General features: G+C 50.1%; 32 protein-coding genes, 1 other RNA gene, 1 pseudogene, 1 riboswitch and 1 other annotated feature (1 of these 36 running past the window's edge). Of the genes and pseudogenes, 7 read left to right on the top strand and 27 right to left on the bottom strand.

Annotation, left to right across the window (positions count from 1 at the left end):
• Window positions 1–486: 486 nt before the first annotated feature.
• The 10 genes and pseudogenes from GPK90_RS02140 to GPK90_RS19345 all read right to left on the bottom strand — a co-directional run.
• Window positions 487–1,236: a CvpA family protein gene (locus GPK90_RS02140; RefSeq protein ID WP_252197327.1), complete on the bottom strand. Its 750-nt coding sequence runs from the start codon at window positions 1,234–1,236 to the stop codon at window positions 487–489.
• The gene (locus GPK90_RS02135; protein WP_118651041.1) at window positions 1,236–2,069 is read right to left on the bottom strand and encodes an HAD family hydrolase; all 834 of its coding nucleotides are present in this window, start codon (window positions 2,067–2,069) and stop codon (window positions 1,236–1,238) included. The genes GPK90_RS02140 and GPK90_RS02135 overlap by 1 nt, the downstream gene beginning before the upstream one ends.
• Window positions 2,070–2,318: 249 nt before the next feature.
• Window positions 2,319–4,577, bottom strand: coding sequence for a tetratricopeptide repeat protein (locus GPK90_RS02130; protein WP_215702030.1), 2,259 nt, complete (start codon window positions 4,575–4,577; stop codon window positions 2,319–2,321).
• A gap of 45 nt (window positions 4,578–4,622) precedes the next feature.
• Window positions 4,623–5,222 (bottom strand): recombination mediator RecR, encoded by a 600-nt coding sequence (gene recR, locus GPK90_RS02125; RefSeq protein WP_118298196.1) that lies wholly within the window; start codon window positions 5,220–5,222, stop codon window positions 4,623–4,625.
• Between the two features lie 3 nt (window positions 5,223–5,225).
• Window positions 5,226–5,576: a YbaB/EbfC family nucleoid-associated protein gene (locus GPK90_RS02120; protein WP_021903984.1), complete on the bottom strand. Its 351-nt coding sequence runs from the start codon at window positions 5,574–5,576 to the stop codon at window positions 5,226–5,228.
• 171 nt (window positions 5,577–5,747) lie between these two features.
• Window positions 5,748–7,475 (bottom strand): DNA polymerase III subunit gamma/tau, encoded by a 1,728-nt coding sequence (gene dnaX / locus GPK90_RS02115; RefSeq protein ID WP_215702029.1) that lies wholly within the window; start codon window positions 7,473–7,475, stop codon window positions 5,748–5,750.
• A gap of 6 nt (window positions 7,476–7,481) precedes the next feature.
• Window positions 7,482–8,564, bottom strand: coding sequence for a 6-phosphofructokinase (locus GPK90_RS02110; RefSeq protein WP_118532281.1), 1,083 nt, complete (start codon window positions 8,562–8,564; stop codon window positions 7,482–7,484).
• A 328-nt stretch (window positions 8,565–8,892) separates the two neighbouring features.
• Complete coding sequence (locus GPK90_RS02105; RefSeq protein WP_215702028.1) at window positions 8,893–10,389, bottom strand: metallophosphoesterase; 1,497 nt, start codon at window positions 10,387–10,389, stop codon at window positions 8,893–8,895.
• A gap of 31 nt (window positions 10,390–10,420) precedes the next feature.
• Window positions 10,421–10,682, bottom strand: an RNA gene (gene ffs, locus GPK90_RS02100) — signal recognition particle sRNA large type.
• A 738-nt stretch (window positions 10,683–11,420) separates the two neighbouring features.
• Window positions 11,421–11,585, bottom strand: a pseudogene (locus tag GPK90_RS19345) (sodium ion-translocating decarboxylase subunit beta); the annotation flags it as partial.
• Window positions 11,586–12,030: 445 nt separating this feature from the next.
• Here GPK90_RS19345 and GPK90_RS02090 point away from each other — a divergent pair.
• The gene (locus GPK90_RS02090; RefSeq protein WP_215702027.1) at window positions 12,031–12,882 is read left to right on the top strand and encodes a YitT family protein; all 852 of its coding nucleotides are present in this window, start codon (window positions 12,031–12,033) and stop codon (window positions 12,880–12,882) included.
• Between the two features lie 224 nt (window positions 12,883–13,106).
• Here GPK90_RS02090 and tadA read toward each other — a convergent pair whose 3' ends face one another.
• From tadA to GPK90_RS02010, 16 genes are all read right to left on the bottom strand, one after another.
• Entirely contained in the window at window positions 13,107–13,622 is a 516-nt protein-coding gene (gene tadA / locus GPK90_RS02085; RefSeq protein WP_405578821.1) for a tRNA adenosine(34) deaminase TadA, read from the bottom strand.
• 158 nt (window positions 13,623–13,780) lie between these two features.
• Window positions 13,781–15,352 (bottom strand): DUF6128 domain-containing protein, encoded by a 1,572-nt coding sequence (locus tag GPK90_RS02080; RefSeq protein WP_215702026.1) that lies wholly within the window; start codon window positions 15,350–15,352, stop codon window positions 13,781–13,783.
• 124 nt (window positions 15,353–15,476) lie between these two features.
• Window positions 15,477–16,652 (bottom strand): NAD(P)-dependent malic enzyme, encoded by a 1,176-nt coding sequence (locus tag GPK90_RS02075; RefSeq protein ID WP_118298202.1) that lies wholly within the window; start codon window positions 16,650–16,652, stop codon window positions 15,477–15,479.
• Window positions 16,653–16,925: 273 nt separating this feature from the next.
• Window positions 16,926–18,533, bottom strand: a complete 1,608-nt coding sequence (locus GPK90_RS02070; RefSeq protein ID WP_215702033.1) for a gamma-glutamyltransferase family protein — start codon at window positions 18,531–18,533, stop codon at window positions 16,926–16,928.
• A gap of 194 nt (window positions 18,534–18,727) precedes the next feature.
• Window positions 18,728–19,444, bottom strand: a complete 717-nt coding sequence (locus GPK90_RS02065; RefSeq protein ID WP_215702025.1) for an ABC transporter ATP-binding protein — start codon at window positions 19,442–19,444, stop codon at window positions 18,728–18,730.
• Entirely contained in the window at window positions 19,437–20,408 is a 972-nt protein-coding gene (locus tag GPK90_RS02060; protein WP_215702024.1) for an ABC transporter ATP-binding protein, read from the bottom strand. Before GPK90_RS02060 ends, GPK90_RS02065 begins: the two co-directional genes overlap by 8 nt.
• A gap of 107 nt (window positions 20,409–20,515) precedes the next feature.
• The gene (locus tag GPK90_RS02055) at window positions 20,516–21,355 is read right to left on the bottom strand and encodes an ABC transporter permease (protein ID WP_215702023.1); all 840 of its coding nucleotides are present in this window, start codon (window positions 21,353–21,355) and stop codon (window positions 20,516–20,518) included.
• Window positions 21,352–22,305: an ABC transporter permease gene (locus tag GPK90_RS02050; protein WP_215702022.1), complete on the bottom strand. Its 954-nt coding sequence runs from the start codon at window positions 22,303–22,305 to the stop codon at window positions 21,352–21,354. Before GPK90_RS02050 ends, GPK90_RS02055 begins: the two co-directional genes overlap by 4 nt.
• A gap of 5 nt (window positions 22,306–22,310) precedes the next feature.
• Window positions 22,311–23,954, bottom strand: a complete 1,644-nt coding sequence (locus tag GPK90_RS02045; protein WP_215702021.1) for an ABC transporter substrate-binding protein — start codon at window positions 23,952–23,954, stop codon at window positions 22,311–22,313.
• A gap of 323 nt (window positions 23,955–24,277) precedes the next feature.
• Window positions 24,278–24,517: riboswitch (cobalamin riboswitch) on the bottom strand.
• 56 nt (window positions 24,518–24,573) lie between these two features.
• Entirely contained in the window at window positions 24,574–25,122 is a 549-nt protein-coding gene (gene yfcE, locus GPK90_RS02040; protein WP_118532245.1) for a phosphodiesterase, read from the bottom strand.
• 90 nt (window positions 25,123–25,212) lie between these two features.
• Window positions 25,213–25,758 (bottom strand): GNAT family N-acetyltransferase, encoded by a 546-nt coding sequence (locus tag GPK90_RS02035; RefSeq protein WP_215702020.1) that lies wholly within the window; start codon window positions 25,756–25,758, stop codon window positions 25,213–25,215.
• Window positions 25,759–25,764: 6 nt separating this feature from the next.
• Window positions 25,765–25,989 carry a hypothetical protein gene (locus tag GPK90_RS02030; RefSeq protein WP_118298211.1) on the bottom strand — a complete coding sequence of 75 codons (225 nt, stop codon included), beginning with the start codon at window positions 25,987–25,989 and terminating at the stop codon, window positions 25,765–25,767.
• A gap of 78 nt (window positions 25,990–26,067) precedes the next feature.
• The gene (gene rlmD, locus GPK90_RS02025) at window positions 26,068–27,495 is read right to left on the bottom strand and encodes a 23S rRNA (uracil(1939)-C(5))-methyltransferase RlmD (protein ID WP_215702019.1); all 1,428 of its coding nucleotides are present in this window, start codon (window positions 27,493–27,495) and stop codon (window positions 26,068–26,070) included.
• A gap of 198 nt (window positions 27,496–27,693) precedes the next feature.
• On the bottom strand, window positions 27,694–29,394 hold the full coding sequence (locus tag GPK90_RS02020) for a carbon starvation CstA family protein (RefSeq protein WP_215702018.1): 1,701 nt from the start codon (window positions 29,392–29,394) through the stop codon (window positions 27,694–27,696).
• A 162-nt stretch (window positions 29,395–29,556) separates the two neighbouring features.
• Window positions 29,557–29,828 (bottom strand) — a binding site (T-box leader).
• A gap of 261 nt (window positions 29,829–30,089) precedes the next feature.
• The gene (locus GPK90_RS02015) at window positions 30,090–31,034 is read right to left on the bottom strand and encodes a 3'-5' exoribonuclease YhaM family protein (RefSeq protein ID WP_118321794.1); all 945 of its coding nucleotides are present in this window, start codon (window positions 31,032–31,034) and stop codon (window positions 30,090–30,092) included.
• Window positions 31,035–31,090: 56 nt separating this feature from the next.
• Window positions 31,091–32,416, bottom strand: coding sequence for a S1C family serine protease (locus GPK90_RS02010; RefSeq protein WP_215702017.1), 1,326 nt, complete (start codon window positions 32,414–32,416; stop codon window positions 31,091–31,093).
• A 391-nt stretch (window positions 32,417–32,807) separates the two neighbouring features.
• Here GPK90_RS02010 and GPK90_RS02005 point away from each other — a divergent pair, with 391 nt between their 5' ends.
• The 3 genes from GPK90_RS02005 to GPK90_RS01995 all read left to right on the top strand — a co-directional run bounded on the left by GPK90_RS02005 (window position 32,808) and on the right by GPK90_RS01995 (window position 37,486).
• Complete coding sequence (locus tag GPK90_RS02005; protein WP_118532237.1) at window positions 32,808–35,204, top strand: endonuclease MutS2; 2,397 nt, start codon at window positions 32,808–32,810, stop codon at window positions 35,202–35,204.
• Between the two features lie 168 nt (window positions 35,205–35,372).
• The gene (locus tag GPK90_RS02000; protein ID WP_118298216.1) at window positions 35,373–36,083 is read left to right on the top strand and encodes a response regulator transcription factor; all 711 of its coding nucleotides are present in this window, start codon (window positions 35,373–35,375) and stop codon (window positions 36,081–36,083) included.
• Window positions 36,080–37,486 carry a sensor histidine kinase gene (locus GPK90_RS01995; RefSeq protein WP_215702016.1) on the top strand — a complete coding sequence of 469 codons (1,407 nt, stop codon included), beginning with the start codon at window positions 36,080–36,082 and terminating at the stop codon, window positions 37,484–37,486. Before GPK90_RS02000 ends, GPK90_RS01995 begins: the two co-directional genes overlap by 4 nt.
• A gap of 239 nt (window positions 37,487–37,725) precedes the next feature.
• Here GPK90_RS01995 and GPK90_RS01990 read toward each other — a convergent pair whose 3' ends face one another.
• Window positions 37,726–38,868 (bottom strand): M20 family metallopeptidase, encoded by a 1,143-nt coding sequence (locus GPK90_RS01990; RefSeq protein ID WP_215702015.1) that lies wholly within the window; start codon window positions 38,866–38,868, stop codon window positions 37,726–37,728.
• Between the two features lie 235 nt (window positions 38,869–39,103).
• On the opposite strand from GPK90_RS01990, the gene GPK90_RS01985 reads away from it, so the two are divergent.
• The 3 genes from GPK90_RS01985 to GPK90_RS01975 all read left to right on the top strand — a co-directional run.
• Complete coding sequence (locus tag GPK90_RS01985) at window positions 39,104–39,724, top strand: MBL fold metallo-hydrolase (protein ID WP_215702014.1); 621 nt, start codon at window positions 39,104–39,106, stop codon at window positions 39,722–39,724.
• A gap of 315 nt (window positions 39,725–40,039) precedes the next feature.
• Window positions 40,040–40,522 (top strand): LeuD/DmdB family oxidoreductase small subunit, encoded by a 483-nt coding sequence (locus tag GPK90_RS01980; RefSeq protein WP_015553998.1) that lies wholly within the window; start codon window positions 40,040–40,042, stop codon window positions 40,520–40,522.
• A 4-nt stretch (window positions 40,523–40,526) separates the two neighbouring features.
• Window positions 40,527–41,704, top strand: the 5' portion of a protein-coding gene (locus GPK90_RS01975; protein WP_118600269.1) for a 3-isopropylmalate dehydratase large subunit. The gene runs 73 nt beyond the window's last position; only the first 1,178 of its 1,251 coding nucleotides appear in the window; the start codon lies at window positions 40,527–40,529; its stop codon lies beyond the right edge, outside the window.

Raw genomic sequence — 41,704 nt, 5'->3', positions numbered from 1 at the left:
CATGGTCTAAACCAAAGACCATTTTTATAAGAATTTTCAGGGTTTTACATACTGTTCAGTTTTCAAGGAACTGTTTTTGTCGCCTCTGTGTTTCAGAAGCAACTCGTTTATTCTATCATACCGTTTCCGGTTTGTCAAGAACTTTTTAAAACTTTTTGAAGTAATTAAGAAGTTTTCTTAATGACTCTTAATAAGTTTTGCCCTGTCGCTCAAGGCGAGTATTATAATAACAAATCTGTGCCGAAAAGTCAACTGTTTTTTCTATTTTTTTCGATTTTTTTTCTTTTGCATGTGCACTTACAACATAATGGGGTACATCCGCATTTTCAACGCAAGATATACCCCATTTCTGTATTGTCTTATTCGTATTTATCTCAGTTAAAAACTGTATCTCCATCGAGACACTTTTATAGACTCTCGCCGCCTAAAAGGGAGTGGCGTCTTATCTGACCGGGTGATCCATTTCCCGATTACCGTCTCTTTCTATTACAAAACGCTTCTCACCAGTCCGACCACAAGATAGGAAAGCATGTTATGGTCATACAGCCATGTCAGCCAGATACTTCCGTTGATCTGGTCGATCATACTCTTTCCGATCGGACTGCCGGAAAACAAGGTAAAGACCAGGCATCCTATCCACACAAAAATCAGCGCCTCCGTGAGCCCCAGGACTGCCCCTGCGATCTTATTGAGTCCATATATGATCGGCAGGCGGGAGAGCAGGTTCAGCCATACGATAACTATGTGAAGAGACGCATAGAATACCGTAAACAATACCGTAAATATGATCACACGGATCACACGGTCTGCCAGATATTTTCCGACATAGTCCTCAAAGATCTGTACTCCCATCTCCTGATATACTTCGCCGTTGTTGTTCTCGATCAGAAGCTTTTTGACCTGGTCCGGGATTTCCAGACTTTCGATAACTGCGCGTTCCCCCGCTTTTCCGGCGAGACCGGCCGTCTGGGCCATCTCATCCATCTTTTCATCAAGGCCGCTGGCCTTCAGTGCACTCTCCTTCATCGTTTCATAGAGTGCCGTATTGTGCTCTAGCCACGCAGCTGTCTGCGGGATCGCAACGCGCACCGCGAACAGCGTGATAAAAAGTGACATCACGGAGACTGCTATTCTTATAAATCCTCTGTAATGACCGTACAGCATCATCCCGATGAGATATGCCGCAACAGCCACCTCCAGCCAACGGCCGGATAACATTTCCAATATTTCCATCATTACTCAATTCCTGTAAAATGGCAGATCGCTTTCGCGACTCCCGCCTCATTGTTCGTCTTTGTGATATAATCTGCTGCCGCCTTTACGGATTCTTCGCCGTTTTCCATGGCAACACCGATCCCCGCCATGCGGATCATGGACAGGTCATTCTCCCCGTCTCCAAAGCTCATAGTAGCCTCCCGGTCGATTCCAAGGCGTGCTGCAAGACGGATCAGTGCTCCGCCTTTATCGGCGCCTTCCGCGTTGATCTCGAGGTTGTTTGGGATCGATGAAGAGACAAGTATCCCCGGGATCTTTGAAAGTTCCTCACGCATCCTCTTTCTGGCATCCATATCGCAAAAGAACATGTTGATCTTATCCGCGTCCTGTCCGCGTTCTTTCAAATATGCAATGTTGTCCGGAACCGAATCCCTGGTTCTCCGCACAAGCTCCGCCAGACCTTCCGATGATACATATTTATATATATCATTATAAAATTCCGGCATCGTATATCCGATCCCGCCAATGTATACATCATACATGATCTCATCCGGGCTCGTCCGCGCCATCATCATGATCTTTTCCGCCAGCGCCACCGGGATCCGGCAGGAGTCGATAATCTCATTTTTTGCGAGATCTACCACCTGTGCCCCGTTTGTGAGGATCGCATAATGTACACCCGGCAGATTTCGGAGTTCATCCGGCAGTCCGCGCATCGTGCGGCCGGTCGCCGGGACGATCTCGATCCCACGCGCCGCACATTCCCGGAAAACGCGCAGATTTTCTTCCGGGATCTTCTTTTCATCGTCAAGCAGCGTTCCATCCATATCCGCCGCGATCAGTCTGATCTCCATAATATTCTCCTGTCATCATAGTCTGCCCACAAGATATCTTTTTAAGCTCCGCCCGCCGCCGTCATTTTCCGGCAGGTGATCTTCTTATCCGGCAGTTCTCATGGGCAGTAATCGTATCCCTCTCAGCAAACATAAGTTCGTATCTGTTGGTGAAAAATTTGCGCACCATCCCACTGCAAACGCAATGATCACATGGTGCGCATATTCATTTTTCAGCCTTTCAGCCTTCACATCTGTACTTTTTATCGTTTAGTCGAAGAAGTCTTTTTCATGAAGGATCAGAAGGCCTTCTTTTGTATATGTCGGGGAGAAGAGTCCTGCGATCTTCTTTCCGAGAGACTTTTTCTCTGCCTTATCAGCAGCTTCCTCGATCAGATCGACAGCCGCTGCCTTTGTCAGGCGGACTTCATCCTCTTCCATCATCTCGATGCGCTCATATAGGGCAAGAAGACTCTTTCCTGTGATGCTGCAGTCGATCTCTGATGCATATTTGCAAGCATACTGGGCGAATTCGTCCGGATCCATCTCTTCCTTATCGTCATAGTCTTCCGGAACAACCTCCTCTGCAGCTTCCGCTTTCACCGGAGTCTTCGGCTTTTCTTTGTCTGCAGCCGGCTTCTCCGGAGCTTCTTTGGACTTTCCAAATATTCCTGTCTTCTTCGGCGGGATATATTCCTCTTCCTCCGGTTCCTCTTCCGGCTCTTCTTCCTCGTAAGCGTCTGTTTCCGGTTCTTCTGTTTCTTCAGCCGCCGGCAGCTCCGGTTCTTCCTCCGGCTCCATCTGTGTTTCCGGTTCCGGTGTCAGAGTGTAAGCTTCCTCTTCCTCCGGTTTCTGTTCCGGCTCCTCTTCCATCTCCTGCTCCGCACTTACCACATCCCGGGCGATCTGTTCCTGTTTTTCTGTGGAACGTTTCAGAGCAGCTTCCATTTCTGCTTCCGCTTTTTTCTGTTCAGCCGCTTCCTCATCGCTTCCGATGTACTGGAATTTACTTGCGAGAGAGGTATTGTGGGCATGGAGCGCCTCAAGGTTCTCCGGGGTATCGATCAGGACAACGATCATGCCGGAGCGGTCTTTTTCCATCAGGTCATCCAGTTCATTCTGGACAGCATCAGTAAGACCTGCCGCGTGCTGGATGATCAGATCTTTCCCTGCGAGCATGTCAGCAACTGCGCTGATCCCGCGCTTATTTAATTTCTCACTGCTGATCTTTGCAACCGGGTTCTTGATCCCGAGCTCGCGGTGGATCTCCTTTAAGGATTCAACAGCCATGGAAAGACCTTCCGCGTCCGTCTCCGCCTCGATCATCAGGTTGTTGGTATCGAGCATATCATCCAGGGATTCCAGTTCCAGATCTTCCTCGTCGTCATCCTCTTCCGGAGCCGGAATATTGCGGACCTGGTTTCTGCGTGCGCGTTCTCTGTCGATCTCCGCCTGTTTTTTCGCACGGCGTTCTTCTTCCTCGCGTCTCGCAGCTTCCCGCTCTTCCTCCGCACGGCGGAGCGCTTCCTCTTCCATCTCTTCCCGCTCTTTTGCGGCGCGGATCGCCAGTTTCTGGCGCTCGATCTCCCGTTCTTCCTCTGTCGGGATCGTGTGCTCCGGTTCTTCCGTTCCCTGCGCATCTTCCGCAGTTTCCTGTCTTCCCCGGCGGATCGCACTGAGATCTGCAATGGTTCTTGTCGCGTCCATGTCGTTGTCTTCCTCGACAACAGCCGTCCGTCCCTCTTCCTCGGAAAGTCTGGACATCTCGTCTGCCAGCTTCTTTGTCTGGGCATCCTCATGGATCTGCAGGGCAACCTCTCTTGAGACATCCGTGTCTGGAGTTTCCTCCTCGTAGTCATCCTGTTCCGGGGCATTTCCGCTGTATTCTTCCTCAACAGCGCGCAGTTTTGCCTCGTATTTCTCCCTGTTCTCCACAAGGTCCATCTGATATTTGTTCAACGGTGCATACTGAAGTTTCAGATCCATCGCCTTGTCCACATATTTGCCGAGACCGAATAAGAGCATGATGCGGTCACATGTGGCAACACACTTGTCCTCGATCCCTGCTTTGTGGTAGAGCTCTGCCAGCTCATACAGCCATTTCTCATCCACCTCGGATGAAGTATACACCTCCAGCGCACGGATCAGCTGATCCACCGGTGCCTTTTTCGCCTTTAAGATCTTGTAGCGGAGCAGGTACTGGCGCGGATCATCCTGTGCGAGATCGCAGAATTCTCTGTAGTACGCCTCTGCTTCAGCCGTACTTCCGTCCTTTAAGGCGAGATCCGCCAGTTTATAGAGCAGGCGCTTACCGACCGGTGCGCGCTCGAAAGCCAGGAGCAGAATATCCTTCGCCTCCTGGTACTCCTCATTTTTCTCATAGATCTGAGCAATCATGGACAGCAGGCTCGCGTTGCGGACACGGTGCCAGTCGATGGTATCCGCGATCTTCATCGCAGTTCCGTAATCTCCGCGGCTGACCATCTTTTTGATCTGCTCGACTTTAATATTAAACTCGTATTTATCCATTTCTTTCGCATCTCCTGAAACCGGAACAGCCATCTGCTGCCGGTTTTATAATTCCACCCGGCCTTCCAACGCCCGGAGAAGTGTGACTTCATCAATATATTCCAGATCTCCGCCGACCGGAACACCGCTGGCGATCCTCGTCACCTTGATCCCTGTCGGCTTGATCAGCTTGCTTATGTACATTGCGGTCGTTTCACCCTCAAGACTTGAATTCGTGGCGATAATGACTTCCTTTACTTCTTCTGTCTGAAGTCGCGTCATCAGCTCTTTTAATTTGATATCTCCCGGTCCGATCCCAAGCATCGGGGAGATCGCGCCGTGGAGCACATGGTACACCCCGTCGAATTTTCCCGTTTTTTCGTATGCCGCCAGATCACGCGGGTTCTCCACGACCATGATCACGCTGTGGTCTCTGGTCTGGCTCCGGCAGATCGGGCAGAGTTCCTGGTCCGTCAGGGTGAAGCACTCCTTGCAGTAATGAACATTGTGTTTCGCATCCCGGATCGAGTTCGAGAGCCGTTCCACCTGTTCCTCCGGCATGTTGATGATGTGGAATGCCAGACGCTGGGCCGTCTTATTTCCGATTCCCGGCAGTTTCGACAGCTCCTCTATCAATTTTGATATCTGACTGCTGTAGTAATCCATAGTTTAGAAGGAAAGTCCTCCCAGGTTTCCGAGACCGCCTGTGAGTTCAGACATCACTGCGCTGGACTCAGCCTCCATCTGGTGGAACGCCTCATTTGTCGCAGCAACGATAAGATCCTCGAGCATCTCAACATCATCCGGATCTACTGCCTCCGGGGAGATCTTTACAGCGACAACTTCCTTCTTGCCGGATACGGTAACGGATACAGCTCCACCGCCTGCTGTTGCTGTGTACTGCTTCTCCTCAAGCTCTTTTGTCTTCTCTTCCATCTGGCGCTGCATTCTCTGCGCCTGTTTCATAAGATTTGTCATATTGCCGGGCATACCGCCCGGAAAACCGCCACGTCTTGCCATGGTGTATTTCCTCCTGATATTCTTAGTTTTTTATAAATGATGTTCAGGCTCAAAAAAGCTTTTTGAGTCCTTCCGTCAACGCTGACCGGACATTGCCCATATAGGTATGACCGGTTCACAGGTTTCAAGTTGAATCTGTGTTTATATTAATCGCAGCTTTTATCACTGCGGCTAATCTTCGATTGTAATATCCATATGGATGTTTTCTCTCAGCTCATCATCGCTGATATAGCGGGTATCCATCCGTTCCCCGTTTTCCCGCATGCGGGATTTAAAATACAGGGATTTTCCGTATTTCTGCTCCACATACCTTTCCAGATCACCGAGGACGCTCGGACGGCTTCCGATGGCAAAATTCATCGGATCATTGAACACGATGCAGAGACAGCTGTCGCCCGCCGGTTCCACTACAGTTTCCCGGAAACTCGGGCGGATGGACATACCCATGTCGCGGACGATCTTGCCCCACTCATTCCGGATCATGTTGAGATCCTCCAGCTGGGCTTTCGGCAGTGATACAGTCCTCGGCTCATAAGTCTGACCGGAAGCCGGGGGATTCTGCATTCCCGCCGGATTCTGCGCTGGCTGACCTGCCAGTCCCGCGCCATTTCCCGGTGCTCCGGCACCGTCGTAAGCAGGCTGCGCATACATCTGCGGTGAAATCTGCGCGGCTCCCATCATCGGATCACCGGCGATCCCGGCATTCTGCGCGGGAACATAGCCGCCTGCGGGCATCACAGGGATCCCTTCCTCCACCATGCGCTCCAGCTTTTCCAGGCGCTCCAGGATGGAATCCATGTTCTGCTCCATCTCCGGCTTGGTGAGCTTGATGAATGCAAGCTCGATGAGCACGCGTTTCTGGTTTGCGAAACGGATCTGGTTGGAGAGCTCCGAGAACACGCGGATATATCTCATCAGAGTATTCTCGTCCACAAGCGCCGCGTCTTCCCGCATCTGTGCCAGATTGTCCTCCGACATATCCAGAAGGTCTTCCGCATCATCCGCCGTCTTTAACAGGAGCAGATTTCGGAGAAACCAGATGAAATCCACGACAAACTGGGAAAGTTCCCGGCCCTGGACTACCATCTCCTCAAGCTTCAGGATACAGTCCTTCGTCCGGTTCTCCCGGATCGCATGGAACAGATCCCGGAATACGCTGTTGTCGACAGCGCCGAGGACATCCAGCACATGTTCATACGTCAGCGTCTCGCCGAAGTGGAACGCCGCGCACTGGTCCAGGAGACTTAGAGCGTCTCGCATGGAGCCGTCTCCGGCTTTTGCCACATAGCGGAGCGCTTTATCCTCCACCGGCATGTTTTCCGCTTCCGTAAGTTCTTTTAACCGGGCCGTGATCGTGTCCAGCGTAATGCGCCGGAAATCATACCGCTGGCATCTGGAAAGCACCGTGATCGGGATCTTGTGGACCTCTGTGGTCGCCAGGATAAAGATTACATAGGACGGCGGCTCCTCCAGTGTCTTTAACAGGGCGTTGAACGCGCCTGTTGAGAGCATATGAACCTCATCGATGATGTATACGCGATATTTTCCCTCCGTCGGCGGGTACTGGACCTGCTCACGGATCTCACGGATGTTCTCAACGCCATTGTTGGACGCAGCATCGATCTCCACCACGTTTAACGAGGTTCCCGCCGCGATCTGCCTGCAGCTCGGGCATTCTCCACAGGGACTTCCGTCCACCGGATGTTCACAGTTTACCGCCCTGGCCAGGATCTTCGCCACCGTTGTCTTACCGGTTCCGCGGGTTCCGCAGAACAGATACGCATGCCCGATCCTGCCGGAACCGATCTGATTCTGTAAAGTTTTAACGATATGGTCCTGGCCTTTTACATCCGCAAAGACCTGCGGACGCCATTTCCTGTATAACGCTTGATATGACATGTTCTATCAGTCTCCGAAACTGATTCCGATAAGCTTCGCTTCTTTTACAATATCGGACTGCGGATCCACATATTTCAGTTTGCCGGCAGATTCTGCCAGCGGGATATCCGTGATCACATTGTTTTTTACAACGACCAGCTTGCCGAATTCATTATTTTTGATCATGTCGGCGGCATGAGCGCCGATCCTTGTGGAGAGAACGCGGTCATACGGGACCGGAGTGCCGCCGCGCTGCATATGGCCCGGAACGGTCACACGGATCTCCTGTCCTGTCATCTCCTGGATCTTCGCGCCGATCTCATACGCGACGGACTGGTATTTCGTTGCGCGTTCCTCCAGATACTTCTTATACTCCTTCTTGGAAAGAGCTGCCTGTTCTTTTGAGATCGCACCCTCAGCCACCGCAAGGATCGAGAAACGGCTTCCGTTCTTCGTCCGCTCTTTGATCTTCTTTACGACTTTATTTAAGTCATACGGGATCTCCGGGATCAGGATGATATCCGCTCCGCCGGCGATGCCTGCATGAAGTGTGAGCCAGCCGACTTTATGTCCCATGATTTCCACGATGAAGACACGTCCGTGGGAGGACGCGGTCGTGTGGATACAGTCGATCGCATTCGTCGCGATATCCACAGCGCTCTGGAATCCGAACGTCATATCCGTTCCCCAGAGATCGTTATCGATGGTCTTCGGAAGTCCGATCACGTTGAGTCCTTCCTGGCTTAAGAGATTTGCCGTTTTCTGGCTTCCGTTTCCGCCGAGGACGACTAAAGCGTCCAACTTCAATTTATAGTAGGTGTGCTTCATGAGCTCCACCTTGTCGAGTCCGTTCTCGTCCGGTACACGCATCAGCTTGAACGGCTGTCTGGAAGTGCCGAGCATCGTTCCGCCTTTTGTGAGGACGCCTGAAAAATCTGATTGTTTCATCATCTGATAATTTGCATACATCAGACCTTTATATCCATCTTCAAATCCGATAATTTCCACTTCATCTTTGTAGATCTGATACAGACCTTTTGCGACTCCGCGCATCGTTGCGTTTAATGCCTGGCAGTCGCCGCCGCTCGTAAGGAATCCAACTCTCTTCATCGTCTTGTCCTTTCTCCGATTTCTTTCAGTCGAAATGTGAATGCATGTATCCAAGATAAGATTATAATACAAAGAAAAGAGACGGGCAAGAAAAACTTGTCTCCTCTCTCTTTTCTAGGCATATTAGTTACTGTACACGGTAGAAATTTTCTGAACTGAAAATTCCGTACAATACAGTTGTGGCAGCAGATTTTGCCGATTCGGAATGCGAAGCATCGGCAAAATCGTGTTACAGTGCGCGGGCATAGAGTGTCCGTGTACTGTAACACATATTATGGACAAAAATAAGGTCCTCATGCAGACCGGCAGACGGTGCGTCCTCTCTTTTTTATTGTTCCGGGCGTTTCAAACGGACCGGATTCGGGATCTCGGCATGGTTATTTGCCGACATCGTGTCGCGCATCATTCCGTCGAGCTGGCGGAACTCAACGCTCGGATCCATGTAGCGGACCCAGAGGCCGTATCCGAACTCGTTTTTCTTCTCCGAATAACTGATCGGCACTCCGGCATAGTAATCCTTGTAGATATCCGTATAAAAGTCCGCCATAACTTCTTTTAATTCTTTCGGCACATCCTCCAGGGTTTTAAAGATCTGATTCTTGATGACCGTCTGCAGATAATCCGCTGCATAGGCTGAGAACTCAAGAAGATTCGGATCCGTCTCCCCGTTTGCGGCCGCCCAGGTGGAAACATCCACGGTCTTTGCGAGATAATCGATGCTGCCGTCCGTGTTTAACGTTACAGTCCCGTACTGACATGGCGGCAGGATCAGGGAATTGCTCACGATCTCCCAGATTCCGTAAGTGTCTGAGCCCATTCCCGGCTCTGTCAGGTGTTTCATGACCTTCTGCGTGTGGAGATGGCCGCTGAAGTACACAGGCGTCAGATAACGTTCAAAGAGTTCCCGGACCTCGTCACAGTTCTCGATCACGCATTCCTCCACATAGACACGGCTCAGGCGCTGGAGATTGTGGTGTCCAACCGGGATCACGGTGATTCCTTCGGCATACGCCTCTTTCAGGCATTCTTCCATCCATTCCAGCGTTCCCTCTTTAATCTCACCGTACACCTCATTTTCCGGCTCGCAGACCGTCGTATCAAGCATCATGAGCCAGGTGGTATCATTCAGTTCCACCAGATAACTCAGGGAATCCGGTGCTTCGCTCTTTGCCTCATTGTATCCGAAATCTCCGTAAATCTCCCGGAATTCTTCCGACGTCACGCTTTCCACATCCGTTCTCTGATCCCCGAAGTATTCTCCGGCATTCGGCTTGTTGATATCGTGATTTCCGGGGATCACATAGACCGGGATCCCTGCGTCTTTGATCTTCCGGAGTTTTTCCGCAAATTCCAGGTGGTTTGCCTTTTCTCCATTTAAACTCAGGTCGCCGCTCAGGATCAGGGCATCCGGATGTGCCTCAAGAACTTCCGATTCAAACGCCTGCCATAACTGTGGCTGATAGCGGATCACTTTTCCATCACTGCTGTTTACAAGCTGGTCAAATGCTACGCCATAATCCGTCAACGACGGTGACATGTAGTGGGTGTCAGACGCGATGATCAGATGCGTCTCGATCTTTTCCCGGTCCACCGGATCTCCGGGACCTTCCGTCTCCTCTTCGGTCGGCTCCTCGGTTTCTGTCCCAGTCTCCGATTCCGTTTCCGTCTCTGTCGGCGGTTCCGACTCGGTTGTTGACGGTTCTGTCTCTTCCGCGGCACTCTCTTTTGTTTGATCCGGAACATGATCCCGCACTGCGGGCAGGACAAAGATCACCCCGGCCAATAAAAAAAGAAGCGCCAGCAATAGCAGAAATTTCTTTCTCATTCACTGTCACCTCTTAAGATTTCTTTTTTATCCGCACGCTCTGCTTTGAATACGTCTCATAAACGTTACCCTGGCAGCCAGCTCGGTCCCGGCTCCCTCGCGGCACATGGAAGGTTCTCCTTAATGCTGCTGCATTCCTGCCCTGACATGGTTCAGAGAGTCCCATTGCGCGAGACCAAAACGTCAGCGCCGCTTACCAGGGGCAGCTTCACAAGGAAGTACCCGCGGCAGAACATCACCCCTGCTGTAGCGGATTGCAGGTACAGGGCACCGCTATCTCCCCGGCTGTGCGGACCAGTTAAGTATACATGGACGGGGGCATTTTGTCAAGTTGCGAAATCCCCCGGTGACAGTGAACTATCTGCAAATTTCTTCCCTGATTTCACTAAATCGTATTCATCTGCTTATTTGAACAGCGGCATTTTTGTGATCGGGAATGTCTGGTTCTCTAACGGTGCATGCCAGATCCCGTACCAGATATCTTCCAGGTTATCGCCGTCGGCTGCCAGAAATCCGTAAACTTCACTGTCGTACTCCGGGATTTCCACCGGACCGTACAGCAGCCTGCTGCCGTATTCCTTATAAAGATCCGCAGCCATCTCATTTAACCGGTCATCCGCCAGATATGCATCCTTGAAAGCACCTTTTTCCTTATCTTCCCTGAACACTTTGCAGACTTTTTCCGGAAGTTCCGTCACATCCCCATAAGTGTCAGAGTAAAGGTACATCGGGTTCTTTTCCTTCGTGTATGCTTTCGGTGCCACCACGCAGCCATCCGCATCTCCGACAACCTCCGTGTAATCATCGCCCTGGGTTACGATCGGTCCCGCTTCCTCCAGCGTGTAGGCTGCAGCCGGCTCCAGCGTCGCAGGGTCATCGGAACTATTGATATTAAATGAAATGTATCCGAAGGAACCATGCAAAGAGATTTTGTCTTTGCTCACATAGTCAAGTTCCACGACATCCCCATAGGACTGCTTTTTCGCGGTTTCAAGGTCCAAAACAGCCGCTTTTGTTTCTTCGTCAGGAGAACCGATTTTCCCGGCCAGAAAGATCTTCGTTGGTCCGTCTGCTCCGCCGATGATTCCGATAGATGCTGCCTCCTTTTTATCTCTATTCTGGATATAACACACTGCGGCAACTCCCGCAAGCACCAGAATTCCTGCAGCCGCCAGGATCTTCTTTTTATTTTTCATACTTTTTCTCCGTTTCTGAATTAACAGGATCTGTGATCATAACTGTGTCATATGGAATCTTCCATTCCGAAATTTTCTGCCCATGAGGTTCATTGATCAGAAAGACCATTTATCCGTTTGCACCGCCCGGGATTGCCGGGAAGTCGTCTCTGCCAAATCTCATGTGCATCCTTCGGATTTATTTCATCTTACCATACAGTTATTACTTCTATATATAAACTTTCTTAACTTTCCCTGTCCATTTCCAGGCATTTTGTGCGGTGCGCAGCGCCCTTTTACTCTATTCACACTTCACCACATTCTCTTGCATTCCATGTCCGTCCGGTATATACTGGTGAGGCAAAATGATTGTTTCCCGCGGACAGCAGCGAATTTCCAAACAGGAAATCCTGCCTGATGCTGTACACGGTAACGCAAATGTCTCTGCAGGAAAGGATTTATTATCATGAACAACAAGGGGTTTATCAAAGAAGTGCTTGTCATGACCCTGGCTGATGCGATCACGGCCATCGCAGTCTACTTTTTTCTGGTGCCGAGCCACACCTCGATCAGCAGTATCTCCGGTCTCGGGATCGTATTGACCCACTTTATTCCGCTTCCGCTCTCCGTGATCACGATGGCCTTCAATGTCATTTTACTGATCATCGGATTTATTCTCTGCGGAAAAGAGTTTGGAGCCAAGACCGTGTATACAAGCGTCATGCTGCCGGTATTTCTGGGAATTTTTGAGAAGATCTTCCCAGATTTCACCTCTCTCACCGGGAGCCAGGAGCTGGATGTTATCTGTTACGTCCTCGTCGTCAGTGTCGGACTTGCGATGCTCTTTAACATGAACGCATCATCCGGCGGACTTGATATCGTTGCGAAGATCATGAACAAATATCTGCACATGGATCTTGGAAAGGCCATGTCCCTCTCCGGTATGTGCGTGGCGCTCTCCTCCGCACTGGTTTACGACAAAAAGACGGTCGTGCTCAGTGTCCTCGGTACATATGTGAACGGGATCGTCCTCGACTACTTTATTTTCGATCAGAACGTCAAGAGACGTGTCTGCATTATCACTAAAAAGGAAGAAGAACTCCGCAAGTTCATCATCGACAACCTGCATAGCGGGGCCACGATCTATGAAGCCATCGGTGCTTACAATTTTGAGAAGCACAACGAGATCATCACGATCGTCGATAAGCGCGAATACCAGGCGCTCATGAACTATATCAGTTCCAGTGATCCGGAGGCGTTTATCACGATATATAAGGTTTCGGATATCCGGTACCGGCCGAAGAAATTCAGCGCGTAACATGCATGTAAACGCTTCCATTGCCAGTTTTCTGTGATCATATGGAGACAGAAAAGACCGTCGCCAGATCTTATCTGATATGTGTCCGGAATTCCGGGTATCTATCATATCAGATCTGGCAGCGGTCTTTTATTATAAGTAATTCTATTGCAACTTTTCTGCCTTCAGAACCATCCACTGGCATTTTTCGGTTTCACGGCAAAAACCGATTCTCCGTTTGTCTTTTATGCATTTTCTGAGGTTTCTTTCTCCGCCTGCTCCAGCTTCTTACGTTTTCCTTCTTCCCGCAGTGCTTTAAAGAAATCCTTCAGCATCTGAGAGCATTCATCCCCGCAAAGTCCGACTTCCGTCTCCACCTGGTGGTTAAATCCGTCTTCATGCAGCATGTCGAGCACGGATCCGGCGCAGCCTGCCTTCGGGTTCATGCAGCCGATCACGACTTTTGGGATCCGCGCCTGGACGATCGCACCGGCACACATCGGACATGGTTCCAGCGTCACATACATCGTACAGTCCTCAAGCCGCCAGTCCCCGATGATCCGGCAGGCCTTCCGCATCGCGATGATCTCCGCGTGGGCCAGCACGTTCTTATCCACGGTCCGCCGGTTATATCCCCGCGCGATGATCTTCCCGTCATGCACGATCACGCAGCCGATCGGCACTTCTTTTAAAGCCGCCGCCTTTTTTGCCTGGCGGATTGCTTCTTTCATATAGTGTTCTTCTATTGTCATCTTTTTCATATGTTTCTCCGAATTTCAGGTAATGTTGTCTATGGTCATGGATCAGGAAATGGTTCCAGATCCTCGCCTTTCATTCCTTTTTTATTGTACCTTATTTTTTATTTCTGGCAAGATAAATAAATATGAAAGACAATACAAAGCAGCCTGTCTGTTAAAACTCACCGTATCTTCAGATCCGTATACCAGTACCCAAACCGCCCGTCCCCGACCGGCTGGCGCCTGGAGAGGACGAAATTCGGGAAACCGAACATGGTGGCCATGTATTTTTCACTGCTGTAGTAGTGCCCGGGGACTCCCAACAGGTAGCGGGATTTCTTTTTGTTCCCGCCGAGCTTTACGAGGATCAGATAGCGGAAATTATAGTAGCCGTGGAGCAGAAAGCTGTTGTTTCCATAAACCCAGCACTCTCGCGGGAGTTTTCCGATATCCTGCGGACGAATCGTCAGGATATCGCAGCCGTCCTCATACTCGAACGGCTGGATCTTCGGGTATGTCCTTTTAAATTCCTCCCACAGTTTTTCCGGATCGGCCGCAGGATCTTCCGTCTCCTGCAGATAACGCAGAACCTCCGGATTTTCAAGCTCCGGGGAGACCATGGGAGCTGTGGGGGCAGTTGAATGTGCTGCCTGTGAAGCTGCACTTTTGGGGGACTGCGCCGTCATACCGGAAGTCTGTACTGGATTTTGTCTGAACTTCTGGCTATTCGGCCGCTGTACTCTTTGAGCAGTTTTCATGTAAAACGGCAGGTCTGTTCCCTGCGGTATTCCCTGCTCCTGCTGCGCTGTTTCCACCTGTTGTTTTTCTGTTTCCGACTCAGAAGTTTTCTCCGGATCCAGGTTCGCCGTCTGATCATTCTCCTCTTCATCCCCGGAAGTCTCTTCCATTTTCCGCTCTATCGGTCTGTCTTCCACGTTTCCGCATGTGTCATCCGATTTTTCATCGTCTTCCCCCGACAAGTAGAACCTGCCACGGTCTTCACTTTGTTCTTCCTGCTGCTGTACTTCATGATCCGCAATGTCTTCCTCTTCCGCTTTCCCATCATATGCCGGCGCTTTCTCCGTCTTTAGGTCTCCCTCTGCACCGCTCAGCTCTGCTGCATGCGCCGTCTTTTCTCTCTCGTCTGATTCCACCGTATGCATATTCCGCTTCTCCGGGGCTCCGCTTTCCTCTTTTTTCCCCGGTCCCGGATCATGTACGCTCTTTTCCTCCTGCTCTCTCCGCTCTTCTTCCCTGGCGATCTCCTCCTCGATCTCTTTTACCACCTTGGAAACCGCCTGTGTATCCATTCCTTTTTCCGCCTCCGGCAGCATCTGGGCAGTAAATTTCGGAACCGAGAGGACCGGATTCTCCCCGGTATTTCCCTCCTCCGCCGCCAGCGCGTCCTCCCAGATCGTCTTATAGCACCGCCAGGAATTCTTTACGTCATGGACCGACAGGCCGAAATATGTATCAAGTCCGGTACCGCTTCCCTCCACGTTCTTCGCGTCCACATTGACCCGGAACTCCCCGTTTCCGCCGCGCACAAAAACGTTTCCAAGAAATGTCTCACGACCGCCTGTCCCTAAAAGATACGCGCCAATGGCATTGCCGCCCATATAGATCCGCTTCACATTGACATTGATCCTGCACTGCCCGTTCCGCGCCTCCAGCTTCGCAAATCCCACATTTTTCCCTTTCTTTTTTCCTTCGTACTCGTAAATATAAGAAATCAGTCTGCGATAATCTGCCATAATCAAAAACACTCCTTCTGCACTTATGTATATGCGGAAGGAGTGTTTCTCATAACTATTTTTTAATTGTCATTTGCCATCAATGATCTTATCCGGAAATATGCCGATCTTTCAGAGAGATCTATTATTTGCGGATAGCTCCGGATTTTACAGCCGCCTCAGCAACACGTTTTGCAACATGCTCTGCAACGCCTTCTTCGAGCGCACCCGGAATGATATACTCTGCGGAGAGTTTGTCCGGTGTTACAAGCTCAGCGATCGCCTGGGCTGCAGCAACCTTCATATCGTAGTTGATATCTCTTGCGCCGCAGTCTAATGCGCCGCGGAAGATTCCCGGGAATGCAAGGACGTTGTTGATCTGGTTCGGGAAGTCGGAACGGCCTGTTCCCATTACCTTTACACCTGCTGCCATCGCCTCATCATACATGATCTCCGGATTCGGGTTCGCCATTGCAAAGACGATCGGGTCTTTCGCCATCGTCTTGATCATCTCCGGCTTCAGTGCACCTGCTACGGACACGCCGATAAATACGTCCGCTCCGACGAGAGCGTCTGCAAGAGTTCCGCGCTTATCCTCAAGGTTTGTGATATCGCAGAGCATCTTCTTGTGATCCTTGATGCCGACTCCGCGGTCTTTATAGAGGATTCCATTTTCGTCGCAGGCGATGATATTTTTCACGCCTGTCGCAAGCAGCATCTTGATGATCGCAGTTCCGGCAGATCCCGGTCCGTTTAATACAACATGGATCTCATCAATCTTCTTTCCGACAACTTTTAATGCGTTTAAGAGAGCCGCTGTAACGACAACTGCTGTGCCGTGCTGGTCATCGTGGAATACCGGAATATCAAGCTCTTTCTCCAGACGTGCCTCAACCTCGAAGCATTTCGGGGAAGCGATATCTTCCAGGTTAATGCCGCCGAAGCACGGAGCAATGTATTTCACTGCCTTGATGATCTCCTCGGTGTCTGTCGTATCGAGACAGATCGGGAACGCATCAACGCCGCCGAACTCTTTAAAGAGGACTGCCTTTCCTTCCATGACCGGCATAGCAGCTTCCGGTCCGATATTTCCAAGACCTAAAACTGCGGTTCCATCAGAAACAACTGCTACCAGATTGCCCTTTGCAGTGTACTTGTAAACATCTTTCTTATTATCATGGATCTTTCTGCATGGCTCCGCAACACCCGGTGTATAGGCGGTGCTTAAGTCATCTCTTGTCTTTACCGGAACCTTGCTCGTAACTTCGATCTTTCCATGATGTTCCTCATGGAGCTTTAACGCTGCTTCATTGAAATTCATTGCGCTTTCCTCCTGCAAATTCATTATCATTACCAGACTGCCCTGCGGTCTCCTGTCTCCGGATGATCTGTATTTTCCCATTTCCGGCGGTCAGATCCTTTCCCACAGTTTTCGTATTCTTTTCCGGGCAGTTCCTGATCTACTTAATCTCGAGTTTACCACACTCACTCTGAAAAGGAAACTGCTTTTTATTTCTCTCCGCACATTGCCGCCAGGTTTTGGTTACAGTACATGGGCACTCTATGCCCGCGCACTGTAACAGGTTTTAATCATCTACCACGCTGCCACCGTTCCGTCTGCCCGCGGTTCGGTTGCTCCGCAGAGCACATCGTTTTCATCTCTCCAGATAATCTGTCCTCGCCCGAAGGACAGGGAACTCTCAAGGACTTCCATCTCATGTCCCCGTTTTTTCAGCTCTTCCACGATCCCGGCCGGGAATGTCTTTTCCACCTGGATCTTCTTTCCACCGATCCACTGCCATCTCGGCGCGTTGAGCGCATCCTGCGGATTCATCAGGAAGTCCACTGTATTCATGATGACCTGGACATGGCCCTGCGGCTGCATGAAACCGCCCATAACGCCGAACGGTCCAACTGCTTTTCCTTCCTTCATCAGAAATCCCGGAATGATCGTGTGCAGAGATTTCTTTCCCGGTCCCAGACAGTTTTCCATTGTCTCATCCAGTGTGAAGTTCGCCCCGCGGTTCTGCAGCGCGATCCCTGTTCCAGGTATTACGATCCCGGATCCAAATCCCATGTAATTGCTCTGGATGTAGGAGACCATATTGCCTTCCCCGTCCGCTGTGCAGAGATAGATCGTTCCTCCGCGGAACGGATTGCCTGGCTCCGGTGTGAGCGCCTGTTCTCCGATGAGTGCCCGTCTTCCGTCCGCATATTCATCAGAAAGCAGCGTCTCCACCGGTGCTTTCATATAATCCAGGTCCGCAACATACCGGTTTCCGTCCGCAAATGCCAGTTTCATCGCCTCCAGCTGTTTATGCACGGTATCTGCATTGTCCCGCTCCGCAAAGGAATACCCCTTTAAAATATTCAATGCCATCAACGCAATGATCCCGTCTCCGTTCGGCGGGATCTCGCAGACATCATATCCCCTGTAATTTATGTGGATCGGTTTCACCCACTCACACCAGTAATTTTCAAGATCTGATCTCCGGAGATATCCGCCGGTCTTTCTTGAAAATTCGTCGATCTGATCCGCAAGTTCTCCACGATAAAATGCTTTTGCATGAGTCTGCGCGATCATTTCCAGCGTCTTTGCATGAGCTTCCGACCTCCAGATTTCTCCCGGCTGCGGGGCATGTCCGTCCGGGGCGAACGTTTCAAACCATGACCGGAAACATTCTTCCGTCAGCGTTTCTGAAAACTCTCTGTATGCAGTGTTCCATATTTTTGATGTCACCGGACTCACCGGATATCCCTCGCGTGCATATGTGATCGCCGGTTCCAGCACCTTTTCCAGCGGAAGTCTTCCAAACTTTTCCGAGAGTTCCGCCCATGCGGACGGGGCGCCCGGGACCATCACCGGGATCCAGCCTCGTTTCGGCATTTCGGTGTATCCCTGTTTTTTCACTTCTTCTGCAGTGATCGCCATAGGTGATCTTCCGCTGGCATTCAGCCCGTGAAGTTCTCCCTTTGTCCAGACCAGGGCGAAGGCGTCGCTTCCGATCCCGTTGGACGTCGGCTCCAGAACTGTCATACACGCCGCTGTCGCGATCGCCGCGTCAACTGCGTTTCCGCCCCGTTTTATGATGTCGAGTCCCGCCTGGGCCGCCAAAGGCTGGCTCGTGCAGACCATACCTTTTTTCCCGTACACAACACTTCTTCGTGATGGATAATCATATTTCTGCGCATCAAATTTCAGCATATCCATTTCCTCCTGATCAAGCCATTTATTCCTGGGTTGTAAGTGTACCGCAATAAACAGAAAGTCCGTTTATTGCTTTATCATGCTGGAATCGTATCACTTGAAAGTATGAAATGTCAATAAAAAAGCAGCCTAAAAAACGGCGTAGAAATTTCTCTCGTTACTGTAACTTTCTCTCCACGCCGTATCTTTTATTCCAGTATAAAATTTTCCACCAGTTTTTTCGTGAACTCCATCTTCGGATGTCCGATCACATCCTCCGTCCGCCCTGTCTCCACGAACTTTCCTTCTTCCATCACTGCGATCTCATCGCAGAACCAGCGGACCACATCGAGGTCATGGGAGATAAACAGATAGCTCAATCCCAGCTTTTCCTGGAGTTCCTTTAAGAGTGTCATGACCTGGGCCTGCACGGAGACATCTAACATGCTGGTCGGTTCATCCAGAATCAGGATCTTCGGATCCAGTGAGAGTGCCCGGGCGATCATGATCCTCTGCGCCTCACCTCCGCTGATCTGGTGCGGATAGCGGTCCAGAAGTTCCTCTCCGAGATCTACCAGATCCAGAAGTTCTCTGACCCGCGCTTTTCTCCCCGCTTCGTCATACATCCTGTGGATGATCATCGGCTCTTCCAGGCTGTATCCGATCTTTTTTGCAGGATCCAGGGATGTCTCCGGATGCTGGAAGATGATCTGGATCGTTCCATCAATCTCGATGGTTCCGGAGTCCGGCTTTATCAGTGACAAGAGCATGTTCGCGATCGTCGATTTTCCGCAGCCGGAATTTCCTACGATCCCGAATGTTTTCCCGTCCTGTACCGTAAAAGACACGTCCTTCACCGCTTCCACGCGGGTCTTTTTAATGATCCCGCCAGTAAATGTCTTGCTGATATGGCTGACTTTAAGCATACCGGACGCACCTCACTTTCCTTCCGTCCGGAAGTTCCGCCTCCGGGATCCGTCCATTTTTGCATGCGTCCACTGCATGCGCACATCTCGGGTAAAAACTGCAGCCGGAATTTCCCTCTTTTTTTCTCACTGCGCGCCCGATCGGGTTCATTCCCTTCCCCGGGAGCGATGCGATCAGTCCTTTCGTGTATGGATGTGCCGGATGTTCAAGGATCGTCTTTGTCTCCCCGGCTTCCATGATGCTCCCTTTATAGAGCACCATCAGCCGGTCACACAATGCCCCTGCCAGGGCAATATCATGGGTGATCACGATCATGCCTTCGGTGTCCGTCTCTGATATCTCTTTCAGGACCCGGTAGACCTGGCGCCGGAGAATCGCATCCAGACCTTTTGTCGGCTCATCGGCGATGACCCATTTCGGCCGGTTCATGAGTCCCATGGCAGAGATCACGCGCTGGTTCATGCCGCCGCTCAGCTGGAATGAGTAAGCGCGGTTGATCCGGTCCGGATCTGAAAAGCCAAATCTGCGGAGAAACTCATCCCTCCGGGAATCGGCAAGCTCTTTGTCCTTATTTCCGTGGACTGTCATGCACTCCGTGAGCTGTTTTCCGATCCTGCGGATCGGGTTTAAGGATTCCGTGGGATTCTGTGGGATCAGGGCGATCTCTTTTCCACGGATCTTCTGCATCTCTTTTTCCGGCAGCCGGTACAAATCCATCCCTTTATACATACAGCTTCCTTCCACCCGGGCCTGCCCGGAGAGAAGTCCCAGGATGGACATGCCTAAAAGCGATTTTCCGCTTCCGCTCTCCCCGATGAGTCCTGTGACACTGCCCGACGGAAAGTATGCGCTGACATCTTCCATGGCATGGATCATCTCGCCGCCGTCCTGGAAGGTGACGGAGAGGTCGCGGATCTCAATGTCACTTTTTTCTTCTGTTTTCCATTCTTTTTTATCTTCCATCTGATCTTCTCTCCTGGCTGTTCCGTTTTTTCACAGTTACAGGCAAAAATCTGTTCCGGCTCAGCTATGCTGAGGAAATTTTGCCTTTTTTTGCATGCTTTCCGACATCACATCGTCTTCATCACATCTTTCCGCACATCCAGCCGGTCACGCAGTTCATCTGCCAGAAGGTTGATGCCGAGAGAAAGAAGCAAAATACAGAGTCCCGGAGCGATGACGAGCAGCGGTTCCTGGCGGAAATACTGTCTCGCATCGTTGATCATGACGCCCCAGTCCGGTGTCGGGGGCTGAAGTCCCAGACCAAGATAACTCATGGACGCCACCGAGATCACATTTCCGGCGATCCTGGTGGCAAAAAGGACGCTCAGAGTTCCTAAAATATTCGGAGAAATATGCAGGAACAGGATTCGGAGGTCTCCGGCTCCGATGGTTCTCAATCCTTTAATAAAGCTCTCCTGTTTCAGTTTCATGACTTCACCGCGGACGATCCTGGAAAATCCGACCCATGAATTGATCACGATCGCGATCAGCATGCTCTTCACGCCCTGTCCAAGAAGTCCGGCCACCGCGATCATCAGCGTCAAGCCGGGAAGTCCCTGGAAAATGCTGGAGATCGTCGTGATGATCCCGTCGATCCAGCCGCCGAAATATCCCGCGAAAAGTCCCAGTGCAAAACCGAGCAGCATCGAGAGGACGGTCGCCACCAGGGCGAGAAGGATCGACTGTCTTCCGCCGTAGAGAACACGGCTCAGCGTATCTCTTCCGATATTATCCGTGCCTAAAAGATGCGCGGCAGACGGTTTCTGAAGTGCTTCCGACAGGTTCGAGACCAGCGGATCATAGGGAGCAAGGACCGGCGCGAGTACGCTGGTCAAAAGGATCAATAATAAGATTACCAGACCGGTCTTTGCTTTTCCTGACAGGTGGAGTTCCTTTAATTTATTCATGATTCCACCGCCTCTCCCGCCCGGATCTTCGGATCAAGTGCGATATAGATCAGGTCGATCAGAATGTTTGTCAGCACATAGATACAGCCTGAAAACAGAACATACGCCTGCACCACATAATAATCCTTCGACTGCACACCCGCGATCGCGTAGCTTCCGATCCCGGGGATCGCAAAGATCGTCTCCACAATCGAGGCGCCGCCGATGATGCCCGCCATATGGGTTCCCAGGTAGGTGATGATCGGGATCAGCGCGTTTCCGAACGCATGGCGGACCACTGCGCGGCGGCGGCTCATTCCTTTTGCATCCGCCACAGTCATGTACTGTCTTCCGATCTCATCGAGGATCGCGCTCCTTGTCAGTCTCGCACAGACTCCGATACTCGGGAGTGCCAGCGTGACCGCCGGGAGAATAAAGCCGGATCCGTCGGAGATCCCGCTGCTCGGCAGGATCTTCCACTGTTCCGCAAAGATAAAGATCAGGACAATGGCGATCCAGAACCCCGGAATGGACAATGCAACCGTTGAAAATGTTCCCAGCACATGATCCGGCAGCCGGTCTTTTCCCACCGCCATCAGGACTCCGAATCCCACACCGAACACGATGGTCAGGATCATGCTGAAACCCGCAAGCTTCAATGAGATCGGGATCCGCTTTGCGAGCTGGTCCATGACACTTTTGTTCGTGAAAAAGGACCTGCCCAGATCGCCGTGAGCCAGGCCGTCGACCCAGTTAAAATACTGGACGACGGCAGGCTGGTCCAGCCCCATCTTTGCAGCCATGGCATCATATTCTTCCTGCGTGTAGGATTCGTTTCCGTTTGGATTTAACACCTGGTCCACCGGATCCCCCGGTGACATGATCCCAAGTGCAAATGCAATGATACTGATCCCGACGAGCACCGGCAAAAGCATCAGCATTTTTTTCAGGATGTACTTTAAAAGTGACATATTGATTATTTCACCCAGGAAATTGTCGGAAGTCCAACACCGAAGGTCTTTCCTGCATAGTGTGTGATCGCCTTGTTGTGGATGTTTACGTTGATCTGGTAGCAGATCGGAACGCACGCGCTGTCATCGAAGAGTTCCTGCTGGATCTCATCATAGATCTTGCTGCGCTCGCTCACATCAGCGATCGTCGGAGCTTTTGCGACAAGTTCATCGATCTTCTCGTTGTAGTAGTTGTAGTTTAATGTCGTGTTGCTGTTTCCTTCGCTTGCGAAGTACTGCTTAAATGTGGAAGTCGGATCCGCATTGTTGATACCGAATACAGTAAGTGTCATGTCGTAGGTGCCTTCCTGCTGTCTCTCTTTGTAGAGGGAGGAGTCCACGATCTCAATATTGATGTTGACGCCAAGCTCCGCGTAAACCTGCTTTAAGTATTCTGCAACAGCCTTGCAGTTGTAATCGGACGCGGTGCTGGAACGGATGATCATGGTCATGTCGGCCGTCTTGTCTCCGAGAACTTCTTTTGCGAGAGATTTTGCCTTCTCCATATCATAAGTTCCCTGGATGTCCAGATGGAAGGTGGACTGGGTGCTTAAGAAGGAGTATGCCGGCTGTAAAAGTCCTCCGTAGATCACACTGCAGATGCTGTCGCGGTCTGTCGCAAGGTTGAACGCCTCTCTCATGCGCTTATCCGCAAGGTACTCGTTTTTATCGTTGAACATGATGTACTCAGTCATATGGCTCGGAGTGCTGTCCATCTCAAAGTTGGAGTCTGTGTCGCAGAGATTCTTTGCAGCATCCATGGTGATCGCGCCGTTGTCTGCAAGTCCCATGACTTCGCCGGATTTTAACGCGGATACACGAGTCTCGGCATCCGGGATGCAGCGGATCTTGAAGGTCTTTACCTTGCCGTTCTCGCCATAATAGTTGTCATTTCTCTCAAGTGTCACATACTCGGACTCCACATGGTCAACGATCTTATATGGACCGGTTCCGATCGCATAGTCGGAGATCACACCTGTCTCCTCGTCGAAGCAGTTCGGGCTGTACATCGGGCTGCCATAGTCGGAAAGGACATACTCAAGTGTTGTGATCGGCTGTGTAAATGTGAACTTTACAGTGAAGTCGTCGACTTTCTCCATCTTGTCGAGATTCGGGAGAGATTTTTCGATGCTGAGTGTTGTGTATGTAGAATTGATCCCATGGCCCCAACGCTCAATGTTTTTCAGGCACACATCGGCATTAAACTGAACACCGTCTGTAAAATATGCGTCATCGCGCAGGCTGAAAGTCCACTCGGTACAGTCATCGTTGTGCTCCCAGGATTTTGCAAGCCACGGATCGATCACACCACCGTTGTTTGCTGTGAGAGCTTCCCATACATAAGCGCCTTCCCAGCAGTAATACGCATCGCCGCTTCCCTGCACAGCATCACGCGGAGTCGCGATGACAACCTCATCTGTCTCGTTTTTCTCTGTGTCTTCCACTGCCTCTGCTGTGGCTTGTGTCTCTCCTGCAGCCGTTGTCTCCGCTGCAGCTCCTTCTGCTTTTGTCGTCTCAGCCGTGCTGTTATTCGCGCTGCTTCCGCATCCGGAAATTACAGATGCCGCCATTGCTGCCGCTAAGAGCAGACTTACATGTTTCTTCTTCATGTTGTCCTCCATGTTGTGTAAAGATTATAATGTTTTTTTGCAACTGTTCACCAGGCCTGCGCACTTGCTGCGCCGACTGTAATAACCCCATTGGTTTTAAAGCAAAAGTCCTATTGGTTCAGCCATCTGAAATACATTTTTTGCCCGTAATCATGAAAGTTCTGAACAGTTTCATTGTTTTTACAATTTCGGAGTTAGTATGGAGATGTTCCATCTGAGAATTTTTTCGAATACCGAATGCTTAAGCATCAGAAAAAGATGTCCACTGGAATCAGCCGACATATAAACGGTACGATCAATGCCTCGTGATCTGGAATTTTTCTTCCTGTACCAGCATTCCGGCAGGTTTCCTGACTCACAGATCATCACACAAAGCCGCCTTCCCAAATATTTCAAAACAGTCCTGTCAGGCTGCTCCGTTTTTTCAGTGACCGCGCGTTCGCGCATGGCTTTGTATTCCCTGCTCACAGTGACGAGATCGCACAGGTCTTTCACCTGTTTCCCTTTTACCTGCTGTCCGCCCCCTTCAGGGCGGCAGCAGCACCGGATGCCTCTTCAATTGTTATAGGAGATATTTTAGCATCTTCGGGTTTATTATGCAAGGACCATTGAGACGTTTTTATAAACATTCACTATGATAAGCAGTTCCTTCCAGTGTTTTCCAGATCACTTTCCCATCCTGAAGGAGCATATAGCTATGTTCACTTTCCGCTTTCGGGATCGACACGGAACCCGGATTCAGGTACAGATTTCCATCCCCGAACGGTTCCCACGCCGGAATGTGCGTGTGGCCGTGGAGGAGAATGTCTCCCGGCTGGAGAGGCGGGAGCTGGTTCATATGAAAGTGATGGCCATGAGTAGCGTAGATCAGGCGGTCTGCCGCCGGAAATACCGCGTAATCCGCAAGGATCGGAAACTCCAGCACCATCTGGTCAACCTCCGTATCGCAGTTTCCGCGGACACAGAAGATTTTCGTTTTCCGCTCATTTAACATTTTGATGACTTCCTTCGGCGCATACTCTTTCGGGAGATCATTTCTCGGTCCATGGTACAAAATATCGCCCAAAAGCAACAGGCGGTCTGCCTGTTCCCGGTCAAATGCCTCCAGCATTTTCCGGCAATAGTATGCGGAGCCGTGGATGTCGGACGCGATCATAAGTTTTTTCATTCTCGGGGTTCCTTCTTTCTTTTAAGTCGAGCACACGTAAGACTTGGCGTTTAATTTCTGTCAGCGCAAGCTGACAAATTTCTCTCAGAATTACTGCGCACCAGATAACTTTCTATGCCTGTCAAGAACATACACATGCTCTGTAACTGTCCTGTTCAGTAATTTCCACTCCAGGTTTTCATTCGTGTGATGATAGCTGAATCCGCATTTCTCCGCCACGCGCTTTGATTTTTCATTCCCATCAAAAAACGCATACCAGATCCGTTTTAATCCCAGATCCTCAAATCCATAACGGATCAGCTCCTGTACTACCTCCGGGATGATTCCCTGTCCCCAGTACGGAACGCCGAGCCAGCAGCCAATCTCACCTTCATCTTCCGGAAGCTTTAAATTGCTGGCAGCTCCCACAGTTAATCCCGCGCAGCCGACCGGTTTTCCGGAAGCTTTTAATACGACCGCATACGTTCCATCGGCCGACAATACGTTTTTAATCGTCTCTCTGCTGTTCTCCACACTCGTGTGTACCGGCCAGCCGGCAGATGGACCGACCTGCGGGTCTTTCGCGTATTCATAGCAGCTCTCTGCATCGCTCTCCTGCCATGGTCTTAAAATCAGTCGTTTTGTCTGTAATTCCATCTTTATTTACCTCTCTTCCATTTTCTTATACAGGTGATTCTCCGTTAATACTACCAAATCACCTTCATCAATCCCCTGCTCATAAAGCCAGTCATCTTCCTGGCGGGTCAGCCGCTCGTTTCCCTTAGCGTCTTTCAGCCGGACGAGAACGGTTTTCTTTGCCCCTGCAGAGCGTTCCTCACAGCCGTAATCATCTTCCTGGATCTGGAGAATGATGTATTCCTGTTCCATTTTATATCCCTTCGATTTTTCAATTTTCTCTACCGTTGTTGCAAATTTTGCAATCGCTGAACTTTTAGTTAATTCTCGTCAGCAAGACGTGATATCTTTTTTAGTTAATAACGCTACCGTCTCCACATGCCCGGACATTCCGAACATATCGACGGTTCTGACGCGTTTTACAGCGTAACCGTTCTCCCCGAGATATTTCACATCTCTTGCCAACGTCGAGGAATCACAGCTCACATAAACGACCTTCTCCGGTGCCATCTTTACGATCGTCTCAAGGCAGAGCTCATCACATCCCTTTCTTGGCGGATCGACAACGATCACATCGGCTTTGATATGATTTTTTTCATACTGTTCCGGAAGAACCTCCTCGGCTTTTCCGACGAAGAATTCTACATTGTCAAGGCCGTTGCGCTTCGCATTCTCTCTCGCGTCCTCGATGGCAGCCGGGATGATCTCGACGCCGCAGACCTTCCCCGCCTTCTGTGCAAGGAAGGATGATATCGTTCCGATTCCACAGTAAAGATCCCATACGGTCTCGCCGCCGTTTAAATCAGCGAATTCCAGTGCTGTTCCGTAGAGACGTTCTGTCTGGACCGGGTTTACCTGATAGAACGATAGCGGAGAGATCCGATATTCGATGCTTCCGATCTTATCCGTGATATAACCCGGCCCGTAGAGATTTTTGATCTCAGTTCCCAGGATCACGTTTGTCTTTTCCATATTGAAGGACAGGGAGATACTGTCCGCGCCGACTTCACGCATCCGCTCGATGAACTCTTTCTCATGGGGCAGCTTCTTTCCGTTGATCACGAGACATACCATATGTTCACCGCTGGCGAAACCTTTTCTCAAGAGGACATGGCGGACGAGTCCTTTATGATTCGCCTCGTCGTATGGCTCAACGCCGAAATCTTCCATAAATTTCAGCACTGCCGCCAGATAATCCTTATTTTCCCCACAGCCAAGCAAACAGTCCAGCTCCGGTACCGAGATCAGGGAGTGGGTCCGTCCGGCAAAGAATCCGGCCGTCGGTTTTCCGTCCTTTCCGCGTCCGATCGGATACTGCGCTTTGTTGCGGTATCTCCACGGGTCTTCCATTCCGATGATCGGTTCCATGATGACTGCGTCCGGCACTCCTGCTGCCTGGTCCGCCTCTTCCGGCAGGAACAGGTTTTCCATGCCGCCGATACGTTTTAAATGATTGTATACTTTCTTTTCCTTGAATTTTAACTGTTCTTTATAGTCCAGTTCCTGAAGCTGGCATCCGCCGCAAGCTCTCGCCACCGGACATTTCGCCTCCACGCGGCCTTTTGCCGGGGTGATGACGCGCACGAGGCGGGCAAAGCCGTAATTTTTTTTCATTTTCATGGCTGACGCCTCGATCGTATCCCCGATCAGGGCATCCTTCACGAACCAGATATATCCGTCCACGCGGCCGATACCTGCACCGTCCTCCCCCATATCCTCGATGGTCACTGTAAATTTATCGTTCTTCTTGATTTCCATGTTTTGTTCCTTCTATAATAAATATTGTGATTTTCTAAGTTTTCTTAAGTATACAGGAATTCCTCTCGCATTTGCAACCCCTCAACACATAAACAGAACGAAAAAACCGACTTTCCATGCCCCGCAGAGAATCTGTGGAACCGGAAAGCCGGTCTCTATTCATCAAATATACAAGTTACACATTATGTAAACCGCAATTTATGCTCTCGCCTCAGAACCTGCCTTCTTGTTTAACAGTTCCTTACCGGATGTGACAACGATGATCACGCCGAGAACCATAAGCAGGATTGCAACGATGAGCTGAAGTCCCTCAACCATAAATACTGCAGTACCTGCGCTGAATGCGCCTACAAGAGCGATGGTTCTCTGAACCAGTGCTGTGAAGGTTACGCAGAGCATGATCACGCACGGTACGATCAGGGTCTTGTTCTGTCTGCCTGTTACTTTTAAGAATACGCAGAGAGTGATCAGAACAAGTGCGCTTAACAGCTGGTTTGCGCTTCCGAATAACGGCCAGATGTTGGAGTAGCCGACTCTTGTGAGGACATAGCCAAATGCAAGTGTGATAACTGTGGATACATACTTGTTGCAGAGGAATTTTCTCCAGCCCTCTGCGTGCTCCATATCGTCTACGGAGAAGAGTTCCTGGAAGGACATACGACCGATACGTGCTACTGCATCAAGGCTTGTAAGAGCAAGTGCAGATACACACATAGTCATGAAGCACTGTGCGATGTAGATCGGAAGACCGAACATCTCAAGAAGTCCTGCAACACCTGCAGAGAAGATCTGGAACGGAGTTCCTGCAGCTGCAGTACCGTCAGCGGCTGCAGCTGCGCCTGCTACGCAGAGTGCAAGTACGGCTAAGAGGCTCTCAAGAACCATAGCGCCGTAGCCAACTTTTAACATATCTTTCTCGTTCTCAACGGTCTTGGAGGAAGTACCGGAGGAAACAAGGCTGTGGAAACCGGAAACGGCTCCGCATGCTACGGTTACGAAAAGGATCGGGAACATGTTTCCAAGCTTCTCATTTGTAAAACCTGTGTACATCGGAAGGTTCATGTTCGGATGCGCAACAACAATACCGACAACAGCGCCGAGGATCATTCCTGCAAACATGAATGTTGTCATGTAGTCACGCGGCTGCTTTAAGAGCCACATCGGAAGAACAGATGCAAAGAAGATATACGCAAATGTGAATCCTGTCCATGCGTCCTTACCGCCGATCAACGGAAATGCCATACCGATTGCAAGAGATGCAACCGTGCATGCAAGTCCTACGAAGAACTCGCCCTTACCTTCAAGGTTGAGCTTCTTCTGAAGAACACCGAAAACCATAGCAAATACGATAAATGCGATGGAAATGGAGCCTGCGGCGCCGTTTGTCTGAGCCGCCGCTGCCAGCTCTGTAACGCCATCCTTAACCGTATAAGCATTGAATGTGCCTGCAACCATGTCAGCAAAGGCTGCGATAACAATCAAGGTAAATAACCAACAGAAGATCAGGAATAACCGCTTACCGGTCTTACCGATGTACTTTTCGATCAGAAGTCCCATGGACTTACCTTCGTTCTTTACACTTGCGTAAAGAGCTCCGAAGTCTGTGACAGCTCCGAAGAAGATACCGCCGACAAGGATCCAGAGAAGAACCGGAACCCAGCCGAATGCAGCCGCCTGGATGGCACCCGTTACAGGACCGGCACCTGCGATAGAAGAAAACTGGTGTGAGAAAACGATCCAGCCGTTTGTCGGTACATAGTCCTGTCCATCTTCATGTGTATAGGCAGGTGTTTTTGCCTTCGGGTCGATGCCCCAGGTCTTTGCCAGCCAGCGTCCGTATACCATATATCCGCATAACAGACACACAGCTGCGATGAGAACGATTACTAATGTGTTCATGTCATTTCACTCCTTTGTAAATTCATTTTGTCATACCGGAATGTCGCAAGTTCCGGTCCCTGTAGTCCATCCATATTCAAACGATCCTGAAAATACGGCAAAAATCGCTGTGGAATCTACGTACAAAACAAAAAATCCCTCGTCTCCACAGGGATCACTCCCTTAGAAGACGAAGGATCTAACATTCTCCGCGTTACCACTTCTGTTGCCGGAAAACCGGCCTCTCAGTCCCATCCTCCTCAAGTATCTGCTGTACTCTCAGATGAATCGGTCCCCTTTTAACGGTGAGGTTTCCGTCCGGAATTACTATACTGAGCTGTTCATCCCGGCTGCTTCCAGGTGATAACCTTCTAATTTCCTATCTGCCTCGCACCATCCGGCAGCTCTCTGAATGAGGTTCTGTTAGAAAGTCCTGTCCCGTTCATCGCATTTGAATATGAACAACAATCATTTTAGTCAGAAAATTGATTTTGTCAACCGCTTCTTTTTTATCTTTGCACGTTCTTATCGCTTTCCAGCGCACATAAGTCTTTGTATAACGGACATACTTTCTTATGTGTCCGTCTCCAGCAAATTCACAGTGAAATTTTGCACGATTTATCGAATTGGACGGACCAATTTTTCTACAACTTACAAAACCTGCCGTCTGCATCTTTTTCAGTGCATAACGGCAGGTTCTCTCTATTCTCTATCTTCTATTCTTCGCTCGTACGGCGAACATTTGTCTCCATGAAGCGGTTATAACCGAGCCATCCCATGTTGTCACCGGCTCCTCTTAACACCTCTGTCATCGTCTCCATTCTCGCGTCCGCATTGTCCGCAAGGTTCAGCGCCATCGCCTCGATCAGCGCCGGTTTCTTTGGGGAACCGTATTCCAGCTCGCCATGGTGGGCAAGAATGCAGTGGATCAGCTCACTCTCCAGTTTTTTCGGGAATCCCGGCATCGCATCGATCCGTTCCTTTACCATCTGGGAACCAATGATGATATGTCCGAGAAGCTGTCCGTCATCCGTATAATCATTGGCCGGGAATGCAGAAAGTTCCTTTGTCTTTCCGATATCATGGAACATCGCTGCTGTTAGAAGAAGATCGCGGTTGATCAGCGGATACTGTTTGCTGAAATAGTCGCACATCTTCACGACACTTAACGTATGCTCTAAAAGTCCGCCGACAAAACCGTGGTGAACACTCTTTGCCGCTGAGTGGAAGGAAAATGCCTTCATAAATTCCGGATCATTAAAATAACCGGATGCAAGTTTTCTCAGATATTCATTTTTGATCGTCGTAATGTACTGAATCAGTTCATGCTGCATCGCAGGGATATCCTTCGTCGTCACCGGAAGATAATCTGCCGGATGGTACTCACCTTCGTCTGCCTTGCGGATCCTCTTTACGTTTAACTGGTTCTGTCCCTGGAATAGGGTCACATCCGCATCGACATATACATAATCCAAAGCGGAAAACTCATTGATCCCCGGAGAACTCAGCTCCCAGATCTTCGCGTCAACGGTTCCCGTCTTATCCTGAAGTACAAGAGATCCGTACTCTTTTCCATTTTTTGTAAGTGCGATCTGTTTTGTTTTGCACAGATATACATCCGAAATGTGATTTCCTTCCCGGAATGTTTCAATAAATCTCATAATTTCTCCTTTTCTGATCGGTCATACTTCTCACACAATCGCTGAGCCAGGTATGTTTACCTGGCTCCGATCGTTACCTGATACTCTATTTCTTTATATTCATCAATAGACTTCCGTTTTACTGTAACTTTCACGGTATCCCCGGTCTTTGTCTCCTCCAGCCGGTTCTGGAAGTCCCGGATCGTCTGGATCTCCAGATCATCAAACTTTGTCAGGATATCCCCGTTCTGGATTCCCACATTATAAGCCGGCCCATCTGCAATGGAATCTGTAATATACACACCGCTCGGGATCCCGCTCTCCATCATCGCGGAGGTCACATCCTGGCCGCGGATTCCAAAATACGGAGCGGACTGTCCGTTTGTGAGTTTCTGGAGCACGCCCTTGTACTCCGAAATCGGCATTGCCATCGTCCTATCTTCCGCCTGTGTGTTGTCCCCGGCCTGATAAATGGACGTCGCCCAACCCACAAGCTGACCGGAAAGATTTATAAGGAATGTTCCCTCATCCGCATGACTCTCAAATTCTGTATACAGGATACGGGTCTGACCGTCCACTGCCTGGACACCTTTCGCCACATAGGAGATCAGTCCCTGTTTGACGGAATGGACATGTCCGGACGGACTTCCCACTGCGAGGACCATGTCCCCGGTGCGGACGGAATAGGAATTTCCAAGCTCCACCGCCTTCATCCAGTTTACCGTCTGTTCTTCAATATCAGCGATCTTCGCACTGACAACCGCCATCCCGGCTGTTGAATCCTGGGATTTTAATTCCACTGCCGCTATTGATCCATCCCCGAAGGTCACACGCAGGGAATCAGCTCCCGCCACTGCGCTCTGTTCTGTTAAGATCAGCGCTTCGCTTGGGTTTACCGCGATAATGATCCCGGCGTACTGTCCCGTCGTCTCGATAGGGTTGTCAAACCAGTCCACATCGTTTTTCACCGCCGAGACTGTCACGATGCTTTTTTCTGATTCCAGGTAGATGTTCCGGAACGCATCGTTGAACTCGGTCAGGTTTTTCGTCGTCCAGGGGAACTTTTCCATGGCATCCCCAACGATCTTTTCCACCTCGTCCTTCAGGTCTTCCGAGCGGATCCCCTCTCCTGTGGTCTCCGCCATCGTCTCCACCGGTGTCGGTTCGCCGGACGGATCCTGGTCGCGCTCGATCGTGATCGGCGCGGATGTTGCCGGCTGGTCTTTTCCCAGAATTTTTTTTGCTGTCGGAAGGGATACCACAAAGCTTACCGCCGCAACGCCGCCGAAAACAACCGCAAAAAGAACATAGCACAGGATCCGGCCTGCGGCCCTGCGCTTATCGATCGGGGGTTTTACGATCTTTTCTCTCATAAAATTTTTTTCGTTAGGTGTATCTGACATGAAAAAATCTCCTTTTCATATCTCGCAGCAATCCGGAATTCTTTCTGCTGCGGGCAAATATCCATCAAGATCCTGTCACATTTGCGGATTCTTTGCTTTTAGCCTATCTTTTTTCCATTATAATTTTTTTCTACTTATTATGCAAGAAAAACTTGGTGCCCACGGGTCCTGAGTGAGAGCATCCCTGTTACTTTTCACAGGAAAAAATCCCTATGATATTTGAACTGTTTGTGTTATACTTTTTCTGTGCAGACAGGCATCTTCGCCTGAAATCTCTGCATATTCCATAAAAAGGAATCTTGTTACCGGACACGGGCGTCCCTGCCCGCGCACTGTAACTGGCAGTGAATGAAATCAAATATCTGCCATTGAAAGGAAAAAGGATCGACCTATGAATCAGAAAGTATTAAAAACACTTGAATATTATAAAATCATTGAACGCCTGACTGACTGTGCGGCGTCTGAACCCGGAAAGAAGATGTGCCGGGAACTGACCCCGTCCTCAGATTTTAACGAGATCGTTCAGGCGCAGACGGAAACCGCGGACGCTGTAACCCGAGTCCGCCAGAAAGGAAGTCTCTCACTGGCCGGAGTCCGGGATGTGAGAGATTCTTTAAAACGCCTGGAGATCGGCAGTTCCTTAAGCATTATGGAACTCCTCTCCGTCAGCGGACTTCTGACATGCGCGGCGCGTGCGAAAAACTACGGCCGTCACCCGGAAAATACAGAGCTGCCTGACGATTCTCTTGATGAGATGTTCCGGACACTGGAACCGCTGACAAATGTCAACAGTGAGATCACCCGCTGTATTCTCGGAGAAGATGAGATCGCCGATGACGCAAGTCCGGGACTCCACCATGTCCGCCGCCAGATGAAGATCACCGCGGACAAAGTCCACACTCAGCTGAACGCGATCTTAAATTCCAGCCGGACCATGCTGCAGGACGCCGTAATTACGATGCGCGACGGGCGTTACTGTCTCCCGGTCCGCGCGGAGTACAAGAGCCAGTTTGCCGGAATGGTCCACGACCAGTCCTCCACCGGTTCCACACTCTTTATCGAGCCGATGGCGATCATCAAATTGAACAATGAGCTGCGTGAACTGGAATTAAAAGAGCAGAAAGAGATCGAGATGATCCTGGCTGCCCTGAGTACCGAACTTGTTCCGTATATCGAGCCGATCACAACAGATTTTGAGATCCTGACAAAGCTGGATTTCATCTTCGCGAAGGCGGCCCTGGCCAGGATCTACAACTGTTCCATGCCGAAATTCAACCGGAAAGGTTACATCCATATCAAAGACGGCCGTCATCCGCTCCTCGACCCGAAAAAGGTCGTTCCGATCAATATCTGGATGGGAAGAGATTTCGACCTGCTGATCGTGACCGGACCGAATACCGGCGGTAAGACCGTCTCCCTAAAGACGGTCGGCCTGTTTACCCTGATGGGACAGTCCGGACTTCAGATCCCGGCTTTTGACGGATCAGAACTTTCCGTCTTTGATGAAGTCTTCGCGGATATCGGCGACGAGCAGAGCATCGAGCAGAGTTTAAGTACCTTCTCCGCCCATATGACGAATATTGTGAAGATCTTAAATCAGGCAGACAGCCACTCTCTCTGTCTTTTCGATGAGCTGTGTGCCGGAACAGACCCGACGGAAGGTGCCGCACTGGCGATCTCCATCCTGTCCTTCCTTCACAATATGAAGTGCCGGACCATGGCGACCACCCACTACAGTGAGTTAAAGGTATTTGCCCTGTCTACTCCGGGTGTCGAAAATGCATGCTGCGAGTTCAATGTCGAGACACTTCGTCCGACCTACAAGCTCCTCATCGGAATTCCGGGAAAGAGCAACGCGTTCGCGATCTCCAAGCAGCTCGGTCTGCCGGATTATATTATCGACGACGCGAAAACACACCTCGAATCCAATGATGAGGCATTTGAGGATCTTCTCGCGAACCTCGAACAGAGCCGCGTGACGATCGAGAAAGAGCGTGAAGAGATTGCAAGCTATAAAGAAGAAATCTCCCGCTTAAAGAAGAATATCGAGCAGAAGGAAGAGCGTCTTGACGAGCGGAAAGAAAAGCTCTTAAAGAATGCCAACGAGGAAGCACAGCGGATCCTGCGCGAAGCAAAGGAGACCGCTGACCAGACGATCCGGAATATCAACAAGCTCGCCGCAAGTTCCGGTGTCGGAAAAGAACTGGAAGCCGAACGGACAAAGCTCCGCGAAAAGTTGGACAAAGTCGATAAAAACTTAAGTCTCAAGAACAATAAGGGACCGAAAAAGACGATCTCGCCGAAGAAATTAAAGATCGGCGACGGTGTCAAAGTTCTCACGATGAACTTAAAGGGAACTGTCAGCACACTGCCGAACGCAAAAGGCGATCTCTATGTGCAGATGGGGATCCTGCGCTCCCTTGTGAATATCAAAGATCTGGAACTTTTAGACGAGGCATCCGTATCCGGACCGGGACTCGATCCGGCTGCCATGAAGCGGAACAACACGGGAAGCGGAAAGATCAAGATGGCGAAGTCCTTCTCTGTCTCCCCGGAAGTCAATCTGATCGGAATGACCACGGACGAGGCGATGCCTGTCCTCGACAAATATCTGGATGACGCTTACCTCGCCCATCTTCCGCAGGTCCGCGTTGTACACGGACGGGGAACCGGTGCTCTGAGAGCTGCGGTCCATAAGCATCTGAAAAAGCTCAAATATGTGAAAGAATTCCGGCTCGGTGAGTTCGGAGAAGGTGATACGGGAGTTACTATTGTGACCTTCAAGTAACTTTTAATCGAAACTACCTTGGATTTTGCCAGAGCGATGCTGCTTTGAAGTTATGTCAACCGCAAAGGTTTCGATTTTACCTGAAATCATATAGGAAATGGAAACCTGCCCTGCTTTACAGGCAAAAATCTCAATCTTTACGATAAACTTTAGAAGGAGGAGACCTCCATGGTCGATAAACAGAGAATTCTCATCGTTGATGATGACGAGAATATTGCAGAGTTAATTTCCCTCTACCTGATGAAAGAATGTTATGATACAAAGATCGTCGGGGACGGAGAATCCGCCCTGAAGGAGGTTCCGGTCTTTAAGCCGAACCTGATCCTTCTCGACCTGATGCTGCCGGGCATGGATGGCTATCAGGTCTGCCGGGAGATCCGAACGACCTCCCAGGTACCGATCATCATGCTGTCCGCAAAGGGCGAGGTCTTCGACAAAGTTTTAGGTCTGGAGCTCGGTGCTGACGACTATATGATCAAGCCTTTCGATTCAAAAGAACTTGTCGCCAGAGTCAAGGCTGTTCTCCGCCGTTATCAGGCGGCTCCGGTCAGCATATCCGCTGCGACAAAACAGCAGGGCGAATATGTGGAGTATCCGAACCTGATCGTCAACCTGACGAACTATTCAGTCCTCTATAAAGGCCATTCGGTCGACATGCCGCCAAAGGAGCTGGAACTCTTATATTTCCTTGCTTCCTCCCCGAATCAGGTCTTCACCCGTGAGCAGCTGCTGGACCATATCTGGGGATATGAGTATATCGGCGATACCCGGACCGTAGACGTCCACATCAAACGCCTTCGCGAGAAGATCCGCGACGATGAAAACTGGGCGCTGTCCACCGTCTGGGGGATCGGTTATAAATTCGAGGTAAGACGATGACCCGTTCTCTTTACAGTAAATTCCTTCTGGGATATCTCGTCTTCGGTCTTCTGGGATTCATTTTTATCGCGACCATGTCCTCCGAGATCACTTACCGGTATCTTCTGGAGGAACGATCCGAATCCCTCTATGATGAGGCAAATCTTCTCGCCTCCACCTACAGCGATATCTATCAGGGAAAAAATATCAGTCTTTCGACAGCCAACCCGCAGCTACAGGCTGTCGCCACTTACTTAAAGGCCCAGGCCTGGGTCATCAACCAGAAAGGCAGCGTCGTTGCGGAGACATCTCCTGCCTCCCACATCGGCACCTCCATCGATGGTTTTGACCCCACAGCGGCGGGAAACCGCTCGTACATGACCGGCAGATTTTTCGGCATGTTTGATGAGGACATGCTGTCTGTCATCGCACCGATCACAGGAAATTTTAACACGTATGGATACGTGGTGATCCACATGCCTATCGAACAGATCGTTCATGGGGAAGACCGTATTCTGAACATTGTATACATTACGGCACTGGTCATCTTCATCCTGTCCCTGATTATTCTCCTCGTCTTCACAAAAACCGTTTTCTTCCCTTTAAAGAAGATCACGGAAGGCGCAAAAGAATATGCGGCCGGGAACTTAAATCACACGATCAAGGTAACTTCCGCCGACGAGATGGGATATCTTGCTAATACTTTAAATTATATGTCCAGTGAGTTAAATAAAATGGAGGAATACCAACACTCCTTCATCGCGAACGTCTCCCATGACTTCCGCTCCCCGCTGACCTCGATCAAAGGATACCTCGAGGCGATCAAGGACGGAACGATCCCGCCGGAACTTTACGACAAATACCTCGGCATTCTGATCTCTGAAACCGAGCGTCTGAACAAGCTCACGCAGGGCATGCTGACGTTAAATTCTCTCGACAGCAAAGGATTCCTGACCCGCAGCAACTTCGACATCAACCGCGTTATTAAAGATACTGCGGCAACCTTTGAAGGAACCTGCAATGCCAAGGATATCGTTCTGGATCTCACCTTCGCTGCGGATATCCAGATGGTGTATGCGGATCTCGGTAAGATCCAGCAGGTACTCTACAATCTGATCGACAACGCCATTAAATTCAGCCGTGAGAATTCTGTAATCTATATCCAGACTTCGCTGAAGTACGAGAAAGTCTTTGTTTCCGTGAAGGATACGGGAATCGGTATTCCGAAGGAAAGTATCAAGAAGATCTGGGACCGCTTCTATAAGTCGGATCTCTCCAGAGGAAAAGATAAGAAGGGAACAGGACTCGGGCTGGCGATCGTAAAAGAGATCATACAGGCACACGGGGAAAATATTGATGTGATCAGCACCCAGGGGGTCGGGTCGGAATTTATCTTTACGCTGCCGAAAGCGACGGCACTGTAATACAGCCAAACATCCGGACACAGAAATATCTATTCTGTGTCCGTTTTTTGTTACTCGCATCTCGCGCGGTCGTTTGCGACAATCTATATTTTCGCACAGTGCACAAAAAATCTCTGTCTGGACACACCTCGACGTGTCCGGGCAGAGATTTTTATTTCTGTCAATTTCTTTAGTTTCCTTAGATTTCTTTCATCTTCGTCCTAGTCGCATGAACAACCACCTTCATGCTTTGTTATTTTTTATGACCGGCCGGACATCATATCAAGTCCTGTCATTGCCAGCACCTTTACTGCGGCAGTGAGAGCACGTCTTCCTGCTTCGCCTCCTGCAGCCTCCGCAAATGCTGCTGTATGGGTTCCTAATCCTTCGCCCACACCGATATAGAACTGGGCAGCCGGAAGTGCCTGAGTTACATTGCCGACATCCGTGGATCCGATTCCCTGAGTCAGATCACGGGGGATATGATGTTCTCCAATGAAATCCATGTTCTTTTCCACTGCTGTCACAAGTTCCCTGTTGTTGCGGACATCTTTTATCAGATAGCCATTCTGCTGAATTTCCACATCTACACCGGCGCAGATGGCTGCGCCTTTCGCACACCGGTCTATCACGGAGATCACATCTTTCAGGTACTCCGCATCCAGTGCCCTGATATTAAATTTGCAGACTGCTCTCTCCGGAACGATATTTACTACGGTTCCGCCTTCCAGGATAATTCCATGAACCCTCGTGTAATCCTTAAAATGAAGTCTCTGGGAATCTACCGCATGGAACATCTGGAGAACTCCGTTTAACGCACTGGCCCCCATCCACGGGCACGCTGCGGTATGTGCCGGTTTTCCGGTGAAGGTATAGGTCTTATTTACGGCTGCAAATGAGATATCATCTGCCATGGACATATCACTCGGATGCATGATCAGCGCCATATCCACACCATCGAAGATTCCTTCGTCCAGCATCGTGATCTTTCCGCTTCCGTTTTCCTCTGCCGGTGTTCCAAGAACCTTCAGGGTTCCGCCGATCCCGTATTTTTCCATGATCTCTTTTAATATCACACCGGCGCCGGCTCCGCTGGTGCCGATCAGATTGTGTCCGCATGCATGTCCAATTTCAGGGAGCGCGTCGTACTCGCACATAAACGCAAAGGTCAATCCCGGCTTTCCGCTCTGGTATTCCGCCACAAATGCGGTCTCCAGAGAGCCGGCTCCCCGCTGTACTTTAAAGCCATGCTTTTCCAGCAGCCCGCATAGCTGATCCTGCGCCAGCGTTTCATGGTATGCCAACTCCGGATGAGCAAATATGTATGCACTGACAACCTCAAACTCATCCCGGTGTTTCTCCGCCAATGTTTCAATCTCGTGCTTTACCTGTGTAAGATCCATCGCCATTTCCTCCTGTTATGCCCGATATTATATCCACTATTATACTGCTTTTTCTCCCGATTTCTCAAGCACTGATCACATGAATTTCTCACTCTGGCACAGATGGGGTTACTGTTCACGCCTTGTGTAAACCAGATGGGTCCTTTCTTTTCGTCCATTGAATCTCCTGGCGTTTCATGATAAAATATAGTCATCTGCCCAATCATTTCTAACTGCTCGAGAGGAGGACATAATTATGAATTCTATTTCTATCACCTGGAATGGTCATTCCTGTTTTACCGTTGAAAAAGATGGTTTTTCCATTGTTTTTGATCCATATGGCCCGAATACAGTACCGGGACTCGCTCCGCTTTCCCTCACCGCGGACATGGTACTCTGCAGCCACGAGCACGGTGACCACGGATACACGGACGCAGTAACCTTAAAGCACAGCGGGACAAAAAACCCGTTTTCCATCACGAAGATCGACACCTGGCATGACCCGGAACAGGGAGCCCTCCGTGGACCGAACCGGATCCACATTTTAGAATCAGATGGACTTAAAATTGCCCATATGGGTGACATCGGATGTCCTCTTACCAGAGAACAAAAGGATCTGTTAAAGCATCTCGACGCGATCCTGATCCCTGTGGGCGGTTATTATACGATCGATGCGGTCCAGGCGAAGGCTGTGGTGGATGACCTCGCGCCCCGCGTTGTGATCCCGATGCATTACCGCTCCGACCACTTCGGCTATCCGGTGATCGGACGGCTGGAGGAATTTACGGGACTCTGCCGGAATGTGGTGGAGTACGACTCCACCACACTGGTGCTGACGGCTGAGACGAGACCGCAGACGGCGGTTTTAAAGCTGTAATAAACCAATAAGTTCCATTTTTGCTGCAGTTTTCCGTGATGATCCGACCGGCAGTGTAAAAATACAGCCGTCATGTCCGTTCAAATACAGAGTTTAACTGCAGCAATTTTTATGGCCTTTTCCCGGCGTTGGAAAGCATCATAATTTTATAACTTTAAGTTATGTGCCATATCAATACGCGCCATTTTATTTATGCCTGATCCTATGCTATAATGAGGAAACGAAAGAATTCATGAACTGTTAAGGCGGCTGACGGTCTGGATTTTTGCAGCTGTCTTTTAATATTTCTTAGATAAGAAAGGAACATATAAAGTCATGGCAGAAGGAACGATCTTTAAATTTCATAATGACCTTGATACCGATCAGATCATTGCATCCCAGTATCTGCTCTTACCAAATCTGGAAGAGATGAAAGAGCACACATTCGAGTCTCTTGACCCGGATTTCCCGAAAAAAGTAAAACCTGGTGATTTTGTTGTCGGCGGCGAGAACTTCGGCTGCGGTTCTTCCAGAGAACAGGCACCGGGCGTCTTAAAAGCTCTCGGCGTACAGGCTGTTGTTGCGAAATCCTTCGCGAGGATCTTCTACAGAAATGCCATCAACATCGGACTTCCGGTTATCGTCTGTAAAGACCTGCCGGATGATGTAAAGACCGGTGACACCATGGAACTTTCCATGTCTGACGGAACTGCCCACGCAAACGGAAAGACATATTCCTGCACAAAGCTGCCGGAATACATGCAGAACATCTTAAATCAGGGCGGACTGATCGCTTCTTTAAACCGTGAGGAGGACTAAGACAATGGGAATGACGATTGCAGAAAAGATCATTGCGGCGGCAGCCGGAGTTGACTACGTAAAACCGGGAGATATCCATACTGTAACATTAGACCGTATGATGAGTAACGACGGAACTACCCATCTGACCGTTGACATGTACCGCAATAAATTAAAACATCCGCATATCGCGGACACAAAAAAGATGGTATTCATTGTAGACCACAATGTTCCATCCGACTGCCCGAAGACAGCGGCATCCCAGAAGAAGATGCGCGACTTCGCGAAGGAAAACAACATTGATTTCTGGGAGGGAAAAGGCGTCTGCCACCAGGTCATGATGGAACATTATGTATGTCCGGGTGAACTGATCTTCGGTGCTGACAGCCACACCTGCTCTTACGGCGCTCTCGGTGCCTTCGGTACCGGCGTTGGATGTACCGATCTCCTCTACGGCATGGTGACAGGAAAATCCTGGGTTCTCGTTCCGGAGACTGTAAAATTCAACCTCGTCGGAAAGCTGCCGGAAGGCGTTTACGCGAGAGACCTGATCTTGACCATCATCGGCACCATCGGCGCAAACGGCTGCAACTACCAGGTTATGGAGTTCACAGGCGAGGGCGCTAAGACATTGAGCATCAGCGAGCGTATGGTCCTCTGCAACATGGCTGTCGAGGCAGGTGCCAAGACCGGTATCTTCGAGCCGGACGAGAAAGCTATCGAATACCTGGAAGCTCACGGAAGAAAGCCGAAGGCACTCTTTAAGAGCGATCCGGATGCTGTATACGCGAGAGAATATACCTTTGACCTCTCCAAGATCCGTCCGGTAGTGGCAAAACCAGACTTCGTTGATAATCTGGTTCCGGCTGAGGAAGTCCGCGGCGTGAAGATCGACGAGGCATTCTTAGGTTCCTGCAACAACGGACGTATCGAGGATCTGAGAGTCGGCGCTTCCATCATTAAAGGAAAGAAGGTCGCTGAAAAAGTCCGTTTCCTTGTGGTTCCGGCAAGCCAGACTGTTTACCTTCAGGCTCTGAAGGAAGGCCTGATCGACATCTTCATGGAAGCCGGCGCAATTGTTATGAACCCGAACTGCAGTGTATGCTGGGGCAGCTGCCAGGGTGTGATCGGCGAGAACGAAGTCCTGATCAGCACCGGTACGAGAAACTTCAAGGGCCGCGCAGGTCATCCGAGCTCCAAGGT

The organism is Clostridium sp. MCC344 (genome assembly GCF_018785365.1).
GTDB lineage: Bacteria > Bacillota > Clostridia > Lachnospirales > Lachnospiraceae > Pilosibacter.
The sequence above is the reverse complement of the archived record's forward strand: the minus strand, read 5'-3'. Positions and strand labels throughout refer to the sequence as shown.

Coding starts and splice junctions, on each gene's coding strand:
- GPK90_RS01985 (WP_215702014.1), top strand. CDS start 39,104: ATGAATTCTATTTCTATCACCTGGAATGGTCATTCCTGTTTTACCGTT.
- GPK90_RS02075 (WP_118298202.1), bottom strand. CDS start 16,652: ATGAATTTCAATGAAGCAGCGTTAAAGCTCCATGAGGAACATCATGGA.
- GPK90_RS02030 (WP_118298211.1), bottom strand. CDS start 25,989: ATGGAACAGGAATACATCATTCTCCAGATCCAGGAAGATGATTACGGC.
- dnaX (WP_215702029.1), bottom strand. CDS start 7,475: ATGTCATATCAAGCGTTATACAGGAAATGGCGTCCGCAGGTCTTTGCG.
- GPK90_RS02110 (WP_118532281.1), bottom strand. CDS start 8,564: ATGAAGAGAGTTGGATTCCTTACGAGCGGCGGCGACTGCCAGGCATTA.
- tadA (WP_405578821.1), bottom strand. CDS start 13,622: ATGAAAAAGATGACAATAGAAGAACACTATATGAAAGAAGCAATCCGC.
- GPK90_RS02135 (WP_118651041.1), bottom strand. CDS start 2,069: ATGGAGATCAGACTGATCGCGGCGGATATGGATGGAACGCTGCTTGAC.
- GPK90_RS02120 (WP_021903984.1), bottom strand. CDS start 5,576: ATGGCAAGACGTGGCGGTTTTCCGGGCGGTATGCCCGGCAATATGACA.
- GPK90_RS02010 (WP_215702017.1), bottom strand. CDS start 32,416: ATGTCAGATACACCTAACGAAAAAAATTTTATGAGAGAAAAGATCGTA.
- GPK90_RS02000 (WP_118298216.1), top strand. CDS start 35,373: ATGGTCGATAAACAGAGAATTCTCATCGTTGATGATGACGAGAATATT.
- yfcE (WP_118532245.1), bottom strand. CDS start 25,122: ATGAAAAAACTTATGATCGCGTCCGACATCCACGGCTCCGCATACTAT.
- GPK90_RS02035 (WP_215702020.1), bottom strand. CDS start 25,758: ATGGAATTACAGACAAAACGACTGATTTTAAGACCATGGCAGGAGAGC.
- GPK90_RS02050 (WP_215702022.1), bottom strand. CDS start 22,305: ATGTCACTTTTAAAGTACATCCTGAAAAAAATGCTGATGCTTTTGCCG.
- GPK90_RS02005 (WP_118532237.1), top strand. CDS start 32,808: ATGAATCAGAAAGTATTAAAAACACTTGAATATTATAAAATCATTGAA.
- recR (WP_118298196.1), bottom strand. CDS start 5,222: ATGGATTACTACAGCAGTCAGATATCAAAATTGATAGAGGAGCTGTCG.
- GPK90_RS02020 (WP_215702018.1), bottom strand. CDS start 29,394: ATGAACACATTAGTAATCGTTCTCATCGCAGCTGTGTGTCTGTTATGC.
- GPK90_RS02105 (WP_215702028.1), bottom strand. CDS start 10,389: ATGAGAAAGAAATTTCTGCTATTGCTGGCGCTTCTTTTTTTATTGGCC.
- GPK90_RS02015 (WP_118321794.1), bottom strand. CDS start 31,034: ATGAGATTTATTGAAACATTCCGGGAAGGAAATCACATTTCGGATGTA.
- GPK90_RS01990 (WP_215702015.1), bottom strand. CDS start 38,868: ATGGATCTTACACAGGTAAAGCACGAGATTGAAACATTGGCGGAGAAA.
- GPK90_RS01980 (WP_015553998.1), top strand. CDS start 40,040: ATGGCAGAAGGAACGATCTTTAAATTTCATAATGACCTTGATACCGAT.
- GPK90_RS02065 (WP_215702025.1), bottom strand. CDS start 19,444: ATGCTTAAAGTCAGCCATATCAGCAAGACATTTACTGGCGGGATCATT.
- GPK90_RS02055 (WP_215702023.1), bottom strand. CDS start 21,355: ATGAATAAATTAAAGGAACTCCACCTGTCAGGAAAAGCAAAGACCGGT.
- GPK90_RS02045 (WP_215702021.1), bottom strand. CDS start 23,954: ATGAAGAAGAAACATGTAAGTCTGCTCTTAGCGGCAGCAATGGCGGCA.
- GPK90_RS02130 (WP_215702030.1), bottom strand. CDS start 4,577: ATGGATAAATACGAGTTTAATATTAAAGTCGAGCAGATCAAAAAGATG.
- GPK90_RS02090 (WP_215702027.1), top strand. CDS start 12,031: ATGAACAACAAGGGGTTTATCAAAGAAGTGCTTGTCATGACCCTGGCT.
- GPK90_RS02140 (WP_252197327.1), bottom strand. CDS start 1,236: ATGATGGAAATATTGGAAATGTTATCCGGCCGTTGGCTGGAGGTGGCT.
- GPK90_RS02080 (WP_215702026.1), bottom strand. CDS start 15,352: ATGGCAGATTATCGCAGACTGATTTCTTATATTTACGAGTACGAAGGA.
- rlmD (WP_215702019.1), bottom strand. CDS start 27,495: ATGGAAATCAAGAAGAACGATAAATTTACAGTGACCATCGAGGATATG.
- GPK90_RS01995 (WP_215702016.1), top strand. CDS start 36,080: ATGACCCGTTCTCTTTACAGTAAATTCCTTCTGGGATATCTCGTCTTC.
- GPK90_RS02060 (WP_215702024.1), bottom strand. CDS start 20,408: ATGGAAGATAAAAAAGAATGGAAAACAGAAGAAAAAAGTGACATTGAG.